Raw genomic sequence first — 42,500 nt, 5'->3', positions numbered from 1 at the left:
AGCTATGTCCGGAAAGGATAACCGCTGAAAGCATCTAAGTGGGAAACCTGCCTCAAGATAAGATATCCCGTATCATAAGATACCTAAAGGCTCCTGGAAGATTACCAGGTTGATAGGCTGGGTGTGTAAGTTCAGAAATGGATTTAGCTAACCAGTACTAATCAGCCGTGAGGCTTAGCCACCATTCTTATTTGCAAATCATTTTATAGTTAATTGATATAACTATTTTCCTGGTAGTTATAGCGGAGGGGAAACACCCGTAACCATTCCGAACACGGAAGTTAAGCCCTCCTGCGCTGATGGTACTGCCCTTCGAGGTGGGAGAGTAAGTCGCTGCCAGGATTCTTTATAAAGTTCCGCCTATTAAATTAGGCGGAACTTTTTTTTGGTTAATGCAAGTCGTTGATAATTAGATAATATAATTAAACCATTAAGTTATTTTCTGCGCAACAATTACCAGTCGAAATTATTTCAATAATTCCTTTGATTAATCCATTTTATTAAACCATAACAGAATTTCTTCGCCTATCCACTGAAGACAATCTTTGAATTTTTGTGATAACTATAGCATTAAAACTAAGCTTTATGAAAGTTTATCAAATAAACATTGACAATTACGTTAACGTAATATATTTTGATGGCAGGAGAAATAAAATGAAGATAGGCGAAATTGCAAAGCTAGCAAATACAACAATCAGGACAGTAAGATATTACGAAGAAGAAGGACTATTATTTCCTTCAGGAAGAACAAAAGGTGGATTCCGTTTCTATAATGAAGATGACCTCAAAAAACTTAAAACAATTAAAATGCTTAAGAGTATGAATATGGGTGTTTGTGAAATTGGAGATCTCTTGAATGCAAGAAGAAAATATAAAATTGGAGGCAAGGCAGCTTTAATAATACATACGAAACTTCACTTAAAGTTGAATCAAGTTACTGAAACGATAAATAAGCTGAATGAAGTAAAAAGAGAATTGGAAGTTTCAAGGCAATTAATAGCTGAATGTACTGAATGTGAAAAAGAAATTGATGTGTTGCAATGTAACAATTGTAACTTCACAGATATAAGGCGTGGGTTATCATATCTTTATGCAGCATTTTATATTTAAAAAAAAGATATTATTTGTAACGTTAACGTTATAGGTTAAGAAAATAATGAAGTTGAAAAAGAAAAAAATAAAAAAAAACTTGATAAAAAAGGAAACTAAAATGGCTAATAATATTTATGAAATAAATCTAAATGAAACGGAGTTGATTGAAGAAGATGATTCAATGGATGAATTAGAGCTTAATCTTGAAGATAAGATTTTAGAAAAGGACGTAACAGCCCAATTGGAAAAACTTTCTGACGCACAAGATGTTGAGGAAGATGTTTATGATTTGGTTCAGGATAAATTAGTTCGTGAGATTGATACTCTCGACTCTTATTACAGAGACATAAAAGAACACACATATCTTTCAAGAGAGGAAGAATTTGAGTGTTTCAAACAACTTGAAAATGTAAAGTTTCAAATAATGTCATTAGTTATTAATTCATATATCACCATTGCAGAAGTTATTGAGCTCGCCAATTTGCTGGAACAAAAGGAAATTAAGATTAAAGAAATTATTGATGTAAACCCTTTAGATGAGCTATATCTTGCAGACGTTTCAGCTAAAATTGAAATGTTTATGGGGGTTGTATCTTTAATTAAAGAGCGAGAAAAAAAACTTCTTAGTTGTATAGAGAAATATAACTCAGCAAAACAAGCTTCCAGAAGTAAAAAAATACTCGCCACTTCAATAAGAAAACATCATGAATCAATTGTTGGTCTATTGTCAAAGATCCCATTTAATTTTACTCAGATTGAAAAGATTGCTCAATCAATAGTTATCAATATATCAAATAATCTAAAATTTAATAAATCCAAGAAAAGGGAAATGTTAAAAAGTTATTGCTCTGTGGAAAAAGCTGATAAGTTGATTAAGTATTTTTCAGTTAGCGACAAAAAGGAAATGAAAGAAAATTCTGATTCAATAAAAAATTTCTTAACGTCTTATAATGATATTAAAAGTAAATTAGTCAAAGTAAACTTACGGTTTGTTGTAAGTATTTCAAAAAAGTATCAAAATCGAGGATTGCAGCTTTTGGATCTCGTTCAGGAAGGGAATATAGGCTTGATGACTGCAATTGATAAGTATGATTATAAAAGAGGTATTAAATTTTGCAGCTATGCTCACTGGTGGATACAGCAGACTATTATGAAAGCATTGATGGCGCAGGGGAAAACCATCAGGATTCCTGTACATATAGTAGATAAGATACGCAAGCTTAAATGGGCCTATAAAACAATGTCTCAGGATCTTGAAAGAAGGCCAACTATTTTTGAGATGTCAAAAAAAGTTGGGATGGATGAGGATTTTGTGAGAAGTGTGCTCCGCATACAAAAAGAGCCAGTTTCTCTTGATGAATCAATAGAAGATGATGAGAATGAAACAAGTCTTGTTAATTTAATAGAGAATCAAGATGCTGCTTCGCCTGAGCTTGAAACAGCCCAGCATGCTTTGAAAGATAGATTAAGAGAAATATTAAAAACGCTTAGTCCTAGAGAAGAGAAAATATTGAGGATGAGATATGGGATTGATTTTGGTGTAAATCATACTCTAGAGGAAATAGGTGAGGATTTTAAGCTTTCAAGAGAAAGGATTAGGCAGATAGAAGAGGAGGCAATTAGGAAGCTAAGAAAAAACAGCAAGCTTAAAGATCTGAAACTTTTTTTCAATGATTGATAACTCTATAATTTGATGAGATTAAAAAGATAAAGGGTAATAAAGAGGCACATTTTACTTATAATTAAGCCATTAACAAAGATTTATTGATTTTTTTGTTTTTCAGTAATACTTTCTTCCAGAAGTCATTTTCTATATTTTCAATAGAGGAGTTAATAAAAATGAAGATTAACACTTTTCAGAAAAAAAATAACTGGAAAGGAGTTAAAAAAAACTATCTGGTTGCATTTGTTTTTGATTCACCTAAAATTAAAGATTCAGTGCTTGCCGAAATTGAAAGGTTCTTTTCACAGAGTATTTCAAATACAAAAATCTTAAAAGATTTTACCGGTGAAGTAGGTAAAACTATAAGTGTTAATTTTACAGGGTCTAAGTCTATTGATGGTATTACTCTTATTGGTCTTGGTGACATTAACAAATTTAACATTGATCTTTTAAGAAGAGTGTCAGGTATCACATACCGGGAGCTCAACGAAAAGAAAATAAAGATTGCTGCAATTTTAATAATATCTGAACATTTTAAGAGTGTCAGTGAATACGAAATAGGCGAATCCATAGCTGAGGGACTAATTCTTTCATCTTTTTCATATACATTACAAACATCTTCAAAGCCTGAGAATTCGATATCTGAAATAACTTTGGCAATTACAGAAGCAAAAAATATAAAAAATTATCAGAAAGGGATATCAGATGCAGTAAGCGTATGTGAACAGGTTAATATGGCAAGAGAGCTCATATCATCGCCTGCTAATCATATGACACCTACAATTATTGCGAACAAAGCAAAATTTATAGCCTCATCAATTCCAAGAATAAAATGTAAAATTATTACAGCTGATGAAGCCAAAAAAAAAGGTATGGGATCATTCCTATCAGTTACTAAGGGCAGCAGTGAACCTGCAAAGATAATAATCCTGGAATATAATCCAACTGCAATGAGGAAACTTAAGACTGTTGCACTTGTGGGTAAGGGTGTGACTTTTGACAGCGGTGGTATTTCTCTTAAACCTGCGAAAGATATGCATAAGATGAAATATGACATGGCTGGTGGAGCTGCAGTGATAGGGACTATTGCTGCAGTGGCAAGATTAAAGCTTCCTGTGCGTGTGGTTGGGATTATTCCTGCAACTGAAAATCTTCCTGACGGAAAAGCCACAAAGCCGGGTGATATTGTGAAGTCTCTGTCGGGGAAGACAATCGAAATACAGAATACGGATGCAGAGGGTAGGCTTATTTTGGCTGATTGTTTGACATATGCCTTACGTTTTAAACCTTCAGCAATTATTGATATTGCCACATTGACAGGTGCCTGCGTTATAGCGCTTGGTTCTCATGCAATGGGAATGATGAGTAACAACGAAAAATTGAAAAAACTTCTCAATGAAGCCGGAAATAATACACATGAACGCGTATGGGAACTTCCGGTGTGGGATGATTACTTTGATGATATTAAAAGCGATGTTGCAGATATTAAGAACATAGGAGACGGGTCGGCAGGCACTATTGCAGGGGCTATGTTTTTAAAACAATTTGTAGACGAAGTTCCGTGGGTGCACCTTGATATAGCCGGTACAGCTTGGATAGAGAAGAAACATGACTATCTTGCGAGAGGCGCTTCAGGGAGCGGGATTAGGCTATTTGTAAAATTCTTATCACTCTTTGCGAAAGATAACAATTGATGAGATATATTTATTTTAGCGAAGTTAATCTTGATATTTATAAGAATAATGAGAGAGGAGAGAGGGAAAGATTATGAATTATGTAATTGTCGGATCGGGACCGGCTGCAATCAATGCAGCCAAGACGCTTAAGGAAAACGACGAGAGTAGTAACTCTGTTTTGATTTGTAGCGAGAAAAATCCTTTCTATTTGAAACCTACCCTTGTTGACTTCATTGCAGGGGATTTGTCTGAAAAAGATCTTTTAAAGGAGAATATGTTTGATTCCGGAGGAAGCAAAATAATTACCGGAAAACGTGTTGTTAAAGTGGATAGTGTAAATAATGTTGTCATTCTTTCCTCTGGTGAAAGAATTGGATATAATTATCTGGTTATTGCGAGTGGTACCGTGCCAAGATTACCGGAAAACTTACATCATGTTTCATCTGACATTTTCACTCTCTACACAATTATCGATGCCATGAAAATCAAAAGAAAGGCCTTGGTCTCAAAAAAGGTTATTGTTGCCGGTACCGGATATATTGGCATTGAAATGGTGCGTGGATTAAAGAAGTGTGGTCTTGAAGTTATATATCTTACTTCTGAAAATGATCTCTGGCGCGGGAATTACCTTGGAATTACTAATGAAGATATTGTTTCAAAGTTTGATAAGGAAAAGGTAAAAATTAAGCTTGGAGATAAAATTGCTGACATTTTTGCAATTGATGCGGATAACTACTCTGTCATTACCAGCAATGATGAAGAAATAGAATGCAACATGGTGATTTCAGCATACTCTTATAATCCAAACATTAATTTCCTCAGTGAAAGCAATATTAAGCTGGATCGTGGAATAGTTGTGAATGAAGAATTGCGTACGTCTGTTTCGAATATATTTGCTGCCGGTGATGTTGCTCAGGTATATGATATAAACAGGAAAATAAACCGGAATAATTTTGGATGGAGCAGCGCATGGCTGCAGGGTGAGATATGTGCAAGAAATATTCTTGGTGAAGGGGTCTCATTCATTTCAGATGATGAAAAGTTTTTTAACAGGCTTATGGGGAAAAAGCTTCTTGACCGCTGGTAAAAACTTATAGGATGGAAGACTATGAAAAGAAAAATCGATGCTTTGAAAATAGCTTATCAAACTGAAATAGATGGTTTTGAGTTTTACAAGAAGTCTGCTAAAAACTGTAAAAACAGACTCGGCAGGGTTATCTTCGATTCTTTGGCAAAAGAGGAGCAAAACCATATTAAGAGAATAAAAAAGATTTGGGATTCCCTTGAAAAAGGGAAAAGCTGGGGTGAAGCTCCACTTCCGGACAAAATTGCAAAATATATGCCTGTAAATTTTGAAACAATATTTAAAAAAGCTGAAAAAAAGATTAAAAAGAATGAGGAAGTTGATTCTGATGACACTAAGGCAATAAAGTTAGCAATGAAATTGGAAACTGATGGTTATAAGTTCTATGAAAAGCAGGAAAAGAAGGCTGACAGCGAATATGAGAAAAAATTTTATCAACAGCTATGCTCTGAAGAGTCAGAGCATTACAGAATTCTTGAAGAAACATATGAATATCTCACCAATCCCTCAGATTGGTTCTCTAAAAAAGAACGTCCTATTTATGAAGGATGATGTGTCTTCATTTGGGTGATGAGATGAAGCTGAATTTTGAACTTAAAGACCTGCTGGAGGAGTCCGGAAGAATAATCATCACTACTCATATGAATCCTGATGGTGATGGGCTGGGGTCTGAGCTGGCTATGTGGAGAATTTTAAAATATCTTAATAAAACTCCAATTATTTTAAATACTCATCCTGTACCTGCTAATTATTCCTTTCTTGAAGATTATGCACCATTTAATATTTTTAAAAAAGGAGATAAAATTCCTGATGCGGACACTCTCATTGTTCTTGATATAAGCAACTGGGAAAGACTTGGGGATATGGCTGAACCACTCAGGAACATGCAGGCTAAAAAGATATGTATAGACCATCATCCATCAAATGCAGGCATAGGTGACCTCAATTATTTAAATCCTTCTGCCAGTTCGACAGGGGAACTCGTGTATGAAATTGCGGAGCTACTGGGTTTGAAGATTGATGAGGTAATGGGTGTGGGAATATATACTGCTATTTTGACTGATACAGGTGCTTTTAAATATTCAAATACCACCCCTTCTGTACACAGGATAGCTGCACAACTGATTGAGTCTGGAGTTTGTCCCCCAATCATTTATGAAAAAATCTATGAACAAAAAAGTGTCAACAGGATGAAACTGTTGGGGAAAGTACTGGAGAGATTAAATTCAGCTTGTGAAGGGAGAGTTGTATGGTCGGGAGTAACTCTTGCCATGCTTGAATCTGCCGGTGTAAAATATGAGGAAACAGAGGGATTTATTGATCTTCTGGGGTTTATTGGAAGTGTACAGGTATATCTTTTATTTCTTGAACAAAAAGAAGGGTTGGTTAAAATAAGTCTTCGCTCAAAGAATAGTTTTGATGTCAACAGATTTGCAATTAAGTTTAATGGTGGAGGACATTCTCATGCAGCAGGCATCCTTATGTCAGGAAATATTGAAATGGTAGAGGAAAAAGTTGTTTCCTCTTTGCTGGCTGATCTTGAATGTTCATCTCTGGATTTCGGTACATGTTTCAGGAGTGCAAATTTATAATATAAGCCACAGTAAACTTTAATTAGAAAGAAAGTGCACTCATGGGATTAGAAGATGTAAAAAAGCTTCGGGTGATGATTGAAGTAATCAAGGATGCTGTTTCGAGAGAAGAGGAGTCGGCAGTTTATTATCTCAACAAATCTAAGGCTGAACACTTTGAAGAGTTGAATAATCTTTTTAGATCCCTTGCTGCTGTTGAACTGGAGCATAAAAAAGATCTGGAAGAACTTCTTAAAGAATATGAAAAACGTTTGGAAGCTGAGCATTTAAAAAATCTCTAACATTAACCTTTTAAAGGAGAGAAAATGTCTTACAAAATTACTGATGAATGTATAGCATGCGGCACATGCGTTGATGCCTGTCCTGATAACGCCATAAGTGAGGGTGATCCAATCTATGTCATAGATCCTGTTAAGTGTACGGAATGTGCGACATGTGCTGAGGTATGTCCTGTTGATGCCTGTAAACCGGCAAGCTGATAGAAGAGCGGAGAAGATTTTTTGAAAAAGTGGAAGTGTAGTGTTTGCGGATATGTACACATAGGCGATACGCCTCCTGATGTGTGTCCCAGATGCGGGGCTCCAAAAGAAAAGTTTGTGGAAGTAAGTTAACGATTTAAAACATAGTCAATTTTGGAGTTTTTTATTGAAGTTGAATAAAAGGTTAACATCAGTTGAGGCTTTGGGGCTGGCAATAAACAGGGAAAGGGAGGCATCCCTTCTTTACAAACATATGAGCGGAAAAATAAAAAACCCTTTAGTGAAGCGTAAAATAATAGAACTTGCAAGAGAGGAGTCTCATCACGCGAAACTTCTTACGGATATTTATAGTAGAGAAACTGGAGAAAATCCGCAAAGAATGAAGACTGCTTTTTACTCTGGGAAGATTGCTGAACTAAATAAGTTAGGTATTGAAAAGCTTATCAGGTTCGCGATAAGCAAGGAAAAAGAGGCGGCAAAATTTTACCGTGAAAATGCAAAGCTTTTTAAAGACCAAAGTGGAAGATTTATGTTTGAATATCTTTCTGGCTTTGAAAAGGGACATCAGATATCCCTTGAAGAGGAACTTAAAGCAATAAAACGTTTTCCTGAATGGATGGATAAAGAAGATATACTGAGGGCTACACATATAGGCCCATAATTTCAGACATATTGTTAAGAGCTTATAACTTTTCTCATTGGAGGTGCTGACAATCGATACCATTCTCGATAAAGAAAAATTAAAAGATCTTTATTACCATCTTGTTCTTACAAGAACTTTCGATGAAGAAACAAGGAAACTTTTTAAACAGGCAAGATTTGCCGGAACTTATTTTTCTGCTGTTGGACAGGAGGCCACTACTGTTGTCCCGTCATTTCTCCTTGAAAAAGATGATGTTGTAGCTCCATCACACAGGGAACTTGGCGCCAATATAGGCAAAGGGGTTCCTCCTAAAGTAATAATGGCGCAGATATATGCCCGCAAAACAAGCCCTGATAAGGGGAAATCACATCCATGCCACTATGGTTATGCACCTTTAAACGTTATTACACCGGCAAGTACGGTTGCAGGCCAGATTGTATTAGGTACCGGAGCCGCGCTGGGGTTCAGGCTTCTCAATAAGAAGAATGTTGTAATAAGCTTTTTTGGTGATGGAGCTACAAGCCGCGGATGTTTTCACGAGGCTCTTAATTTTGCAGGCGTCCATAAGCTTCCCATTGTCTTTTTATGCCAGAATAACCTCTGGGCTGAATCAGTTCCTTTAAAACTTCAGACCGCATTGACTGACCTTTCTGACAGAGCAAAAGCTTATGGATTTCCCGGAATTACTATAGACGGGAATGATGTAATGGAAGTATTGAAGACTTCCAAAGAAGCTCTTGATAAAGCCAGAAATGGCGGTGGTCCGACTTTTATTGAATGCAAAACATACAGATGGTATGGCCATTCCGAGATAGATCCGGCTGACTATAGACCTCCTGAGGAGGTCGAATACTGGAAAAGCCGTGATCCTATCCCCAGGTTTGAACAACTCCTCATTGAACATAAGATTATAACGGAAGAAGAAAAAAAGGCTGCCTACAGCAAAGCAAAACAGGATGTTGATGAGGCTGTCGCATATGCTGAAAACAGCCCCTTCCCGCAGGCAGAGGAGGCACTTGAAGACCTTTACTATGAGGGGGAATAAAAGTGCATAAGGTTACGTATATAGAGGCTATAACTGAAGCGCTTCGCGAAGAGATGGAAAGAGATGATAAACTCTTTATGATGGGAGAAGACATCGGTCTTTATGGCGGGGTGTTCAAAGCGACTAAGGGATTGCAGAAGCAGTTTGGCGAAATGCGGGTTCTGGACACACCTCTTTCTGAATCACTTATTGCAGGTGCATCAATAGGTGCGACTTTAGTCGGTTTGAAAGCGGTACCGGAGATACAGTTTGCTGATTTTATAACTCCTGCCATGGACCAGATAATTCAGCAGGCTGCAAAGCTGAGATACCGTTCAGGTGGTTCCTACAGGGTCCCAGTAGTTTTCCGCGTCTGCTGCGGCGGAGGAATCGGAGGTGGTCTATACCATTCGCAAAGTAATGAGGCGTGGTTTGTCGATCAGCCGGGACTTAAAGTAGTAGCTCCAGCAACCCCTTACGATGCGAAGGGATTGCTGAAAGCCGCCATAAGAGACAATAATCCTATAATTTATTTTGAGCATAAGAAACTTTATCGCAGCCTGAAACAGGATATACCTGATGATGATTATATCGTGCCGATCGGGAAAGCGGACAGGAAGCTTGAAGGGGAAACACTCAGCATTATAACTTACGGTCTGCCGGTCAATTATGCACTTGAAGCGGCAAAGGAGTTAGCAAAAGAGAATATAAAGGTTGAGGTTATTGATCTTCGCACCCTCCTTCCTATTGACAAGGATATGATATTGGAATCAGTGAAGAAGACGGGACGAGCACTGATTGTCCATGAAGCGAATAAAACAGGCGGAGTAGGAGGAGAAATAGCGGCAATAATCGCTGAAGAAGCTTTTGATTATCTAGATGCCCCTGTAACAAGGGTTGCAGGACCTGATGTCCCTGCAATTCCATTTTCGCCTCCTATGGAAGAATTTTTTATGGTCAGCCCTAAAAAGATAGCAGATGCGGCACGGAAGCTTGCAGCCTATTAATTTAATTTCAAGGCTAATTTGTTTTGTAAGTAATTATTTGAAGGAGAACCTGTCATGCCTGTTCCGGTAATAATGCCTCAGCTCGGAGAGAGTGTTGTAGAAGGTACGATATCCAAATGGCATAAAAAGGAAGGAGAGAAGGTAGTTCGCGATGATCCGCTAGTTGAGATAACAACTGACAAGGTTAATATAGAGGTGCCTTCTCCAGCAAGCGGCATCCTTTCAAAGGTATTAGTGCAGGAAGGTGAGACGGTTCCTGTGGGGGCAAAGCTTGGCGTCATATTGCTTGAAGGGGAAAAAGCAGAGACTGAAGAGCCTGCAAAGACAGAAGGTGAAACTGTCAAATCTAAAATTTTGGAAGAGCCGGCTGTTGCGGCTGAACTTGCCATGAAAGAAAGGTCAGAAGCGACCAGATACTCTCCTGCTGTTCGAAGGCTTGCAAGGGAATACGGAGTTGATCCTGATAAATTACAGGGTACAGGGGTCGGGGGACGTGTGACCAAAGATGATATTATGGCTTATGTGGAAAGACAGGCTGAAGAAATAACAGAAGAAGAATTTGATCTTAATCCAGAATTCTGGGTAAAGGTTGTGCAGAAGTCGGTCAAAGCAGAAGGGAAGACGGAGAATGGTGAGGAAATAATTCATCTTTCAGCGATACGTCGCGCTATTGCAAAACAGATGCTGAAAAGCAAGCGTGAGGCACCTCACGTAACAACGTGGGACGAAGCAGATATGTCGAGATGGGTTGATTTCTTAAAAAAACATTCCGGTGAAATAGAGAAGAAATATAATGTTCACATGACCTATATGCCTTTTATTATTAAGGCTGTGGTTTATTCGCTTAAAGAATTCCCTGTCCTTAATTCATCTCTTGAAGGGGATGACCTCAAGATAAAGAAATATTACAATATAGGTGTTGCAGTTGCCCGTGATAGCGGCCTCATAGTGCCGGTTGTCCATTCCGCTGACAAGAAAAGTGTAATGGAGATTGCCAGGGAACTTGATGAGCTGAAGAAAAAAGCGGTAAGTGACAAGCTTACCCTGCAGGATGTTCATGAAGGTACATTTACTATTACAAATGCCGGAGGATTTGGCGCTCTTGCATCTACTCCAATTATAAACTTTCCTGAAGTTGCCATACTTGGGATTCACAAAATAACGGAACGGCCGGTTGTAGTTGACGGAGAAATCACAAAAAGATGGATGATGAATCTCTGTCTTTCCTTTGACCATAGAGTGGTTGACGGAGCTCCGGCAGTTCAGTTCCTACACAGAGTAAAAGAGTATCTCGAAGAGCCTGAAAGATGGCTTCTCGATTTATTGTAGCTGCGCTGTTATAGCTTGCTTTTTATGGTTGGTTTATTAATTGTTATAGTATGGCAATGATTGTGACCGACATGTTGAGGGGTTTCCTTGAACCGGGATATCCGCTTTATTGCGGGGAGTCGTCGCGAAGGATAATAGAACCGGTAAAGATGCTCCTTAAAGAGAAAGAGGGGAAAGAAGCAATAATATTTCTCAGAGATGAACACAACGAAAATGACCCTGAATTCAGAGTATTCCCGAGGCATTGCATAAAAGGTTCAGACCAATCAAAAGTGATTAATGAGCTTCATAGTTACTGGCAGAGGGGAATTGATGTCCCAAAGACCAGATACTCCGGCTTCTATGATACTGACCTCAATAAAATATTGCTTCAGAACGTATCGAAGGACGAGGATGTCACAGTGGTAGGTGTATGCACTGACATATGTGTGCTTTATACATGTTCGGATCTGAGAAACCGTGATTATAGTGTAATAGTGCCGAGAAACTGTGTCGCATCCTTTGATGAAAAAGCTCACGAATGGGCTCTCCTGCATATGAGAAAAATACTGGCCGTAAAAATAACTGAAAGTTAAATATGAAAATTTCAACCGGGACAGGAGATAAAGGGACAACAGGTCTTTACAGCGGACAAAGAATTCACAAGTTTGATCTACGCCCTGAGGCATACGGAACAATAGATGAGTTCGGCTCCTTCCTCGGGATGGCAAGAAGTGCGGCAAAAAGCGAGAAGGCAAGAAATATCAGCCTCTATATTCAGGAGAATCTTTTTACTGTTTGTACTGAGCTTGCAACATTGCCTGAGAACAGGGGAATGATAAAGAAATTTATAACTGACAAAGAGGTGAAACAGCTTGAAGCATGGATAGATGAGCTTGAGACAGAGCTAAACCTTCCTCCGGTTTTCATCATCCCCGGAGAGACATTTTCATCGTCTGTCTTTCATGTCGCAAGAACCGTGATACGCAGAGCCGAGAGAAAGGTGACAAAGCTTTCTGTTAAAGAAGGGGGAGTAAGCGAGGAACTATTAAAGTTCATAAACCGTTTGTCAGACCTTGTATATCTTCTGGCACGCCTTGAAGAGAGCTTGAAGTGAGAATGAATAAAAATGAAGGGGGTATGAAGTGACTGCCGGAAAAAGAAAAACCGGGATCGGTGGAAAGTATCGTGAAGAAAAAGATTCACTTGGAGTGAAAAAGGTTCCGGCTAAAGCATATTATGGAATACAGACTTTCAGGGCAGTTGAAAACTTTGTAATCAGTCCTTATAAACAGCCCTGTGAAATCATTTATTCCATTGCTCTCATTAAAATTGCAGCAGCGATGGCAAACATGAAATTGGGAACTCTTTCAGCAAAAAATGGGAAAGCAATTATAAAAGCTTCCCGCGAAATACTGGATGGTAAAATGGACAGCCAATTTCCTGTTGATGCTTACCAGTCCGGAGCAGGCACTTCAACCCATATGAATGTAAACGAGGTAATCGCTAACAGGGCGAATGAGATGCTTGGACAAAAACGCGGGCAATATAAACCTGTCCATCCCAATGACCATGTAAATCTTGGACAGTCCACTAATGATGTTTTCCCAACTGCCATGAGAATAAGCTCAATCAGAGCATTGAATGACCTGGCCATAAAAATGGACTCCCTCAGCAAATCATTTCTGCAAAAGGGAAAGGAATTTAAAAATATAATAAAATCAGGACGTACACATCTTCAGGATGCGGTGCCGCTGACTCTTGGAAACGAGTTTACAGCATATGGCGAAAATATTGCCCGCTGGGAAAAAAATATTTTAGAAGCTTCTCATTCCCTTGAAGAGCTTGGAATCGGAGGAACTGCGGTCGGCAGCGGTATAAATACAAGAAAGGGATACAGGGAGCTTGTAATAAAGTATCTGCGGGCTGAGACCGGGTTTAATCTGAAAAGCTCCCGCGACCTCTACGAGGCGATGCAGAGCATGGCTCCATTTATAAATGTTTCGGGAAATCTGAGAGGCTTTTGCCTAGATCTTGTTAGAATCTGCAATGATCTGAGACTTCTCTCTTCGGGACCAAGAACAGGCTTAAACGAGATAGATCTTCCTGCTGTCCAGCCGGGGTCATCTATCATGCCGGGTAAGATAAATCCTGTTATACCAGAGGCTGTTACAATGACAGCATTCCAGATAATAGGGAATGATACCGCTATTTCCTATGCCGCACAGGCAGGACAGCTTGAGCTTAATGTGATGATGCCTCTCATTGCCTTTAATCTGTCAAACTCCATAAAGCTCTTAACAAATGCTCTCTCAATGCTTTCGGAAAAATGCATTAATGGGCTAAAAGCTAATAGAGCGATGTGCAGACTTCATGCTGAACGAAGCGTAGGTCTTGCAACGGCTTTAACCCCATACATTGGATATATGAATTCAGCCGATGTTGCCAAAGAATCGCTTAGAACAGGCAGGACAATTGCAGAAATCGTGAAAGGAAAAAAACTGTTAACAGATGATGAAATTGAAAAAATAATTTTCAACAGGCTTAAACGCAATGACTGATAAACTGTTTAATGGAAAAAAAGCCCTTGTCACCGGCGGGGCCAAAAATATGGGGAAAGCCATTTCAATTGAGCTTGCAAGGCTTGGGGCTGATGTTGCCATAAGTTTTTGCAACTCAGAGAATGATGCTCGCGGCACTGTTGAGGAAATTAAAAGACATGGATCATTTTCCGTACACCTTAAAGCCGACCTGCGAAATAGAGTTGAAACTGAAAAGATGGTAGAGAAAGCGGCAGATGCACTTGGCGGTCTTGATTTTCTTGTCAACAACGCTGGAATCTTTCAGCCGGCAAAAATAAATGAGATAACGGAAGAGATGTGGGAAAATGCACTCGGGACTAATCTTACAGGTCCTTTTTACTGTGCACGTAAAGCAGCAGAATTTATGAAGCAAAGAGGCGGCGGCAGGATAGTCAATATCGCATCTCTTGGGGGGATTAAGGCATGGCAAAGCTCTGTTCCCTATTGTTCGTCTAAAGCAGGCCTTATAATGCTTACCAAATGCCTTGCGCTTGCACTTGCGCCTGACATTCAGGTAAATGCCATAGCTCCTGGGATGATAACTTTTCCACCTTCCTATAGTGATGAACAGAAAGAGACTTTTATTAAAAAGATACCTTTGAAGAAAAAGGGAACATTTAATGATATTGCCCGTCTTGCTGCATTCCTATTATCAGATTCAGATTTTATTACAGGACAGGTAATAACCGTAGATGGCGGACAGGATTTAAAATAAGACATGTTGGTTTGGAAATGGAGCGGGACTGCCAAACCAGATAACGTATTATAAACATGGAGGGTGAAAATGGCTGAAGATAAAGGTGCAGAAAAAACATATACATGTAAAACATGCGGGAAAATGAGTACTGAGAGCAGTCATCTTTGCAACCCTGATTATGCGGAAAAAAAAGTCGCTTATATGTGCGAGTATTGCGGAAGGACTGCAGGGGACGCAAGGCATATCTGCAAACCGAAACTTGCGGAAATCAAATTCGTCTGCGAAAACTGCGGCAGAGTGTCTGAAAAAAAAGAATTTCTCTGCAAACCTAAAGACATTGCGTAAGAAATAGAAAAAAAATTTATTAGATGAGGTAATTATGGATATCAACAAGTTCAGTGAGAAATTAAATTACCATATAAGACCGCAGACATTCCCTGTAGCTATAAGGATGTTAAAAGAAGGTGAACCATTGCCAGATAAAACCCGTCGGGTAAAAAAAGATATGAACCTGCAGATAGCAATTTGCCAGGGGATATCCATGGCAAGAAAATACGGATGGACTGTGGCAATGGGAAGAGAGGATATAAACTGCCCGCTTACTAAGATAGCTTTCGGATTTGAAAAAGCAGGAGAGCATTATTTCAGCGGTGAAGCGTGCTGTGGAATGTACACAGAAACACTCGGAGCCGGGGCAAAGACAGAGCAGGCTACGCCGAAGTTTCCTTATAAAAAATACAGCAGTATTATTGTTTCTCCGCTATCATCAGGAAAATTTGAACCAGACGTGATCTGCATTTATGCAAGCTCAGCCCAGGTGATGCGGCTACTTGTTGCTGCGCTTTATAACAAAGGAGGATACCTGACATCAAGGTTTTCAGGGAGGATAGACTGCGCTGATATTGTCATAGAGGCGATGACCACACAGGAGTGCCAGGTTATTCTTCCCTGCTATGGAGATCGCATATTTGCACAGACGCAGGACACTGAAATGGCTTTTACAATCCCGGTTTCTAAAATGGATGAGATTGCTGACGGACTTGAGGGTACACACAAAGGCGGCATCAGATATCCTATTCCATCTTTTCTGCGCTACGAAGGACAATTCCCTGAACATTACAAATTGGTTGAAAAAGACTGGGAAAAATAAAAACCATTTATCCTTGCCATGTTTCAATAGTTGAATAAATGTGTCATGTTTGAAACAATAAACTCCTCTATAATATCATAATTACCAGCTAACTCATTGATTGATAATGAGTGGCACGCTTGTTGCAATTACTATAATTAAATTAGATATTTTTTATACACAAATTGATATGAGATTATAAATGAGGAGGATGAAAGATGTCAGTAAGAGTAGGAGACAAAGCACCGGGCTTTAAAGTCGAAGGAGTTTTTGAAGGTAAGTTTAATAAATACAGCCTTGATGATTTAAAGGGAAAATGGGCAGTTTTATTTTTCTATCCCCTTGATTTTACATTTATCTGTCCTACAGAGATTACGGCATTTAGCGACAGGTTGTCGGAGTTCAAGGCGCTAAAGGCTGAAGTTTTCGGAATAAGCACTGACAGTAAGTTTTCGCATATGGCGTGGATAGAGAGGGATTTAAAAGGTTTAAAGTATCCATTGCTCAGCGATAACAATCATGAAGTCAGCAGGAATTACGGAGTTTTAATTGAAGATGCAGGTATAACATACCGCGGACTCTTTGTAATCGACCCTGAAGGTAAGGTACGGTACCAGTTGATGCATGAACTAAGTGTTGGAAGGAATGTTGATGAAGTATTAAGAGTCCTTAAAGCTCTTCAGACCGGTGAGCTATGCCCTGTAAACTGGGAACCGGGAAAGAAAACGCTCGGCAAAGTCTAAATATTAAAATGACCCCCTCGGGCAACAGCCCGTTTGTAATACCCCCCGGCAGCCTCTTTGAAAAGAGAGGCTGCTTTTTTTATTTGGGATTAAGTCTGACATTTGTTCCGTAAAGAGGGAAAAATATCTCAAAAATTGTTCCTCTGCCCTGCGCGCTATCACATACAATATATCCATTGTGATTCTTTACTAATCCATAAACTATGGACAATCCAAGTCCGGTACCTATCTTTTCCTCTTTGGTTGTGAAAAATGGAACAAAAATGTTTTTCTGAGTTTCTTCATCAATACCTGAGCCTATATCAGAAACTGTAAGGAGTGCGTATTCCCCTATTTTGCCGAAACCATTCCTTTGAATGAATTTTTCATCAATTGTTGTTTTTTCAGTGCTTATATAGAACACTCCTCCATCAGGCATTGCATCTGTTGAATTTGAGCATAAGTTACAAAGTATTTGCTTAATCTGCGTCGTACTGGCATTTATTATAATGCTTTCTTCTGACAATGATATGAGAAGCTCAATATTTTCCCCGAGAATCGTAGATAACACCATTTTTGATTCTCTGATAATTCCATTCAGATCTGTCGGAATTGTGTTCATTAGAGGTTTTTTTGCAAAGAGGAGAAGATTCTGAATTAAACTTGCAGCAGTTTCTGATGAACTTACTATTTGATTTGCATATTCTTTTAATGGGCTGCCATCTTCTAACTTATTCCTTAATAACGAACTGTAAACTACAATAGCGGACAGAATCTTGTTAAAGTCATGGGAAATATCACTTGTAATCTTCCCTATGCATTCCATTTTATATGCGTGACGAAGTTTGTCCTCAGTTTCCATTTGCGCTGTAACATCTATAACTGCTGTTTGAATGACATTTTTCCCGCTGGAACAACTTGGCGGCATACTTATGATTTGGACGCAGCAAGGCTTGCAGGAAACTGACAGCATTATTTTACAGGATTGCCCTGCTTCGGAATCATTTACGGTATTGCAGAAATTATTGAAATCTGGAAAAGAATGGTAATCAATAAAGAGTTTAAAAGACTTGTTTATAATATCAGATTTTTCCTTACCCAGAATGGCAGCTCCTGCAATGTTTACATTATGGATGTTCCATTCACTGTCAAAGGTAAAAAGCCCGATGGGTACAGAATCGTAAAGCTCAACATATTTCTTATACAGTTCTTTAGCTGCTGACCTGACATTGATAATTTCTTCATTTTGGATTTTAACCTTTGACTTATACACTTCAGGTTCATTGATGGAAGAATTTTGGTCAGAATATTTGCCATCATCATTTGAATATTTACTGATAGAGGTGCGCAGGTGATGCTGATTATTTGAATCAAATATATCCTTCTTCATTTTATCTACCTCTTTATGGCATTATTTTATGGCGATGAGCTCGACTTCGAAAATAAGAGTTTCATTGGGGCCTATGTCCCGTCCTGCTCCCCTCTCTCCGTACGCAAGTTGTGACGGAACGAATAAGAGCCATTTCGAGCCTGTAGGCATAAGCTGTAATGCTTCAGTCCAGCCAGGAATCACACCATTGACTTTAAAGGTTGCAGATTGTCCGCGGTTATAGGAGCTGTCAAACTCTGTACCATTGATAAGAGTACCCCGGTAATTGCATTCTACTGTGTCGGAAGATGCCGGCTTTTTGCCGTCACCAGCCTTGAGTATTTTATACTGTAATCCGCTCGGCAGAGTTACAACCTCTTCCTTGTTTTTGTTATCAGAGAGAAAAGCCTCTCCTGATTTCTTGTTTTTTTCTGCTGTTGCAATTCTTGATTGTGCCTGCTTTTTGAGCAGATCGCTTTGATAGGTGTTCATGGTTTCACGGAGATCTTTTTCATCCATCATTATCTTGTTGCCTGAGTATCCGTCTTTCAAGCCATTTAGGAGAATATCCATATCAATATTTATGCCCAGCTTCTTGAAATTCCTACCCACATCTACCCCGATACCGTAGCTTACCTTTTCTTTTTCTGTTTTAAGAAGCTGGCTCTCTTCAGCGCTTGCCTGAGCAGCCAATATGCAAATCGCAAGAACTACAAACCATTTATACATTCTTATTATGTGCATCATTTTTTCCTTTTCTAATTTACAAATACTAAGTTACCCCCTCCGTTCCCGGAGGGGGGCTTAGTTTAAGTTTGTGTCTTACAAGTCATTTTGAACAATACTGCTGTTCAGTCATGAACTTGCCTAGTTATTTTACAGTCAGTTTCATTGCCTTGCTGACAGGTGCTGTCCCATATCCATCTGCAACCTGTACAGTAAAGTTAAATGTACCCTTTACTGTAGGAGTACCGCTTATAACTCCGTCGGTGCTCAAAGAAAGACCAGCCGGCAGTGAGCCGGAAATTACCGACCATGTATATGGCTTAACCCCGCCGGTTGCTTTTATAGTGGTTGAGTAAGCTTTACCACTGGTTGGATTACTTAAAGTGGATGTTGTTATCGAAAACGGTGCTACTCCTACTGTGATAGACAGGTTTTTACTTCCGCTGTTTCCATCGCTGTCTGTAACCTGTATAGTAAAGTTAAAGGTTCCCGGTACTGCAGGGGTACCCTTTATGTTGCCGCCGGTTGCGGTCATGGTTAAGCTTAGTCCATCAGGCAACGCACCACCTGTTATAGTCCATGAGGTGTACGGTGGGACACCGCTTTTTGCCTTTACGGTATAATTGTAAGCTTTTCCTACAGTTGCACCCGGTAAAGTGCCCGTGGTAATGATAGGCGGATTAATAACCGAGATTGTCAAAGACTTTGTTGCAATGAGTCCGCCTGCATCAGCGACCTGAACTGTGAACGTGAAGTTCCCGGTTGTAGTCGGCGTACCAGAGATGAGACCACCGCTGGTCATGGTTAGTCCAGTCGGCAGTGAGCCGGAAGTTTTAGACCATGTGTACGGCGCGGTACCATTTGTAGCACCCAGTGTCTGGCTGTAGGGCGTTCCAATAACCACAGTCGGCAATGGACTACTTGTTGTAATGATCATTGTCGATGCTGTTACAGTCACCGGCAGGGAGTCACCTGCAGCATTGAATACTGTAACACGATACGAGTAATTACCTGCGCCAGTAAGTGTAGTGTCAATAAATGAAGTTGAATTCGCAGGGGCATTTCCAACAAATGCATAAGCTCCACCAATGTTTGCCCGCTCAATCCTGAAGCCGATCTCATTTTGTGGATTGCCTAATGTACTCGCTGAAGCTGCTGGTGTAGGATCTTTCCATGTCAGTTCGATCCCTGTTAATACTCCTGAGCCTGTCAGGCTGGTTACCTTGTTTGGTACATTAACCACAACGTTAAAAGCTATTGGACGCATCATGTCATTTTCTTCATGCCCCAGAAGATGGCAGTGCCATACGTATTCCCAGCCAAAGTTCACATAATCATTAACAACTGTAGTTGGGAATCCGGTAATCGCGTCTATACTTGGCCAGCTTGTGACGCCATCCACCGGTTTTGTAACATCCATGGGGCGTACGCTCTCGGGAATTCCGAATGGAAGTTGAGGAGCAACCGGTCTCATGGCAACTATGATATCTTCCAATGGGTTCATCTTGACTGTTTCTTTCCATCCAAGTTCATTCGCATCAGGAAGCCTTATAGCGCCGTCCCATCCAACGCGATTTATAACTTGCACATTAAACAGATGAAAGTGTATCGCATGGGTGTCAACGCCGTTATGTGTAATCTTCCAGATCTGAGTTCCATCACCAGCCGCAGGTGCGAGAGGTGTTATGGAGTCTGCAAGTGTCTCGGTAGTAGGATCTACATAACCTAAGGGGATTGTTGTCTGGTTAGTTGAATTGGTAAATGGCAGCTCAACTCCCAGTGTGGCATTCATTCTTCCGTATTCCATCTCAAAGAGCTCTTGTATAGCCTTTGGCATGAACTGAATCAACAATGGGGTGGTAGAGCCCAATGGAGTAACGCTCATGGAAGTGTCCTGAATCCTTCCGCAGGATGTTCCCATATGGTCAACGACAGTCGTATTGTAGGCTGAGTTGTAAGCAGCCTGAGGCACTATGATCGGGTCCTGAGACGATGCGAATACGCCCTCCGTTGTGGCAGTTGATGCAAAGGCATTATTCAGGTTGGTGATATTAAATGGCGCCGCAGGAGTTGCTGCTGCAACATTTATCTGCATAATGGTGCGTGTGTTAGGACCGTAGCCAGCCAGCGTTGTCGGTGCGCCGCCTGTGTCAGTTTGATCCGGATCGCCAGTGTAGTAGTCGATTCTCGGGTCAAATGCAGGAACAGGCGCAGGGGCATCGTTATAAAGAATCAGTGTTTTTCCTGCAAATGCGGAAAAATCAACGACGACATCTGCCCGCTCTGCCGGACCCATATAGAGAGCATGGTCTGATACATTGAGGACAACGATGTCTCTACGGTTATAGTTATAGTTGACCGGCTGGGCAGGTATTACTACCGGTGCCGGAAGAAAACCGCCTTCAGTGGCTATCTGAATCATATCCGGACCAGCAGTTGTTGGATCCGGTACGCCGCCATCCCTTGCATCCGTTGGCCAGGTTGCAGGTAAGCCCGTACCAGGGAATGCATTAACCATCTTGACTTCTGTGTTAGTCCTGCCATCAGCAGTCGTAACAAGCGGATCCGCTGTGTAAAGCTGGAGGTTAAGGAATCTGTCATTGCATGCATTAAGAATTCTTAACCTGTATGACTTTGGCTGCACTGTTACTGTTGGATAAACTGTACCGTTAACAACCGGTGTATCCATGAAGGCTTCAGGTACAAGGGACGGATTAGGTGTTCCCGGATTTTCCGGAGGCTCAACCGGATCAGTGCCAAAAAGCGGATTAGGTACAGGACCATTTGTTATCATGCTGAAAACAGGCCAGAACAATGGACCATAATCCCATCTGCCCATAGCATTTGCGCCGGACATGTCATATGGATTCTGGTTAGGCATATATACATGAGGAAACCAGAGATTGCCCTTACCACCATACTTGGCTATATCCCATGTTGGATCCTGTTGGGCGAGTTGAGCAGTGTCCGGTACGAAAGTCTTATCCTGAATAACAAGAGGAATCTGGTCAGCAGGTATTATACCGGTTGAAACGAGACTTTGCTCGGTTGTGTCCTGTAACAGATAACCTGCCGCCTCGCCTGCATAAACATTGAGACGGGTTATTCCATAAGCATGGTCATGGTAGAACATCAATCTTGCGCTCTGCTGATTCGGATAATAGAAAGTTATAGACCCGCCGGATGGGACAGGCATGTCAGGAACGTTTTGAGTGCTTACACCAGTGGGAAGTGTTGTTGACTCTCCTGCAGGAACAGTCCACTGATGAGGAGTCCCATCGCTTATCCATGGAGTCAATCCGCCATGTAAATGAAGGGTGCCGCGGTTTTCTGTATAATTGGCTCCATCAGGACCCATACCGGCACCCATTACGGTTGTGTCAACAGGAATGAAAAGATTTCCTGCGCTGCCTATAGGAAGGCTATTGGTGAACTTAATACGTGTCGGTCTGTCTTTCTGGGCTATTATCAGAGGTCCCAGATAATGGGGCACGCTCACCGTTGCATCTGTTGTGTTAGTTTGTCTGTAACCACGAAGTTTAGTGGCGGGCAGGTCAGAATGCAATTTCTCGGCGTACTCGACTAATTCTATTTCATAATAATCTGAGCCCGGATATGTTGTTGTATCAGGAATAGCGACAGGGATATACTGACCAAGATTGTTTGCATTAGCTGCACCAAGTCCGGGGAGTGAATCTACGAACTTCCTGATTCCGCCTGAAACCGCTCCTGTAACCGGATCTACCGTAGGTAATGGACTATTGGCGTAATTCGGGTAAATACCGAAATAATCCGGTGTACCACCGGGATCCATTACACCGGGGACTCCAATCTTTGCGCTCTTATTATTCTTCTTCCCTTTTTTTGACTTCTTGTTCTTGTTGCTTTTCTTTACAGTTGTTGTATCCTGTGTACTCTTCTCGGCTGCGGCACGTGCTTCTGCGGCACGTTCTGCAGCAGCTTTCCTCTGCGCTGCTGTTGTCCTGTTTTGCATCCTTGTTATAATGTCACTGCTATCCTTGCTGTCCATTTGGGTTGTTTGGGCGGAAACCCTATTCCCAATTCCCCATGAAAATGCTGTTACGAAACAAAATAAAACTAAAATCCCCAACCATTTTTTCTTCATTTTTCCTCTCCACATTTTACTTCGTTTTACTGCTTACCTGTGCTTCTGCTGATTTTCCTGATTTGAAGACAAACCTCCCACCTTTCTTTTAGTTGTCTTCATTTGCTAAGTTCTTCGCTTCAGACAACCAAAATTTCACTAATCCTTGGATTTTTATTAAGAAGCGCGCTCTTCTCGATGCAGGTATTTGCAAAAGTTATGCCACAATACAGGACGATAATAGTAATTAAATGTAATGTATTGAAAAATATATAGTTTATCAATGTGAGGTAGTGATGAAGGAGAGGACTTAATAAGCAATTTTTATGGTGAATTATGTTATCTTTCCAAGACTCAAATTTTATAGTTTTTAATATCTAATTGAAAAATAAAAAGAATTTTCTTTGAGAAGTGTTCAGGAATCCGACAGTCCATGGTTTTCACAATTAAAACAGATAAATAGATTGCCATTTTGGTAATAATTCCCCGATAACATCAACGATTCGCTGAAAACAGTGCTGGCAGCATTATAATAAAAGTCATAGAACTTTTTGTTTCATTACTGAAATTGTTTTTCCTTGACAGTTCTCATGTTAACCTATAACTACTGAAATAGTTTTTTCATATATACTTGTACTTAATCAGCTTTATTAAGCTAGCCACATATTTTAAGATTGCTTTAATAAAAGCGCAATTATTATGAAAACAAAAAACATCAGTGAATTTACAAAAAAATCGCAGTATAAAAAAAAACTAATTCCTAATTCAGACAAACCTCGAAATCCAGTTACTAACAAAATCAAACAAAAACGATTTATAGCTGGAATTGGCAGTTCAGCAGGCGGCCTTGAAGCTCTGGAAAAATTCTTCTCATCCATGCCGGCAAATACCGGAATATCTTTTGTCCTAATTGCACACCTTGATCCAAACCGGAGAAATTTAATGCCGGAAATTATCACACACATTACAAAGATGAAGGTGTCACAGGCAGAGGATAATGTAATGGTCAAGCCAAACTGTGTATATGTAATCCCACCTGACAGGAATATGTCAATTAAGGACGGTAAGCTGCATCTTGAAAAAAAGTCTGATTTGTGTGGATTGGAATCATGCATTAATTTCTTTTTAAAGTCTCTTGCTGAAGATCAGAAGGAGAAAAGCATCTGTATAATACTTTCCGGAATGGGTACTGACGGCACAATGGGTCTTAAAGCGATAAAGGACTACTCCGGAATGGCGATGGTGCAGGAGATAAGCTCAGCTAAATATGACAGCATGCCAAGAAGCGCCATCAACACAGGCCTTGCAGATATTATTGCCCCCCCTGAAGCTCTGCCAATGAAGCTTATAGAATATGTTAAAAACTATTCCAAACAGCCGGCAAAGACTAATGTTGACTTAAAAGGTACAACTGAAACAGCCTTTGAGAAGGTGCTCAGGCTCATTCGGCACCGCACAGGGAATGATTTGTCATCTTATAAAAAACATGTGATTTATCGCCGGATAGAAAAAAGGAGGGCTATTTGCCGATTGAAAAACCTAGCTGGGTATGCAGCATATCTCCAGGCAACTCCGCAGGAGATTGACCTTTTATTCAAAGATATTTTAATAGGAGTTACAAATTTCTTCAGAGACCCTCAAGCGTTCGTAAGCTTAAAAAAGAACGCTATCTCCCGGATTTTAAAAAATAAGGGTGACGAAAATGTCATAAGAATATGGGCTCCGGGATGTTCTACAGGAGAAGAGGCTTACTCCCTTGCCATTGCAATCAAGGAGTGCATTGATGAGTCCGGCTCAATGAATGATTTCAAGATACTTATCTTCGCAACAGACATAGATAAGGAAGGGATAGATAAGGCAAGGCAGGGGATATATGATAAATCAAAAATTATTACTCATGTGTCTCCAGCACGCATTGAGCGGTTCTTTACTAAAGAGGGGGATTCTTACAAAATCAAAGATGAAATAAGAAAGATGGTGGTTTTTGCCTCTCATAATATTATTAATAATCCCCCATTTACAAAGCTTGATCTAATATGCTGCAGGAACCTTCTTATTTATTTCACTTCAGATGTTCAAAAAAAAATCAAAATACTTTTTTATTTTGCCTTAAATCCTGATGGTATGCTTTTCCTTGGTTCGTCAGAAAATGTCACTGATTGTCCTGACATTTTTAAGCCTATAGACTGCATGTGGAAGATTTTCATAAGGGAGGATTCACCTTTTCAAAATAAAGGGGAACTGAAAGGGTTGGTTTACAGTCCATCAATTCCATTAACAATGCCCACCGATAAGATGCTGGACAAGTATCATAGTTTTAAAGAAATCGAGCAGGAAATAGCAGAGAAGATACTTGTTGAACGCTTCACCCCTCCTTCAGTTCTTATAAATGAGAAAGGAGATATAATTTATATAAACAAACAGACAGGGGAGTATCTGGAGCTGGCAGCGGGAAAAGCCAACATGAATGTTTTTGCAATGGCGCGGGAAGGATTGAAATATGAGCTTCGCAAAGCCGTAAACAAGGCGTTAACCTTAAAAAAAGATGTTGAAATTAAAAATTTAGATGTAAAGTTGAGCAGTGACTATCAGTCAATCAATATCAGGGTAATACCCATTGCAGAACCTGAAGCTATGAGAGGGCTCTTAATGGTGGTTTTTGAAGACATTATAGAATCTCCGGAAAAGAGGAAAAGGTCTGCGAAGAAAGGCGATGTACAATCCAGACAGGATTCCATTGTCAATTTTCTGGAGAAAGAATTGAAGTATACAAAAAAACACCTGAGTAATGTTCTGGATGATATGGAAACATCACAGGCACAACTTATTTCATTAAATGAACAACTGCAAAGTTCTAATGAGGTGCTTACAATCTCGCAGGAAGAGCTTATTAATGTAAATGCAGAGCTTCAAAGCAGAATAGAAAGCATCTCCCGGTCCAACGATGACATAAGCAATTTCTTCGAGAGCACCGGATTAGCAACAATATTCCTGGACAATAGCGCTAACATAAGGCGATTTTCTCCTTCAGTAACAAAGCTTTTTAATTTTATACAGGCTGATGTTGGACGCCCCATCACAGACATTATTTCAAATTTAAAGTACGACAATCTTGCAAAAGATGTTAAAGAAGTCAATGATACACTTGTGCCAATGGAGATAGAGATTCAGTCTAATGAAGGGGAGTGGTATATGATGAAGATTGTTCCCTATAAGACTGAGGATAACTTCATAGATGGCACAGTTCTGACTTTCCATAATATCAGTGCCTGTAAAGAGCTTGAAAAATATGTGAAAGAAAAACAGGATATTTGGGACAATGCCGTGCGACATGCTGATTTAGTAATAGAAGCAATGCGCGAGCCGCTCTTAGTGCTTAACAAAAGTTTAACCATAGTTACTGCAAACAATGCTTTTTGTCAGGCTGTTAATTTTAGAAGGGAAGATGTGTTAGGTAAGAAACTATTTGAACTCTGCGACAATAAGTGGGATATCCGTGAAGTAATGAAACATATGAAGGAACTTCTTATGAGCGATAGAGAGTTTTACAATCTGGAGATCGAGTGTGATTTTCCGGTAAATGGCAGAAAAATAAAGCAGATCAATGCAAGTATGCTAAGCGTGAATGGTGATACCTCGAAATTTATTCTTCTTGGCATAATAGGCTTAAATGAGAGAGGATAAGAAGACAATTTTTTTGTAAAGCTTTGCATCAAAATAACAACAATTGACAAGTTAAATGATTTTGGCTGAGGGATAGACAATGGAAAAATCATCTAAAAAAGGATTAAATGACCTTAAACAAAAAGCAGAGATAAGCCTTTTATTAAAGAAGAAACGGCGTAATGAACCTGAACTTCCTCCTGAAATTAAACAAAAAACAAAAGCCGGAGTAATCGAGCCTGATCAAGACGCCGTGATTCGTGAGCTGCAGGTACACCAGATTGAACTGGAGTTGCAAAACGAAGAATTAGAGAAGACAAAAAATAAGTTTGAGAGTCTGTCGGAAAAATATTCAGAGCTTTACTTTCTTGCACCACAGGGGCTTTTCACATTAGATAAATTCGGAACTATAATTGATGCAAACACTTTTGGATGTTCAATGTTTAAGACTAATAAACAAAAATTCATCAAAAGGCGTTTCCAGTTATTTGTGAACCCTGATAGCCTTCCGGCATTTAATGTTTTTTTAAAAACTTTGTATAAAAATAAAACAAGAGCTACCTGTCAGGTGAAACTTCTTGATGCCAACAAGACTTCATTAGATGCCGAAATAACCGGTATAGCTATAGAAGAAAAAGAAACCGGGGAAATACATTTTATGCTGGCTGTTAGTGATAAGAGTTCAAAAAATGATTCTAAAAATGAGCCAGGTAAAGAGGAGCAAATAAAAATACTGACTACTATTGCGACAGGGGTTGTCTATGATTTTGACAATATGACAACTCTGCTGCTTAACAATCTCAGGGACATGGAGAATAAATGCGGTGACTGCGGGAAGCTCACAACGAACCTGGGACAAACAAAAACAATTTGCGAATTTATAAAAAAATTAAGCGAGAACTTAGTTTCCATCATTGACGAACGACCTCCGGCAGTGAAAATGTCTTTAAAACAAGAAATGATAAATGTGATAGAAGAAACAGCGACCGTTTTGCTTAAGGATTCAAATATTGTTTATAATTTTGATTTCTCATTGGAGAAATGTCCTGTTGAAATTGAGCGGGAAAAAATAACTACGGTCTTAAGCAATTTAATTACCAATGCACGGGAAGCCATGCCAGGCGGAGGAAATCTTAATATAAGAGCAAGGAATGTTACTCTTGAAGAAACAAATGAGCTTGGTGCGGCCAAGGGGGAATATGTTGAAGTCTCGATAAAGGACAACGGCGTTGGAATATCAGCTCAAGACCTCTCAGAAATTTTCATTCCCTATTTAAAATATGGAGAGATGAAGCAGGCAAAAGGTATAGGACTTGGACTTGCGGCTTGCCGTTTTATAGTAAAGAAGCACAACGGTTATATGAGTGTAGAATCAAGAAAAGGGAAAGGATCAACATTTTTTATATACCTTCCCTGTAAGAAAGAAGCAATAAACGGAATGGAGCTAAGTACAGAAAGAAAATCTGCTCCGGCAAATAACCATTTGCAGAAAAAACTGCTTGTGCTGCACGAACAATCGCCAATGCTGGAATTATACGATGAATCTTTGAAGAAAGAAGGATATGAAATAGTTTATACACAGGACAAGTCTGAGGCAATCCATTTGTACAGTAAAGCTTTAATCACAAGCAGGCCATTTGATGCAGTCTTATTAACCTTAATGATGAAGCAGGGACAGGTTGGCGACGTTGTGCTGGAAATACTTCGCGAAATAGACCCGAAAGTTAAAGCTATTGTTATAAGCAAACATGCTGATAGTCCTGTTATGAGTGATTATAAAAAATTCGGATTTGCAGCTTCACTGCCAATGCCCATTGGAATAAAAAAAGCTCTGGAAATAGTCGGGGAAGTCGTGAGCTCATAAAAAATCCATCTGTTTCAGGGACAAATGTAAATACGTTTTCTTTTTAAAAAATATTTTTAATAACAAGCGCGTTCCAGTGTACTAATCTCCCATCAATTTTTTCTTGCCAAATGACTTCAATTCATTTAATAAAGCGCACTTATTATGGGTATAGAAGAATATATTCCAGGTGATTGGCTGACCACGAAAGTTGATGCCCTCGTCAACTGGGCGAGGAAGGGTTCTCTATGGCCCATGCCCTTTGGTACGGCATGCTGTGCCATTGAGTTCATGTCGGTAGTATCATCTCATTATGACCTCGCAAGGTTTGGTGCCGAGGTTGTGAGATTTTCTCCGCGTCAGGCAGACCTTCTCCTTGTTGCAGGGACCATAACCGACAAAATGGCGCCGGTGTTAAAAAAGATATACGACCAGATGCCAGAGCCTAAATGGGTTCTTTCAATGGGTGCATGTGCTTGTTCAGGAGGTTTTTACAGGGCTTACCATGTTGTGCAGGGGATTGAAGAGATAATCCCTGTTGATGTTTTTGTTGCAGGTTGTCCGCCGACACCGGAGAACCTTATAAACGGCGTTATGATGATCCAGAAGATTGTTGAAAAAAGCTCAGTGAAGAGAAAATCCAGATAATAATGCCAAACAATATTGAAGATAAATCTACTGTAAAAGTCTTAATGGTGAAGCACCCTGATGCTATAATAGATATCAGGGATGACTGCGGCAACCTCGCCATAACCATAAACCGCGCTGACCTTCTCCCTGTATGCGATACACTTAAGAATGACCCTGCCCTTGACTATAAAATGTTAGTCGATGTCTGCGGAGTAGATTACCTTGGGAAGAGGGAAGAACGCTTTGATGCTGTTTACCATCTTTATTCTCTAAGTAAAAAACAGAGGGTGAGGATCAAAGTGCCTTTGATGGAAGAGGATGCAGTCGTTAGCTCAGTTACAGGAATCTGGAAGGGAGCCAACTGGTTTGAGAGGGAAGCCTATGACATGTTCGGCATACAATTTAAAGGGCATCCAAACCACGTAAGAATCCTCTGCCATGAACACTTCGAAGGACATGCCCTGCGAAAAGACCATGATGCAGGGAAAAGGACAAAATGCACACAGATAAGGGAATACTTAAAAGAAGAATTTAAGAAGGTCGGCGAAGACAGGTATGTAGTAAATATCGGTCCTTCTCACCCTGCCATGCATGGTACTTTGAGGATACAGACCCTTCTTAACGGTGAAATAATAGAAGACGCAGAGGCCGAGATAGGATATTTACACCGCTGTTTCGAGAAGATGTGCGAGACTCATACCTATCACACTGCAATTCCATACACGGACAGATTGAACTACTGCTCATCTTTCATGAACAATGTGGGTTATGCTATGGCTATTGAAAAGCTCATGGGGGTTGAGGTCACACCGCGGGCAATCAGCATCAGGGTAATCCTTTCGGAGTTTTCAAGGATGATGGATCACATGGTCTGTCTTGGGGCAAATCTTGTTGACCTCGGAGCCCTCACAAATTTCTGGTATTTCTTCAAACCAAGGGAAGACATCTATGGTTTGATAGAATCATGCTGCGGTTCAAGGCTTACGACCAATTATGTGAGAATCGGAGGCCTCGCGGCTGATGTACCGCAGGATTTTCTCCCCCGCTGTAAAACCATATTAAGCGAAGTTGATAAATTCATGGATTTCGTTGAAAAGCTCAATAATAAGAATGTTATCTTCCATAAACGTACAAGGGGTGTGGGCGTGATGAGCAGGGAAGATGCGATTGAGTATGGATGGACAGGACCATGCCTGAGAGCGAGCGGAGTTGATTATGATGTGAGGAAAGACCATCCTTATTATGGCTATGAGAAATTTGATTTCGAAGTGCCGGTCGGAAAGAACGGAGACACATACGACCGGTATATTGTCCGCATCGAGGAGATAAAACAGAGCGCTAAGATTATCAAGCAGGCGCTTCAAACACTCCCTTCAGGGTCGGTAAACTCAGGAGACAAGAGGGTAGAACTTCCTCCGAAGGAAGAGACTTATTCCAATATCGAATCGCTCATGAATCACTTCAAACTTGTAATGCACGGCATTCAGCCAGCGCCCGGTGAAATATATTCTTTTACCGAGGCGGCAAACGGAGAGCTTGGTTTTTACATGATAAGCGATGGGACGAAAAATCCCTACAGGGTCAAGGTGAGACCTCCATGTTTTGCAATATTCCAGGCATTTCCTGAAATGCTTAAGGGGAAAATGATTTCAGACCTTATTGCTGTACTAGGGAGTTTGAATATTATAGCCGGAGAACTTGACAGGTAAATAATGGAAAAGATAATTTTAAAAAATGCTGACTTTGAGGACCAGCCGAATATAGATGCCTATATTTCACGGGGCGGATACAAGGCTCTTGAAAAAGCATTGACTATGGAGCCTGCGGCAATTACTGATGAAGTGAAGAAAGCAGGCATCAGAGGCCGCGGCGGTGCAGGATTCCCTGCAGGTCTTAAATGGAGTTTCATCCCGAAGGACACTAAAAAGCCCATATACCTTGTATGCAATGCAGATGAAGGAGAGCCGGGAACATTCAAAGATAGATTCATCATTGAAAGAGACCCTCATCTTCTTGTCGAAGGCATTGCAGTGTCAAGCTATGCCCTGAAAGTAAAAACAGCATACATATATATAAGAGGGGAGTTTTACAAGGGAGCAATGATGCTCGAGAAAGCCATAGAAGAGGCAAAAGCAAAGGGCTTTCTTGGCAGTAATGTCCTTGGACGCGATGGAGTTGATATTGATATAGTCGTTCACAGAGGAGCAGGTGCATATGTCTGCGGTGAAGAGACTTCGCTTCTTGAGTCACTTGAAGGAAAGCGAGGATATCCGCGTCTTAAGCCTCCTTTCCCTGCGGTCGTTGGTGCTTTTGGCTGTCCTACGGTAATAAATAATGTGGAAACATTGGCGGCTGTGCCGTGGATAATTTTAAACGGCGGCGCTGCATATGCAAAGATAGGGACTGAAAAAAGCACGGGCACAAAACTTTTCAGCGTCTGCGGGAAGGTAAACAAACCCGGAGTATATGAAGTAGATTTAGGCTATCCTTTTAAAAAATTTCTGGATGAATACTGCGGCGGTGTAAAAGACGGGAAGAAACTGAAAGCTGTAATCCCCGGAGGTTCTTCAACGCCTGTACTCCCTGCCGAAGAAATAGAAAAAGTAAACCTTGATTATGAATCCATTGCAGCAGCAGGTTCAATGTTAGGCTCTGGGGCAGTCATTGTCTTTGATGAAACAGACTGCATGGTAGAGGCAATAACAGTGCTTGCCCATTTCTATGCGCATGAATCGTGCGGGCAGTGTACACCCTGCCGCGAAGGTACTGCATGGATGTATAGGATTCTTCAAAAAATAATGAATGGCGAGGGAAAGCTTTCTGACATAGACCTCCTCTATGAAATCTGCGACAACATAATGGGGAAGACAGTCTGCCCGCTCGGCGATGCTGCTGCCATGCCTGTTGTAGGATTCCTGAATAAATACAGACATGAGTTTGAGTACCATATAAAGAACGGCAAATGTGATGTTAAGGAAAAACATTAGGGCAAAATTAGGGTTATGATGCAATGCCTAAGATAACAATAGATGGAATAGAAGCTGAGTTTGAGACCGGCGAAAGCATATTGCAGGTTGCTGACAGGATCGGTATAGAGATACCACGCTTCTGTTATCACAAGGATCTGCGCTGGGCTGGTAACTGCAGGATGTGTCAGGTTGAGGTCGAGAAGATGCCGAAACTTGCCATTTCATGTGCAACGGTTGCAGCTGACGGGATGGTTGTTTATACAAAGAGCCCCAAGGTGGTAAAGGCCGTAAGGGGAGTACTGGAGTTTCTCCTTCTCAATCATCCGATAGACTGCCCCATATGCGATCAGGCTGGGGAATGTTTCCTTCAGGATTATTACATGCGTTACGGCCTTTATGATTCCCGCATTCCGTTAAATGATAAAGTCAAAAAAAGGAAAGTTTTGAGGCTTGGCGACATGATTGTGCTCGACACTGAAAGATGCGTCCTTTGCTCTAGATGTGTAAGATTCTGTGAGGATGTTACAGGCTCAAACGAATTTGGATTTTCAAACCGCGGCAACCGCACTGAGATCGGGACTTTTTATGATGCAGTAGTTGACAACCCCTATGCAGGAAACCTTGTTGATATATGTCCGGTAGGCGCGATTACGAGCAAGGATTTTAGATTCAAGTGCAGGGTATGGTTCTTAAACACAACACCTTCTGTATGTCCTACATGCAGTACAGGGTGCAATATATATGTAGAATCAAAGAACGGCTTAGTCCAGAGGTTAAGGCCAAGGTACAATGCAGATGTCAATAAAAGCTGGATATGCGACAAAGGGCGGATGTCCTATAAACTTATAAACGACGAAGGAAGGCTCTATCAGGCGCTTGAAAAATCCGGCAGTGGTTTTCAGGAAATATCTTATGAGAGCGCAGTTGAAAAAGGGGCTCAAAAGCTTAAAGACATTGCCTCAAAATATGGCAATGACAAGATACTGGCAATAGCCTCTCCAAAAGGGACAAACGAAGACCTATATCTTTTTAAGAAGTTTTTTTCTGAAGTCATTAGAACTCCGCACATCAGCCTCGGAGAAACGGATGGCGTTAACAACGCTTCAGTAATGGAGGACAAGGTCTTACGCCGTATTGATCCTAACCCCAATACTGTTGGCGCGGGACTGATTGGAATAAAGGCTGACGATGGGAAGATGACTCCTGAGAGGGTCGCAGATATTATAAATAAGAACGGGATTAAGGCCCTTTATCTGATGTCGCCTGAAATACTCCGGGACGGTGCAACATCTCAGCCGCTCCGTGATGCGCTTAAGAATGTTGATGCAATTATAGTCCATTCAATGTTTGTGCCGCTTTCTGATATGCCGGCTCAGATTGTATTCCCTTCAGCATCATATGCCGAGGCTGACGGGACTTTTACGAATTATGCAGGTCGCGTGCAGAAAATAAAATCAGCAATCAAGCGGAAGGAAAGTGTAAAAAGCCATAGCGAGATATTTCAGGACATGATTAATAAGCTTGGTGGAGACGGAAAAAAGCTTTCAGCACCGGCCATATTTAATGAATTGGCAGGAGTGGTAAGTGCATTCAGCAGCATTAAGTTTTCAGATATTGGAGATACAGGGGTTCAATTAAAGCTCTGATGCTAAAAAACCGGGATTTATAAAATGATAAAAACAAAAATAGTTGAAGTTGAAGATAAGAGTATTGCTGCAAGTTTAAAAGGCCTGATAGTCACAATGGGTAACCTTGTAAGCAATGTAGTGAAAAAGGATAGGCCTACAATTGAATATCCTGAAGAGAGACGTGAATACTCAGAAAGGCTGCGAGGAGTCCATATCCTTAACCGCAGGGAAGACGGCACCCCGAAGTGTGTTTCCTGCTATATGTGTGCGACCATATGTCCCGCAGAGTGCATTACCATAGTAGCCGAAGAATCTCCTGATCCATCCATAGAAAAAAGGCCAAAGAGTTTTGAGATTGATATGCTTCGCTGCATATTCTGCGGGTTCTGTGTTGATGCGTGTCCGGTTGAGGCCATAATAATGAGCAGTGAACTTGAATGTTCATTCAATAAATTTTCAGACCGCGTTAACAATATTGATATTTTAAAGGATAGACCTTCCTTAAAAACTGCTAAGCTTGGTTACAGACCAAGATAGCGCCGGTCTAAGGGAGGCAATCAAATGCTTTCCCATCAGGAACTGACAAACAGGATATTTGGCAGTAAAACTTCCGTTTCATTCTATGAATTCGTGACATCCATACTCCATGATCCGGATTATGGCTACTACGGCAGGGGAAGGAAGCATCCAGGGATATACAGGGATTTCTACACAGCTCCGGAGCTTACTAACGCCTTTGGTATCTGCATTTCAAAATTTATTATCTCGCAGCTTAGGTTTTTCCCCGCCAATGAAAAACTTGCTATCATAGAAATTGGCAGCGGACGGGGAATGCTTATGCAGGATATTGCTGACAATCTTTTGCAGGCGGGCATTACTGAAGAAAGATTAGAGCTTGTACTTATAGAGCAGAACATAAGTTTTATTAATGAGGCCAAGCAAAGGCTTTCCCATATTAAATTTCCGATTACCTTTTTTTCAAATCTTGATGAACTTCCCTTTTTTGACAGCGCTGTGGTCATATGCAACGAATTATTTGACGCACTTCCTTTTTCGAGGATAAGATTAAACTCCGGTGCGCCCAGTGAAATTTTCGTGAAAATTGAGGGCGAAACAATCCATGAAATTGAAAAGGAAATATCAGAAGAAAAGGTAGAGAAGATTTATAACAGATGGTTTTCTGATTTAACTGGGAGCGGTGAGGTTGAGATAGCTCCCGGTTTTGATATTGTACTTAACAGGATATCGAAATCCATTAACAAAGGAGTCATGCTGATAATAGATTATGGGGACCTTGCACACAGGCTTTATGCAGAGCAAGACCCGCATCCTACGATGCGGTGTTATAGGAACCATAAAGTTTCTGATGATCCCTATGAATTCCTAGGCGAGCAGGATGTGACCTGCTCAGTGAATTTTTCTGAACTCATATATGAGGCAATAATATCCGGTTTTAGTATCGCTGATTTTACGGATTCCCGTTCTTTCTTTATCCGATGGGGGATTCTTGAACAGCTTTCCGCACTTGCAGGAAACGGCAGACTTGATATAGAAAAGTATAATGAAATACAGAAGATAAAGAATCTGGTACTGCCATCCGGTATGGGAGACATTTTTAAGGTCCTGCTCCTTGAAAAAGGGATAAGGGAAGATGGCTTAATATACTGAGGTTAAAATATAATGCATGGTCTGGCAGCCCTGTTTAGGCTTAAAAATTCATGCGCCTGCCGCAGGAACTGCCAGGCTATAACAGGTTGTTTCTTGTAATATTGATGCAGGATTTTGTGATACGCGGGTTAAACTAAGATGAAAAAAGAGTGTTACTGTCTTAGCCTCGGCAATGTGAATTACACCCGGGCTCTTAAACTTCAGAAACTCCTTTATGAAAAAGTAATTGCAGGAAAGGAAGATAACTATCTTATTTTGCTCGAACATAATCCTGTTATAACTATCGGCCGTTCCGGAAAAAGGGAGAACCTCCTTGTGAGCGAGGAATATCTTAAAGATGCAGGCATAGAGATTCACAGCGTTGAAAGAGGAGGTGACATAACTTATCATGGGCCGGGACAGATAGTCGGTTATCCTATATTGGATTTACGTGAAGAAAAGGACATTCATCTTTTTGTAAGAAGGGTTGAGGAGGTCATGATAAGAGTCCTTGCCCATTATGATATTAAAGGTGAGCGTATAAAGGGATTAACCGGTGTCTGGGTGGGAAATAAAAAGATAGGCGCCATTGGCATGGCAGTGAGGAAATGGGTAAGCTTCCACGGATTCGCATTCAATGTAAATCCGGACATGAGTCATTTTGATCTTATCACCCCCTGCGGTATAAAGGATAAAGGTGTTACATCGCTTTCAGCGCTTCTTGGCAACGCACTCCCCTCCATAGATGAAATAAGAAAGAGCATAGTTGAATCTTTTGCTGATGTATTTACTCTTTCAATGAAGTACGCTGACAGTGCTATGATTAATATTAATGGAGAAACATTGGATTGAATAGTTTAGCTTTCTATTATAGCCTTATTGCGGCAATGGGGTCACTTCTCGGGATGACGCTCTTAATATTCCGGGAAAAATGGGCAAGAGCAAATTCTATTAAACTGATAAGCTTTTCAGGAGGAATATTCCTCGGACTTGTCTTTATCCATCTCCTTCCGGAGTCTCTTGAAATAAACAGAGATGCCCTCTGGTTTGCGCTGGCTGGCTTTATTTCTTTTTATCTTCTCGAGTCATTTATGCTTTTTCATTCCCATTCTGATGAGGAGCCGTCAGGGGAGCGTCACCATGAGTTCGGCAGCTTAGCTGTCATCGGGCTCTTGATACATTCCACACTTGACGGGATTGCGATTGGCGCTGGTTTTGAGGTAAACAATACGCTCGGGTTCCTTGCAGTGGTCGCTGTGCTTGCACATAAAATACCTGATGGTATAGCGATTGGGGGTATTTTGTTCCATGCAAAGGAACCAATGAAAAAGGTTGTTCTTATTTCAGTTGTCATATCTGCTGCTACTCCTATAGGAACAATCCTTGCATCGCTTTTTCTGAAAGATATAGTGCCCTATTCCATGGGCGCACTTCTTGCTTTTGCCGCAGGCTTCTTTCTTTATATATCAGCATCTGACCTTATCCCGCAGACTCATCGGGAGCATAATGTATATAACTTTATCATCCTTATTTCTGGCATCGCAGCCATGTATATGTTAAAATTATTTTTTAATGTACCGTAAGCGTTCCCATGCGGAATGAGAAAAATCATACCGGGAAAATATATTTTTTTGCTATCCTGATAATAGCCATAGCTATCAGGATTTATTATGCACTGACCACTCCTCTTCTTGAAACTGACGGTGCCATAGCCCTCCTTAACGGCAGAGTATTTGATGAGCGGGGAATCGTCCCCTTTGAAGGCCCATTTGCCGCAATCCTTAACGGAAGTCTTTATAAGATTTTTGGTGAGAGTATTCTCATAGGGAAGCTTGGCGATGCCTTTGCAGGTATTGGGATTTTAATCTTGGTCTACCTTTTTACAAATAAAGCATATGGGGGAAGGGCTGCTCTCCTTGCTTCGTTCTTTGTGGCTTTCTCCCCTCTTAACATACTTTTTTCCATTATGGCAAAGCCGTACATGATTCTTTCTTTTTTTATTACTCTTTCAGCATATCTTTTTCTCATTGGAGCAGTGAACGGAAGATATTACCTTATTGTCCTTGCCGGTGCATGTATCCCGATAGCCTTCGGATTCAGGACATTTTCCATGTTTACGATTCTCGGGATGATGTTGTTGTCTGTCCTGCTGCTCTTTTTGAAGGGAGAGGACGGCAGAGAAGAACAAATAAAATTTTATCATCCACTGATTTTTATTGTTTCAGCACTTTTATTTCTTTTGCCAATTATATTCTGGAGGGCAGGGAGTCTGGGGCTTTATTTCTTCAGGGATTTCGGCATGCCTCAATGGCTCAAATCTCAGGATTTTGTTTATATGGAAAAATGGGAAAACGTTGAGAATCATCTTCTTGACTCTCCTTATCTCTTTTTCCCAGTTTTTATTCTGTTTCCTTTCATTATGATGAAGGACTGCTCAAAGAGATGTGCGAGTCTCTTAAGTTTCTGCTATGCGTTTTCATTCGTGTTCCTTCTTCTTATTAATCCGGGTCATCACTTTCCAAGGATTCTGGTTCCTGCCATTCCATTTTTCTGCATAATGTCAGCTTCGATGATTGATCATCTTGTGAATAACCTGAAACGAGGGGGAAACTATCTTCTCCTTTCTGCACTTATTTTCTCTCCTGTCCTTTATATATTGGGCAGAATGACAGGCTATTTAGATACTGAAGTCCAGTCATCTGCCGGAGTACTGAAGATGCTCTGTTTTATTTCCATGTCATTTGTAATTGTTTTCATATTTTCTTTTGTCGTCTCTAATGAATCTAAAGGGAAGATGCTGATTCCTGTTTCAGTTTTGCTTCCCCTGATTTTAATAGTATTTTCTGCGGAAGGTATCCGCCAGGTTGACAGAAGGATTAATCTGCTTTCTGCGGGAATCATGCCATATATTGGGGCCATAGAGTATTTGCCCTCTTCTTCTGTTGCAAAAGGTATAATTTATGAGAACAATCCATTTGGCATACTTGAGGGTAAAGACTCGAAAGATTTGAGGGACCTGCCTTTAAAGGACAGCCTTTCTCTTCTTAGCGGAGACTACAAGCCTGTATTCCTGAGAAATGATATTTCATATATCATAATGCCTATGTACAAATATGCTGACGGCATATTCTTTACATACAGGGACATGAGCATCAGAGGGAATATGGAAGAACCTAAGATGCATGAAGAGCTCCTGTCTTCCAAAAGCCTCAACCGTATTTATGATAATTCATCCATAATTTGCCTATATGATCCTTCCATAAAACGGGCTGGTAAACCGGATGATTTTACAGACAGGGCCTTTCCTGTAAGACCATATATAGGGAACAGGGGAGGGGAGTTTATTGAAGTTTTTTTCAATGGCTCTTTTCCCAAATCCGGCTTGGATTTCTCTACTGTAACTCTAAAAAATCTCAGGAAATCTCAGGAGAAGCTTACATACATGGTTAATTATATTGATGATGCAGTAGAAGGAGAGTCCTTTTACGAATCAGACGAGGAGCATAATCCCTGGTTTTCAGTCTATTCTCATTGGTCTCAGGGCATGCCTTATATGTCGTCTGAAATAGATTACTTTTCAAACAATGCGGCTATGGTTTTCCCGCTTTATGATAGTTATTCTGAAGGAAAGCTTGTCCGAAAGCTGGCTCTTGATGAGGGGAGCTATAAAGTTTATACAAGGTTAAGTCTGCCAAAAATTAAGTCCGGTAAAGCTCGGATGGATTTCCTGTTTAATGGAAGCACTCTTTCATCTTTTGATTTATCATTACCATCATTATCATCTGGGGGGATGACCAATTCTTTTATTGGCAGAATTAAGGTGCAGAACAGTGAGGAAAGCTCACTCGAAGTCAAAGCATCGGGAAGTTCTGATGGAGCAGGGAATTATATCATATTTGACAGACTTTTTTTTATCCGCGAAGACTCTGTTTATGAAGGTGCAAATAATGAAAAGCAAAACAACACGTTAAATTCTCTTATGAATGAACCATGGCAGATAGTAAAAAGCGAAATTAATATTCCTCCTCTTGCGGAAAAGACTATAACATTACCTGAATATGAGGAACATGCTCCGTCAAGAGTAGAGATTTTTGCATATTCTTCTACAAGCAAACTTTCATCCCTTCTTTATTATTATAGATAGTTTTCTTCAGAAGAATTTTAAACCATAAAAGACCTACGAAACCTTTTTCAGGCATTTTTTAACTTATCAGAGGACTCAATCATTCGATAAACATTACACTTTTTCAGATAAGAAATAAGGATAATTAACTTAACACTCTATATTTAATCAACATGCATAAAGTAAAAAATAGTAAAGGAGTTTCGACTAGCACTTTGAAAAAAAACAATAATATTGCTTCCTCCCGGCAAATAGTCCTCTATATAGCCTTGCTCCACTCATTTATAGTCTTTGGATTGATTGTATATTATGGAGAAGCTATCAGGGAGTTTAAGTTTTTGGGTTTAATTATGGCATTAGTGGGTACAGTATTACTGCTTTCATCAGGTTTTGTCGGATATATGTATTGGAAAAAACATAGAGACGGTAAGGCTAAGAGCTTTGCCGAGATGAAAATATTCAGGGATACCCTGATTGATGTTTTTCCGGATATCATTGCCCATATAGACAATGAAGGAAATCTATTGTGGCTTAATGATTCGGGATTGCATTTTTTTGGTGAAGATGCAGTTGGGAAGAAGATAGAGGATTATATTGATAAGGCTGAAACCTCACAGATAACCCCAGGCATACCTCTAAGCTTTTCCCGCAAGGACGGACAAAAGCGAATCCTTTCCTGGACAAGCAAGGCAATGGTTGATAGCGAAGGGAAGGCATCCGGACAGATTTCAACGGCCAGAGACATCACAGAGCAGCGGCTTGCGGAAAATCAGATAGAAAAATCAGAACGGTATTTAAAAACCGTTTTTTCTTCCATTATAGATGGTATAGCTGTGATAGATCTCCATGAGAAGATCACTGATGTCAATTATTACATCTGTTCTCTTCTTGGTTTTAAGAAAGAAGAGCTTATCGGCAAAGAACTCTATGTCTTGTATCCCCCTGAAAGTCATGAGTTCATTAGAAGTTCCCTTAAAAAACATTTTAAAGACGGGGAGCCCATAAATGGACTTGAAATAGAACTGCTCTCAAAGAGCGGAGAAATCATACCTACAAGCATAAGGGCTGTTCTGCTAAAAGATGAAAGCGGATTACCATTCGCAAGTCTTGGGGTAGTAAGAGACATGAGGGAGATAAAATCTCTTCAGGAAAACCTGATACAGGCTGAAAAGCTTTCATCTGTAGGTGAGCTTATTTCCGGAGTTGCCCACGAGCTAAATAATCCACTAACTGCAATAATAGGATATTCTGGGGTACTTATGGGAAGAGACATCCCCTCTGATGTTAAGAAGGAAGTTGAAGTAATAAACACACAATCTGCGCGCTGTCAGAACATCATATCAAATCTTTTAATGTTTTCGCGCAAGTACGAATCAAAAAAGGTTAATATTGATCTTAATTCAATAGTTGAATCAACATTGGCTCTAAATATTTATGACATGCGTTCGAGTGGAATAGAAGTAATCGAAGACTATGGTTCGGAATTGCCTGAAGCATATCTTGATGCAAACAGGATTCAGCAGGTAATCTTAAATCTGCTTCAGAATGCGCGTCATGCAGTGGAAGCAAAGGAGAGCGGTGTAAAAAGGATAAAAGTTGCTACCAGATTTGACAAAAAGAAATTTCTAATTGAAATCAGTGATACCGGAATCGGGATTTCTTCAAAGAACCTCAGAAAGATATTTGATCCATTTTTTACGACCAAAGAAGTGGGCAAAGGGACCGGTCTTGGTTTAAGTATATCATATGGTATTGTAAAAGAGCATGGAGGACAAATTGTCCTTAACAGCAAAGAAGGGGTTGGGACTAATTTCATAGTTGAATTGCCTTTAATTAAACAGACTGTTTCAGAAACCGGAAATACCGGAGAAAATAAAACAGAAATGAATAATAAAATTGAGAAAAAAAGAATTCTTGTCATTGATGATGAACCTGTTATTACAGATATCCTGATGCTGTTCCTGGAGGAGGATGGACATGTTGTTGATGTTACGCAGAGTGCTGTAGAAGGCTTGAAGAGGATCAGTAATAATGGTTATGATGTAGTATTCTCTGATGTTAAAATGCCTGACCTTGATGGTGTAAGCTTCCTTAAAAAAGTAAGAGAGATAAACCCCGGTTATGAGGACAAGATTATTTTTATTACCGGAGATACATCGAGCATCAAAGCTCTTGATAATTCCAATGATATTAACAATATAGTCCTTTCAAAGCCTTTCACTATGGATGATGTAAGAAAGAAACTGGAAGATTTTTTCAGCTATTCTTGACATCAACGTTTTTTGAGTATATCAAAACAAAATTCTGTTAATCTCAGAAAAGATTTGTGATTTTTTTGTGTTATTCCCCTGTCGCCGGAGTGGTGAAATTGGTAGACGCACGGGACTCAAAATCCCGCGGGGCTTAGCTCCATGGGGGTTCGATTCCCCCCTCCGGCATCTCTTTTTAACCTGATGGAGAGGAGAAGTATTCCTTTACTTATCATTCCGTTCAAGCCTTCCATAATACTGCTCGTTCAGTTGATTAGCGTGATGTCTTCTGCGTCGGTTTTGCTGTAAAGGGATAAGAAAAAACAATAGAATAGTAAATTGGACTTTTAATGTTATATTTTAAATGAAAGTTGCGGAGCCTAATCTCGACTCCGCAACTTTATTGAATAATAAATGTTCTATTTTCAGTTCAATCTATTTGATTTACCCGAGCAATGATAGTGCTGCCTGTGGTGCTGAATTAGCCTGGGCAAGTATTGAAGTACCAGCTTTTACCAGGATCTGGTTCTTTACATAGATTGCAGTTTCACTAGCAAAGTCAACATCTCTGATACGGGACTGAGCTGCTCCTGCATTTTCAGAACTTACCATCAAACTGCTAATTGTTGATTCAAGCCTGTTCTGCAGCGCACCCAACGTACCACGGTTGCTTGTGATTATATCTATCGCACTGTCTATCTGATCTAAAGCAGACTGAGCCATTCCAACTGTGCTTATTGTGGTTATTTGGCCAGAGCTTGCTCCAAGTCCGAGAGCTGAAGAATCAAGATCATTCATTGTTAAAGACAGGCGTGCGTTTGTAGTATTGGATATGCCTATCTGGAATGAT

35 protein-coding genes, 1 tRNA gene and 2 rRNA genes (1 of these 38 running past the window's edge) are annotated in these 42,500 nt (G+C 40.3%); 34 read left to right on the top strand and 4 right to left on the bottom strand.

Translation table 11 applies throughout. The annotated features are described in order from the left end of the window. The 21 genes from HZA77_16285 to HZA77_16185 form a co-directional block, all read left to right on the top strand. Positions 1-188 (top strand): 23S ribosomal RNA (locus HZA77_16285); it begins 2,832 nt to the left of the window's first position. A gap of 41 nt (positions 189-229) precedes the next feature. Continuing rightward, a 5S ribosomal RNA gene (rrf, locus tag HZA77_16280) occupies positions 230-342 on the top strand. Between the two features lie 312 nt (positions 343-654). Beyond that, positions 655-1,110: a MerR family transcriptional regulator gene (locus HZA77_16275; GenBank protein MBI5376990.1), complete on the top strand. Its 456-nt coding sequence runs from the start codon at positions 655-657 to the stop codon at positions 1,108-1,110. A 46-nt stretch (positions 1,111-1,156) separates the two neighbouring features. Continuing rightward, positions 1,157-2,770: a sigma-70 family RNA polymerase sigma factor gene (locus tag HZA77_16270; GenBank protein ID MBI5376989.1), complete on the top strand. Its 1,614-nt coding sequence runs from the start codon at positions 1,157-1,159 to the stop codon at positions 2,768-2,770. 161 nt (positions 2,771-2,931) lie between these two features. Continuing rightward, positions 2,932-4,449, top strand: coding sequence for a leucyl aminopeptidase (locus HZA77_16265; protein MBI5376988.1), 1,518 nt, complete (start codon positions 2,932-2,934; stop codon positions 4,447-4,449). Between the two features lie 73 nt (positions 4,450-4,522). Beyond that, complete coding sequence (locus tag HZA77_16260; GenBank protein ID MBI5376987.1) at positions 4,523-5,518, top strand: NAD(P)/FAD-dependent oxidoreductase; 996 nt, start codon at positions 4,523-4,525, stop codon at positions 5,516-5,518. A gap of 21 nt (positions 5,519-5,539) precedes the next feature. After that, positions 5,540-6,067 (top strand): ferritin family protein, encoded by a 528-nt coding sequence (locus HZA77_16255; GenBank protein MBI5376986.1) that lies wholly within the window; start codon positions 5,540-5,542, stop codon positions 6,065-6,067. Between the two features lie 23 nt (positions 6,068-6,090). Next, complete coding sequence (locus HZA77_16250) at positions 6,091-7,107, top strand: bifunctional oligoribonuclease/PAP phosphatase NrnA (GenBank protein ID MBI5376985.1); 1,017 nt, start codon at positions 6,091-6,093, stop codon at positions 7,105-7,107. 41 nt (positions 7,108-7,148) lie between these two features. Beyond that, positions 7,149-7,388 (top strand): hypothetical protein, encoded by a 240-nt coding sequence (locus HZA77_16245; protein ID MBI5376984.1) that lies wholly within the window; start codon positions 7,149-7,151, stop codon positions 7,386-7,388. A gap of 24 nt (positions 7,389-7,412) precedes the next feature. Further along, on the top strand, positions 7,413-7,586 hold the full coding sequence (locus tag HZA77_16240; GenBank protein ID MBI5376983.1) for a 4Fe-4S binding protein: 174 nt from the start codon (positions 7,413-7,415) through the stop codon (positions 7,584-7,586). Positions 7,587-7,752: 166 nt separating this feature from the next. Beyond that, a complete protein-coding gene (locus HZA77_16235; GenBank protein MBI5376982.1) occupies positions 7,753-8,247 on the top strand; it encodes a ferritin family protein in 495 nt (164 codons plus the stop codon). Between the two features lie 43 nt (positions 8,248-8,290). Further along, complete coding sequence (locus tag HZA77_16230; GenBank protein MBI5376981.1) at positions 8,291-9,274, top strand: thiamine pyrophosphate-dependent dehydrogenase E1 component subunit alpha; 984 nt, start codon at positions 8,291-8,293, stop codon at positions 9,272-9,274. A gap of 2 nt (positions 9,275-9,276) precedes the next feature. Continuing rightward, positions 9,277-10,260, top strand: coding sequence for an alpha-ketoacid dehydrogenase subunit beta (locus HZA77_16225; protein MBI5376980.1), 984 nt, complete (start codon positions 9,277-9,279; stop codon positions 10,258-10,260). Between the two features lie 54 nt (positions 10,261-10,314). Beyond that, entirely contained in the window at positions 10,315-11,589 is a 1,275-nt protein-coding gene (sucB, locus tag HZA77_16220; GenBank protein MBI5376979.1) for a dihydrolipoyllysine-residue succinyltransferase, read from the top strand. Between the two features lie 50 nt (positions 11,590-11,639). Continuing rightward, the gene (locus HZA77_16215; GenBank protein MBI5376978.1) at positions 11,640-12,164 is read left to right on the top strand and encodes a cysteine hydrolase; all 525 of its coding nucleotides are present in this window, start codon (positions 11,640-11,642) and stop codon (positions 12,162-12,164) included. Positions 12,165-12,166: 2 nt separating this feature from the next. Further along, positions 12,167-12,685 carry a cob(I)yrinic acid a,c-diamide adenosyltransferase gene (locus HZA77_16210; protein ID MBI5376977.1) on the top strand — a complete coding sequence of 173 codons (519 nt, stop codon included), beginning with the start codon at positions 12,167-12,169 and terminating at the stop codon, positions 12,683-12,685. Positions 12,686-12,740: 55 nt separating this feature from the next. Then, the gene (locus HZA77_16205) at positions 12,741-14,129 is read left to right on the top strand and encodes an aspartate ammonia-lyase (GenBank protein ID MBI5376976.1); all 1,389 of its coding nucleotides are present in this window, start codon (positions 12,741-12,743) and stop codon (positions 14,127-14,129) included. Further along, positions 14,122-14,865: an SDR family oxidoreductase gene (locus tag HZA77_16200; protein MBI5376975.1), complete on the top strand. Its 744-nt coding sequence runs from the start codon at positions 14,122-14,124 to the stop codon at positions 14,863-14,865. Before HZA77_16205 ends, HZA77_16200 begins: the two co-directional genes overlap by 8 nt. Before the next feature lie 69 nt (positions 14,866-14,934). Further along, entirely contained in the window at positions 14,935-15,192 is a 258-nt protein-coding gene (locus HZA77_16195) for a hypothetical protein (protein MBI5376974.1), read from the top strand. 34 nt (positions 15,193-15,226) lie between these two features. After that, entirely contained in the window at positions 15,227-15,997 is a 771-nt protein-coding gene (locus HZA77_16190; protein ID MBI5376973.1) for a DUF169 domain-containing protein, read from the top strand. A 197-nt stretch (positions 15,998-16,194) separates the two neighbouring features. Beyond that, the gene (locus tag HZA77_16185) at positions 16,195-16,719 is read left to right on the top strand and encodes a peroxiredoxin (protein ID MBI5376972.1); all 525 of its coding nucleotides are present in this window, start codon (positions 16,195-16,197) and stop codon (positions 16,717-16,719) included. A gap of 79 nt (positions 16,720-16,798) precedes the next feature. On the opposite strand, the gene HZA77_16180 is transcribed toward HZA77_16185, so the two are convergent. The 3 genes from HZA77_16180 to HZA77_16170 all read right to left on the bottom strand — a co-directional run bounded on the left by HZA77_16180 (position 16,799) and on the right by HZA77_16170 (position 22,919). Next, on the bottom strand, positions 16,799-18,088 hold the full coding sequence (locus HZA77_16180; GenBank protein MBI5376971.1) for a hypothetical protein: 1,290 nt from the start codon (positions 18,086-18,088) through the stop codon (positions 16,799-16,801). A gap of 21 nt (positions 18,089-18,109) precedes the next feature. After that, positions 18,110-18,796 carry an FKBP-type peptidyl-prolyl cis-trans isomerase gene (locus HZA77_16175; protein ID MBI5376970.1) on the bottom strand — a complete coding sequence of 229 codons (687 nt, stop codon included), beginning with the start codon at positions 18,794-18,796 and terminating at the stop codon, positions 18,110-18,112. Between the two features lie 142 nt (positions 18,797-18,938). Beyond that, complete coding sequence (locus HZA77_16170; GenBank protein ID MBI5376969.1) at positions 18,939-22,919, bottom strand: putative Ig domain-containing protein; 3,981 nt, start codon at positions 22,917-22,919, stop codon at positions 18,939-18,941. Positions 22,920-23,597: 678 nt separating this feature from the next. On the opposite strand from HZA77_16170, the gene HZA77_16165 reads away from it, so the two are divergent. The 13 genes from HZA77_16165 to HZA77_16105 all read left to right on the top strand — a co-directional run bounded on the left by HZA77_16165 (position 23,598) and on the right by HZA77_16105 (position 41,839). Next, the gene (locus tag HZA77_16165; GenBank protein ID MBI5376968.1) at positions 23,598-26,582 is read left to right on the top strand and encodes a PAS domain-containing protein; all 2,985 of its coding nucleotides are present in this window, start codon (positions 23,598-23,600) and stop codon (positions 26,580-26,582) included. Between the two features lie 79 nt (positions 26,583-26,661). Next, complete coding sequence (locus tag HZA77_16160; GenBank protein ID MBI5376967.1) at positions 26,662-28,425, top strand: hypothetical protein; 1,764 nt, start codon at positions 26,662-26,664, stop codon at positions 28,423-28,425. A 144-nt stretch (positions 28,426-28,569) separates the two neighbouring features. Then, the gene (nuoB, locus tag HZA77_16155) at positions 28,570-29,052 is read left to right on the top strand and encodes an NADH-quinone oxidoreductase subunit NuoB (GenBank protein ID MBI5376966.1); all 483 of its coding nucleotides are present in this window, start codon (positions 28,570-28,572) and stop codon (positions 29,050-29,052) included. A 368-nt stretch (positions 29,053-29,420) separates the two neighbouring features. Next, positions 29,421-30,743 (top strand): NADH-quinone oxidoreductase subunit D, encoded by a 1,323-nt coding sequence (locus tag HZA77_16150; GenBank protein ID MBI5376965.1) that lies wholly within the window; start codon positions 29,421-29,423, stop codon positions 30,741-30,743. Positions 30,744-30,746: 3 nt separating this feature from the next. Further along, positions 30,747-32,021, top strand: a complete 1,275-nt coding sequence (gene nuoF, locus HZA77_16145; GenBank protein MBI5376964.1) for an NADH-quinone oxidoreductase subunit NuoF — start codon at positions 30,747-30,749, stop codon at positions 32,019-32,021. Positions 32,022-32,044: 23 nt separating this feature from the next. Next, the gene (locus tag HZA77_16140) at positions 32,045-33,649 is read left to right on the top strand and encodes a (2Fe-2S)-binding protein (GenBank protein ID MBI5376963.1); all 1,605 of its coding nucleotides are present in this window, start codon (positions 32,045-32,047) and stop codon (positions 33,647-33,649) included. A gap of 24 nt (positions 33,650-33,673) precedes the next feature. After that, entirely contained in the window at positions 33,674-34,168 is a 495-nt protein-coding gene (locus tag HZA77_16135) for an NADH-quinone oxidoreductase subunit I (GenBank protein ID MBI5376962.1), read from the top strand. Positions 34,169-34,192: 24 nt separating this feature from the next. After that, a complete protein-coding gene (locus tag HZA77_16130; GenBank protein MBI5376961.1) occupies positions 34,193-35,299 on the top strand; it encodes an SAM-dependent methyltransferase in 1,107 nt (368 codons plus the stop codon). Positions 35,300-35,437: 138 nt separating this feature from the next. After that, a complete protein-coding gene (lipB, locus tag HZA77_16125; GenBank protein ID MBI5376960.1) occupies positions 35,438-36,130 on the top strand; it encodes a lipoyl(octanoyl) transferase LipB in 693 nt (230 codons plus the stop codon). After that, entirely contained in the window at positions 36,127-36,861 is a 735-nt protein-coding gene (locus tag HZA77_16120; protein MBI5376959.1) for a ZIP family metal transporter, read from the top strand. Before lipB ends, HZA77_16120 begins: the two co-directional genes overlap by 4 nt. A gap of 8 nt (positions 36,862-36,869) precedes the next feature. Beyond that, complete coding sequence (locus HZA77_16115) at positions 36,870-39,422, top strand: glycosyltransferase family 39 protein (GenBank protein MBI5376958.1); 2,553 nt, start codon at positions 36,870-36,872, stop codon at positions 39,420-39,422. Positions 39,423-39,616: 194 nt separating this feature from the next. Then, complete coding sequence (locus tag HZA77_16110; GenBank protein ID MBI5376957.1) at positions 39,617-41,671, top strand: PAS domain S-box protein; 2,055 nt, start codon at positions 39,617-39,619, stop codon at positions 41,669-41,671. Positions 41,672-41,754: 83 nt separating this feature from the next. Beyond that, positions 41,755-41,839: transfer RNA gene (locus HZA77_16105), tRNA-Leu, on the top strand. Between the two features lie 255 nt (positions 41,840-42,094). Here HZA77_16105 and HZA77_16100 read toward each other — a convergent pair. Further along, the coding region (locus HZA77_16100; GenBank protein ID MBI5376956.1) for a flagellin FliC at positions 42,095-42,500 on the bottom strand (406 nt) is incomplete at its 5' end.

The organism is Candidatus Schekmanbacteria bacterium (genome assembly GCA_016219965.1).
GTDB lineage: Bacteria > Schekmanbacteria > GWA2-38-11 > GWA2-38-11 > J061 > JACRJM01.
This window is presented reverse-complemented; position numbering and strand designations above follow the sequence as displayed.

Excerpts from the sequence above, each read along its gene's own strand:
- HZA77_16165 (MBI5376968.1), top strand. The coding sequence starts at position 23,598 with ATGAAAACAAAAAACATCAGTGAATTTACAAAAAAATCGCAGTATAAA.
- sucB (MBI5376979.1), top strand. The coding sequence starts at position 10,315 with ATGCCTGTTCCGGTAATAATGCCTCAGCTCGGAGAGAGTGTTGTAGAA.
- HZA77_16260 (MBI5376987.1), top strand. The coding sequence starts at position 4,523 with ATGAATTATGTAATTGTCGGATCGGGACCGGCTGCAATCAATGCAGCC.
- HZA77_16190 (MBI5376973.1), top strand. The coding sequence starts at position 15,227 with ATGGATATCAACAAGTTCAGTGAGAAATTAAATTACCATATAAGACCG.
- HZA77_16150 (MBI5376965.1), top strand. The coding sequence starts at position 29,421 with ATGTTCGGCATACAATTTAAAGGGCATCCAAACCACGTAAGAATCCTC.
- HZA77_16215 (MBI5376978.1), top strand. The coding sequence starts at position 11,640 with ATGGCAATGATTGTGACCGACATGTTGAGGGGTTTCCTTGAACCGGGA.
- HZA77_16170 (MBI5376969.1), bottom strand. The coding sequence starts at position 22,919 with ATGAAGAAAAAATGGTTGGGGATTTTAGTTTTATTTTGTTTCGTAACA.
- HZA77_16240 (MBI5376983.1), top strand. The coding sequence starts at position 7,413 with ATGTCTTACAAAATTACTGATGAATGTATAGCATGCGGCACATGCGTT.
- HZA77_16160 (MBI5376967.1), top strand. The coding sequence starts at position 26,662 with ATGGAAAAATCATCTAAAAAAGGATTAAATGACCTTAAACAAAAAGCA.
- HZA77_16255 (MBI5376986.1), top strand. The coding sequence starts at position 5,540 with ATGAAAAGAAAAATCGATGCTTTGAAAATAGCTTATCAAACTGAAATA.
- lipB (MBI5376960.1), top strand. The coding sequence starts at position 35,438 with ATGAAAAAAGAGTGTTACTGTCTTAGCCTCGGCAATGTGAATTACACC.
- HZA77_16140 (MBI5376963.1), top strand. The coding sequence starts at position 32,045 with ATGCCTAAGATAACAATAGATGGAATAGAAGCTGAGTTTGAGACCGGC.
- HZA77_16135 (MBI5376962.1), top strand. The coding sequence starts at position 33,674 with ATGATAAAAACAAAAATAGTTGAAGTTGAAGATAAGAGTATTGCTGCA.
- HZA77_16245 (MBI5376984.1), top strand. The coding sequence starts at position 7,149 with ATGGGATTAGAAGATGTAAAAAAGCTTCGGGTGATGATTGAAGTAATC.
- HZA77_16115 (MBI5376958.1), top strand. The coding sequence starts at position 36,870 with ATGCGGAATGAGAAAAATCATACCGGGAAAATATATTTTTTTGCTATC.
- HZA77_16250 (MBI5376985.1), top strand. The coding sequence starts at position 6,091 with ATGAAGCTGAATTTTGAACTTAAAGACCTGCTGGAGGAGTCCGGAAGA.
- nuoB (MBI5376966.1), top strand. The coding sequence starts at position 28,570 with ATGGGTATAGAAGAATATATTCCAGGTGATTGGCTGACCACGAAAGTT.
- HZA77_16195 (MBI5376974.1), top strand. The coding sequence starts at position 14,935 with ATGGCTGAAGATAAAGGTGCAGAAAAAACATATACATGTAAAACATGC.
- nuoF (MBI5376964.1), top strand. The coding sequence starts at position 30,747 with ATGGAAAAGATAATTTTAAAAAATGCTGACTTTGAGGACCAGCCGAAT.
- HZA77_16180 (MBI5376971.1), bottom strand. The coding sequence starts at position 18,088 with ATGAAGAAGGATATATTTGATTCAAATAATCAGCATCACCTGCGCACC.
- HZA77_16185 (MBI5376972.1), top strand. The coding sequence starts at position 16,195 with ATGTCAGTAAGAGTAGGAGACAAAGCACCGGGCTTTAAAGTCGAAGGA.
- HZA77_16275 (MBI5376990.1), top strand. The coding sequence starts at position 655 with ATGAAGATAGGCGAAATTGCAAAGCTAGCAAATACAACAATCAGGACA.
- HZA77_16265 (MBI5376988.1), top strand. The coding sequence starts at position 2,932 with ATGAAGATTAACACTTTTCAGAAAAAAAATAACTGGAAAGGAGTTAAA.
- HZA77_16175 (MBI5376970.1), bottom strand. The coding sequence starts at position 18,796 with ATGTATAAATGGTTTGTAGTTCTTGCGATTTGCATATTGGCTGCTCAG.
- HZA77_16200 (MBI5376975.1), top strand. The coding sequence starts at position 14,122 with ATGACTGATAAACTGTTTAATGGAAAAAAAGCCCTTGTCACCGGCGGG.
- HZA77_16210 (MBI5376977.1), top strand. The coding sequence starts at position 12,167 with ATGAAAATTTCAACCGGGACAGGAGATAAAGGGACAACAGGTCTTTAC.
- HZA77_16270 (MBI5376989.1), top strand. The coding sequence starts at position 1,157 with ATGAAGTTGAAAAAGAAAAAAATAAAAAAAAACTTGATAAAAAAGGAA.
- HZA77_16130 (MBI5376961.1), top strand. The coding sequence starts at position 34,193 with ATGCTTTCCCATCAGGAACTGACAAACAGGATATTTGGCAGTAAAACT.